Source organism: Serratia sp. Z4, assembly GCF_009900725.1.
GTDB lineage: Bacteria > Pseudomonadota > Gammaproteobacteria > Enterobacterales > Enterobacteriaceae > Serratia > Serratia nematodiphila.
This window is the reverse complement of record NZ_JAAABD010000006.1, coordinates 170,895-225,542: the sequence shown is the minus strand read 5'-3', so window position 1 is coordinate 225,542 and position 54,648 is coordinate 170,895. Positions and strand designations below refer to the sequence as shown.

Here is a 54,648-nt window from a genome sequence, read left to right as displayed (position 1 = left end):
CGGTGTCGATGTAACGCTGCAAGCGGCTCAGGAAGCGGCGCAGGTTGATCTCATACAGGTAGGGCAGCGCGCCGATGATTTTGAACGGCTGGTCTTCAGGAATATAGAAGTCGTTGGCGGTTTTATCGCCGACGATGATTTCCACCTGCTTACCCTGTCGCAGCAGATAAATGATGTTGCGCACCAGCAGCGCCGGCAGGTTGAAGTAGGGGGTACAGAGCGTCAGTTTCTGGTCGGCGCACGACATCAAGTGATGAATGGTTTTATTCAGCACGCTTTGTTTGCCTAGCCCAACCATCGGCGTCACCGCCAGCTCATCGTTGCCGGCTTTGCCGCGGAAGTGATAACCGGCGCGGCGCAGGGCGAAACGGAACAGACGGGTCTCGTTTTTGATCTCCGGGCTTTTCGGCCGATCGCTGCGATCCAGGCGTTGTACTGCGCCGGCAGTGAGCAGATGCTGCTTGATGTAATCGATCAGGGTATCGGCCAGCACGCCGTTGGTGATCAGCTGGTAGCGATCGTAACGGTATTTCTCATGCTGATGCAGATAAACGTCGTTAATGCTGGCGCCGCTGTAGATCACGGTATCGTCGACCACAAAGCCCTTCAGATGCAATACGCCCAGCGCTTCGCGGGTATTGACCGGCACGCCGTAGATCGGTACCGACTGTTCCGGATGTTGGCTGGCCATGGCGCAGTACCAGTCGGCGTTGGTATTGGCGGCGGCGGCGCCGATGCGCCCACGCTGTGCGCGGTGCCAGTCGACCAGTACGCAGATTTCCAGCTCGGGCCGCCGCTGTTTGGCTTGATACAACGCATTGAGGATCTCGCGCCCGGCGTCGTCATGCTCCAGATACAGGGCCACCAGATAGATGCGTTGGGTGGCGTTGGCGATGGCGTCCAGCAGCGTGGTGCGAAAATCGGACGGCGCGTACAACGTACGAACATCAGCAACCGTCTGGGGGAGTTTGGGCAGTTGTGCAAGGTGTTGTTGATGTTTGCTACGTTTAAATTTTGACAACATCACAGTGCGTTTCTTCTCTCATGATTGATGGCCAGAACGCCACAGGCATAAAAACAATAAACCGAATAATCGGGCGATAATACCATTAGTTGCCCCGATTGTGCGTATGTTTTGGCGTTAAGTGGTGGATTCGTAGCGCATTGCGACGCAGGTCACTGCGCGCCGTCGGCCCGCAGCGGCAGCGTCAGATTGACGATGCCGTCCTCAAGCTGCACCTCGATGCCAAAGCCCAGCCGCTGAGCCAGTGCGATCATGCCGCGGTTATTCGGCATGGTGATGCCGCTCAGACGGGTCAGGCCATGAGCGCGCGCATAGGCGATCATTTTCTCCAGCAATTGACGCCCCAGGCCCAGGCCTTTCAGGTCGGAACGCACCAGCACGGCGAATTCGGCGTCGGTGTTGTCCGGATCGGACAGCGCGCGGGTCACGCCGATGATCTCTTCTGCGCGCACCGCCACAAAGGCCATTTCTCGATCGTAGTCGATCTGCGTCATGTTGGCCAAATCGTCATGGGTAAACTCATTGATCTCGCTGAAGTAGCGATAATAGAGATCTTCCTTGGTCACCCGGTCGATGAAATGCTTCAGCGCCGGTTCGTCTTCCGGCAGGATCGGGCGGAACAGGCACTGGCTGCCGTCTTTCAACGCGATGGTCTCTTCCAGCTCATGCGGATAAGGGCGGATCGCCAGCCGCGCCTGCGGATCGCCGCTGAACGGCGCGAGCTGCATCGAAACGTCCAGCAGGGTGAATTCGCTGCCGGAAGCCAGCACCGGGTGAATATCCAGCCGGGCGATCTCCGGGCAGTCAAGGATCAGGTTGGAAACCTGCACCAGCAAGCGGCTCAGCCCGGGGATATCTAAAGGCCGCAGTGCGCTGCGCCCGCGGATCTTGCCGCCTTTCACCGCCTGCAGCACCAGATAACGCGCCAGCGCCATATTCAACGGCGGCAGCGCGACCGCCACCTGATTTTCCTGGCGCCACTCTACGCCGCCTTCGCCCAGCATGATCAGCGGGCCGAAAATGGCATCCTGCTCCACGGCGATGCGCAGCTCCTGGGCGCCGGCGCGGTTGGCCATGCTCTGCACCAACAGGCCGTGGATGCGCGCCTGAGGATAGGTACGCTTCACGCGGTCGAGGATCGCCTCCGCCGCGCGCTGCACTTCGGTCGCGGTGCGCAGGTAAAGCATCACGCCCTGAACTTCCGACTTGTGCGGGATATCCGGCGAGCGCAGCTTCAGCGCCACCGGGTAGCCGATCTGCTCGGCAATGTGCACCGCTTCGGCGCTGTCTTCGGCGATCCAGGTCGGCAGGGTGCTCAGGTCATAAGCCTGCAGAATGGATTGCACCTCGTGGGTATCCAACTGGGTGGCACCTTCGGCCAGCGCCTGATGGATCAGGCGGTGGGCGTCGGCGGTATTGGCGGTCAGGCCGACCGGCAGCGCCGGCGTCTCCTTCAGCTGCTTCTGGTTGCGGCGGTATTCCACCATATGCATAAAAGCGGTCACAGCGCCTTCCGGCGTGCGATAGGTGGGAATGGCGGCCTCGGTAAACAGCCGGCGCGCCTCTTGAGAAGAGTATTCGCCGCACCAGTTGGTCAGCAAGGTGATGCGTTTGCCGCGCGCATGGCGGTGCAGCGCGTCGATCAGCCGCTGCGCCGTGGCGGTGCCCGGCGCCGCCGCGCTCGGCGCATGGATCAGCAGCAGCGCGTCATAGTCGTGGCTGTCGAGCAGCGCTTCAAGAGCCGCCAGGTAGCGCTGCGGCGTGGCGTCGTCGCGCAGATCGAGCGGGTTGCCGGCGCGAATGAAATCCGGCAGCGCGTCGCTCAGCGTTGCCAGGCTCTCCTCGCTCAGCGTCGCCAGCTTGCCGTTGCGCCCGAGCAGCTCGTCCAGCGCCATCGCCGCCGGCGCCGCTCCGTTGCTGACGATCATCAGCCGTTCGCCGCGCAGCGGATGCATATGGCTGAGGGTTTCCACCGCCGAGAACAGCTCATGGGTATCCTGCACGCGCAGCAGACCGGCGCGCTGGATGGCGGCGTCGTAAGCGGCGTCCAGCCCTTGCTGGCTGTTGAGCAGTAATTGCGCCTGTTGGCTGCGGCCGCTTTTGATCACCAGAATGGGCTTATTGCGTGAGGCGCTGCGCGAGGCAGAGAGAAAGCGCCGTGCGTCGCTGATGTTTTCCAGATACAGCAGGATGGCGCTGGTCTTGCCGTCGCGCGCCAAAAAGTCGAGTAGATCGTCGACGTCGATATCCAGGCTGTCGCCCAGCGCAATGAAATAGGAGAAGCCGACTTCGCGCTGCTGCGCCCAGTCGAGAATGGTGTTGGCGACGGCGGCGGACTGCGAGATAAACGCCAGCTTGCCTTTTTGGATCGGCACCGGCGAGAAGCTGGCGTTAATGCCCTGCCACGGCGCCAGCAGTCCCAGACTGTTGGGGCCCAGCAGCCGCATGGCGTAGCGCTGCGCGCAGGCTTTCAGCTCGGCGAACTGTTCTGGCGGTGAAGAGAGCACGATGGCGGTTTTACAGCCGCGCTGCCCCAGCGCGTCGAGCAGCGCCAGATTACGCTTGGCGTGGGTGCAGATGATCGCCAGATCCGGCGTCAGCGGCAGGCTGGCGACGTCGGGATAGGCCATGACGCCGCATACCGCCTTGTAGCGCGGCGTCACCGGCAGGATGGGGCCGCCGAAACCGCCGGCCAGCAGGTTGCTCATCATCAGGTTGCCGGCGCGGCCCGGCTGCTGCGAAGCGCCCAGCACGGCGATCGATTTGGGACGTAGTAGCGCTTCTAACCCTCGCTGGCTCATGCACGGCTCCTTTTGGCAACGTTACGCCTGATTTTAGGCGCTTTATGGCTGCATTGCTGTGACCGGTGCCTCCGGCCGGGTCGGTTTTCCCGCCAGATACTGTTGACGGAAATAGCGAAAATGCTGATTCAACCCTTCGGCGGCCGGCAGATCGCCCGCCTGTTGCAGCAGGGCGGCGGCCACTTCCGCCGTGCAGTGTTGCTCGGCGCGGCTGGCTTCGCGCAGCTGGTAGTCCGATGCGGCGTCGACGTTGAGGGAAAACACCGGGAATTGATTGAGATACGGGCTTTTACGGAACATTTTGCGCGCCTCCGCCCAGGTACCGTCCAGCATGATGAACAGCGGCGGTTTGCCGCCGACGGGCAGCGCGCTGAACACCGGCCGTTCGGCGTCGGCGTAGGACGCGGGGAACACCACATAAGGCTGCCGTGTCGGATCGTTGATGGCCGCCAGCAGGGCGGGATCGACCTCGGTGCGCGACCAGAGGAACGCCTGGGTGTCCGGCAGGATATCGGCGATCAGGCGGCCGGTGTTGCTGGGCTTGAGCGGCTCGGCGCCGAACATGATCAGGCAGAAACGGCTGCCGGCCTGCTGTGGGCGAATGGTGTCGCACAGGCAGTTTTTATGCGGCAGCAGGCAACCCTGACAACGCGCCACCCGGCAACCGCGCGCCAAAAAAGGGCGGGTGGCGCGGTCTAAACGGAATTGGCGCAGGCGAAGTACGGCGTTGTCGGTCATAACGATCCTGGGGAAAAACCGCTATTGTAACGCAGAAAAAAGCCCGCCGGGAGGGGCGGGCTAGATCGGGGGCGTTCGCGCGCAATGGCGGGATACGGCCTATACTTGCCGAATCACACTAACTCGTTGAGCCAGTTGTCAAACGGCGCTTTCGGCATCGCGCCGTTGAGCATGTCGACCATCTTGCCCTGACGGAACACCATGATGGTCGGGATGCTGCGGATGCGGAAACGGGCGCTCAGCTCCGGCTCGGCTTCGGTGTTCACTTTCACGAAGCGCACTTTGCCGGCGCGCTCTTCGGCCACGTCTTCAAAGATCGGCGCAAAGCTGCGGCACGGGCCGCACCACGGCGCCCAGAAATCGACCACGACCGGCAGATCGTCCTGCAGCAACTGGTCCAGCGTGGCGGCGGTGGCGTTGATCACTTCACCGTCGAAGAGCTCATGGCCGCAGCGGCCGCATTTCGCATTGTCCGCCAGACGTTCTTCCGGCACGCGGTTGGTGGCATTGCAAGCTGCACAAACTGTATTCATGTTGACCTCGGGTACAGAGAAAGCATGGTCCCCGCAACGCGGTTGCGGAGATGTTTCTTTAATGCTGACAATTATCGGCAAAACCCGGCGCGTGAACAATGAGGTTTGTTCAATGGATGTGATAGTTGGGAGCTTTTAGCGCAAGTTGGTGGCTTCGTGCACCAACATCAGGTAATCTTCGCGCCCTGCGCGTTGGTGGAGAAGACAATGAACGATTCATTTAGTGGCAAGAACGGTAAAGTCAAAGTGATGTACGTCCGCAGTGACGACGACAACGGCGACGACCGTAACAAGAATAAACGTCCGGCCGGCAAAGGCCGTCCGGCTGACGGTGCGCGATCGGGCCGCACCGGTCAAGACAAGGCGCGCGGCGGCAACGATCGCCGCGGCGCCGACTCCCGCCGCAGTGAAAGCGATCGTCCTCGCCGTCCGGCGCGCTCTGAAGATCGCGGTGGCAATGAGTCGCCGTGGAGAACCGTCTCGCGCGCGCCGAATGAAGAGCCGGCGTTCGATCATGGCGGCATCAGCGGCAAAAGCTTTATCGATCCTGAGCAGCTGCGCCGCCAGCGCGCGGAAGAAACCCGCGTTTACGGTGAAAACGCCTGTCAGGCGCTGTTCGCCAGCCGTCCGGAAGCGATCGTGCGCGCCTGGTTCGTGCAGTCGGTCACCCCGCGCTTCCGCGAAGCGCTGCGCTGGATGGCGGCTAACCGCAAAGCTTACCACGTGGTGGATGAAGAAGAACTGGCCAAGGCTTCCGGCACCGAGCACCACGGCGGCGTCTGCTTCCTGATCAAAAAGCGTCAGGGCCTGGATGCGCAGACCTACCTGAAAAGCGCGCCGGCGACCGACTGCGTATTGGCGCTGGAAGAAGTGGGCAACCCGCATAACCTGGGCGCCATCGTTCGTTCTTGCGCCCACTTCGGCGTCAACGGCGTGCTGCTGCAGGATCCGGCGCTGCTGGAATCCGGCGCGGCGGTGCGCACCGCAGAAGGCGGCGCGGAGCACATCAAGGCGATCAACGCCGATGATTTCCTGTCGGTGCTGGATACCTTCCGCAAGGCGGGTTACACCATCGTCACCACCTCCAGCCACAAAGGCACCGCGCTGGCGCAGGCCAAGCTGCCGGCCAAGATGGTGCTGGTGCTGGGCCAGGAACGCGACGGTCTGAGCGACAGCGCCTGGCAGCAGGGCGATATGAACGTGTCCATCGGCGGCACCGGCAAGGTGGAAAGCCTGAACGTTTCCGTGGCGACCGGCATTCTGCTGGCGGACTGGTGGCGTCAGAATCAGGCGTAATTTTCTACGTCGGATAAAAAAACGGGCGCCCCAGGGCGCCCGTTTCGTTTATTGAAGCTTAGTGAGCGCCGCCGCCCCCGCCGCCGCCGGAGCTGAATGGCGGTTTCGCCACCCACACCAGCACCAGCAACACCAGGAACACCCCGGCCGACAGCCAGAATATCTCGTTGGCGGAGATGATCAGGCCCTGCGCGGTGATCTCGTTGGCGATATACGCCGACGCCTGCTGCTTGCTCATGCCGAGCTGCTCCAGTTGCCGGTACATCTCCTGCGACTGCGGGTTGTACGGGTTGACGAACTCCGTCAGTTGCGAATGGTGCTGCGATTCGCGCTGCGTCCACAGGGTGGTGGTGATCGAGGTACCGATCGAGCCCGCCAGCGTTCGCGTGAAGTTCGACAGGCTCGATGCCGCCGCCATGCGTTCCGGCGGTAGGCCGGACAGCGTGATGGTGGTCAACGGCATGAAGAAGCAGGCGATGGCGAAGCCCTGAACGAACTGTGGCCAGGCGGATGCGCCGAAGTCCATGCCCGGTTCAAACGTATAGGCGCGCCAGTAGAAGCACACGGCATACATGATGAAGCTGAAGGTCACCAGCCGGCGCATGTCGAGCCGGTTGCCGAACTTGCCGATGATCGGCGACAGCAACACTGGGATCAGCCCGACCGGCGCCGACGCCAGCCCCGCCCAGGTGGCGGTATAGCCGTACACCTCTTGCAACAGCTGCGGCAGCAGCACGATGGCGCCGAAGTACAGCATGTACGCCAGACTGATGCACAGGCAGCCGATGGTGAAGTTGCGCGACTTGAACAGCGACAGATCCACCACCGGATGGTCGTCCGTCAGCTCCCACACCACCAGGAACAGCAGCGCCACCACCGCCACGACGGTGAGCGTGATGATCTCGGTCGAGTTGAACCAGTCCAGCTCCTTGCCCTGATCGAGCATGATCTGCAGAGAACCGATGCCGACGATCAGCAATACCAGGCCGACGGTGTCGATCGGTTTGATCTCGGTTTTGGTTTCCCGCCCCTTCAACGTCGCCATCGCCGCCACGATCACGAAGACGCCGATCGGGATGTTGATGAAGAAGATCCAGCCCCAATGGTAGTTGTCGCTGATGTAGCCGCCGAGGATCGGCCCGAAGATTGGCGCGACGATAACGGTCATCGACCACAGCGCCAGGGCCATCGCTCGCTTGGCGGGCGGGTAGTTGTTCAACAACAAACTCTGCGACAGCGGGATCAGTGGCCCGGCCACCACGCCCTGGATCACGCGGAAGAAGATCAGCATGCCAAGGCTGTTGGAGATGCCGCACAGCCAGGAGGCGATGGCGAACAGCGCGGTGGACCAAAGGAACAGCCGCACTTCGCCGAAACGCTTCGCCAGCCAGCCGGTGATCGGAATCGAGATGGCGTTCGCCACGCCGAACGAGGTGATCACCCAGGTGCCCTGCGAGTTGGAAGACCCGAGGTTACCGGAAATGGTGGGGATCGCCACGTTGGCGATGGTGGAGTCCAGCACCTGCATGAAGGTCGCCATGGCGAGCGCGACCGTCATCCAGGCAAGCTGGGCACCTTCAAGCGGTTTCTGTGGCAAGATGGCCTCCCGCGCGCTTAGCCGGCGTTCGCATGGATCACGTCGGCGATCAGCTGGTTAACCGGCGCCAGATTCAACGCCAGCGCGTCGCTCTGATACAGCGGTTTGTCGCGCACCACGTCGGCCAGCACGCGGCCGTCCAAATTGGCGGTGTCGACGGTCACCAGCGTCGAAAGACCGATGCGCAGCGGATGATCGGCCACCTGCTTGGCGTCGAGCTCAATACGCACCGGCAGGCGTTGCACCACCTTGATCCAGTTGCCGGTGGCGTTTTGCGCCGGCAGCAGCGAGAAGGCGCTGCCGGTGCCCATGTCGATACCGGCCACTTTGCCCTGATACACCACGTCGTCGCCGTAGACGTCGCTGACCACCGTCGCCGGCTGGCCGATGCGCATATTGGCGATCTGCGTTTCCTTGAAGTTGGCGTCAACCCAGATGTGATCGGCCGGCACTACCGCCATCAGCGGCGAACCGGCGGCGATCTGCGCGCCGACCTGCACGCTGCGGCGCGAGACATAGCCGGTAATCGGGCTGATCACTTTGGTACGCTGCAGCGCCAGCCAGGCGTCGCGCATCTGCGCGGCGGCTTGCTGGATCGCCGGCTGCTGTTCCAGCGGGGTGTTCAGCACCATCGCCTGGTTGGCATTGTATTGCTGCACCGCCACTTCCAGCGCGGCTTTGGCGCTGTCGACCGCATCGCGAGCGTGTTGCAGCTCTTCGCGGCCGATGGCGTCAACGCTGCCCAGCACCACGCGGCGTTTCAGATCGTTCTCGGCCTTGCTCAGATCGGTCTTGCGCAGGGCGATGTTGGCCTGATACTGCTTGCTGTTGATGATCAGCTGGTGGGTCTGACGCACGCTGTTGGCCAGGCCGGTTTTGGCGCGTTCAAACGCCTGCTCGGCATCGGTCGGATCGAGCGTCAGCAGCACGTCGCCCTGCTTGACGTAGTCGGTGTTGTCGAAGTTGACGCTGTTCACGCTGCCGGACACCTGGGCCATGATCTGCACCTGGTTGCCGGAGACGTAGGCGTCGTCGGTTTCCTGGTGATGACGCAGCACCAGGAACCAATACACTAAATAAGCCACCCCTATAACAATGAAAATAACCGTCAGCAACAGCAGCCAAAATTTGCGCTGCTTCTTTTTGCCGCTCGGCTGCTGCGGGTTTTGGGTTTCCGCGCTTGCGCTCATGGTGTTCTCCAAGCCTTATATTATTATGCTTTCGAATCCGCTGCGGCCGGGGCCTGATAGCCACCGCCCAACGCGCGGATCAGTCCTATCTTCGCCTGCAGTAAATTGCTGCTGGCATTCAACTCCGCCTGTTGCTGCTGCAATAGCTGCGTCTGGCTGGTCAACAGATCGTCGCGCCCGATAATCCCTGCCTGGTAACGGGCGTTGGCGACCTGATACACCTGTTGCATCGACTGGGCCGCGGACGCCGCCTGCAGTTGCTGCTGCGCAGAACTCTGCTGGATGGTGATGGCGTCGGCGGTTTCCTGTACCGCATTCAGGATGGTTTGGTTGTAGGATTCCACCGCTTCGTCATACAGCGCGGATTCCTCGCCCAGCTTGCTGCGCAGGGCCCCGGCGTGGAAGATCGGCAGCGAGATCGCCGGCATCACGTTCCAGGCCTGGCTGGCCGCTTCAAACAGATTCGGGCTGGTGCCACTGGTATTGGTGGTCATCAGGCCGGCGAAGGCTGAAATGGTCAGGCTGGGGTAAAACTCTTTACGCGCGGCGCTGACGCGCTGGTTGTAAGACTCCACCAGCTGGCGTTGCGCGGCGATGTCCGGGCGTTTGCCCAGCAGATCCGCCGTCAGCTCGCCCTGCGGCGCCATCAGGTTGTCTGCGGGCAAAGGCACCTGACGCAGGTGCTGCATGGCGTTCGGGCCCTGGCCCGCCAGCGCGGCGAGCTGGTGTCTGAGCTGTTCGATTTGCGACTGCAGCTGCAGAATTTGCTGTTTGGCGACGTCGGACTGCGCCTGGGTTTGTTGCGGCACGTCGACGCCGGTCAGGCCGGCCTGATAGCGCTGTTGGCGCAGCGCGGTCAGGCGCTCGTTGTTGTTCACTTCCTGCTGCAGCAGCTTCTCCAGCGCGAGATTGCTCTGCAGCTGGTAGTAGGCGGACGCCACCGAACTGGTCAGCGTCAGCGCCGCCTGTTCCTGCTCGGCGCGCGCTGCGTTCACTTGCGCCTTGGCGGCGTTCACCTGGTTGCGGTATTTACCCCACCAGTCGAACTCGTACGCCAGGTTCAACCCCAGCGAGTTGGAGCTTGAATAGATCGGCTTATGCGGATACCCCAGCCCCATATTGACGTTCTGCGGCACACGCTGGCGCTGGGTGCTGGCGTTCAGATCCAGGTTCGGCCCGTTGGCGGCGCTGGCTTCGCCCACCACGCTCTGCGCTTCGCGCACGCGGGCGGCGGCCTGACGCAGGGTCGGCGAACTTTGCAGCGTCTGCGTCATCAGGGCGTCCAGCTGCGGATCCTTGAGGGCGCGCCACCACTGCGGGCTGACGGCCAGCGAACTGACTTTCGGCTGAGCCAACTGCAGGCTCTGCGGATCCATCAGCGTGGATTGCGGGGCAATATTATCGGTCGAAGCACACCCGGCCAGCAGCAACACGGCGAACAGCGGGGTGAATCTCCAGTGAAATGGGGATCGCATAAGTAGGTACCTGAACAGAAATTGTGAATTAGGGTAACTGTTCTGTGATTTCCATTTGATCCAGACGTGCCAGCAATTTGCGCGTCAGCTGTTCCAGCTGTTTTTGCTCATCGTCGGTCAGCGTGGACCACAGGAAATGCAGACATTGGTGCTGCGGCGGCAGCAGTTGACTGAGAAATTCTTCCCCCTGCGGCGTCAGATGCAGATGCAGGCAGCGGCGATCGTTGTCGCTTTCCCGGCGTTCGATCCAGCCGCGCTTCTCCAGCTCGTCGGCGATGCGGGTTGCATTGGTGCGCGAGGAGCCCAGGGCAGAGCTTAGCTCAGAAGGTTGGATGCTGTGGCTTTCCTGCGCATCCAGGGTAATCAGCGCCATAAACAGTGTTTCGTTAATCCCCTGCGCTTTCAGCATCTTATTGCGGTTTTCCAGCAGCTTGCCTTGCATGTGCATGCACAGGCGGGTCAGCAGGATTTCCTGATAAGGGAAATCTTTCTGCCGCGTGGCGCGGAAATTCAGCATTTGTTCTATGGGGGCAAACGAGCTTTCCATAATTTAGGGCCTCATTAATTTCGTTCGAGATAGTAACGACGGTGACAAATAATGTAAATGTTCAGCCGTGCGGATAATTTAGCAATTCGTGTCATTTGTCAGTGTTTGTAAAGATGTGGCGCCTGAAAACGCCAATGTGAAGCCAAACGATCGGGAGCGGCGTCAGCCTGCACCGAAAAGCATTAACAGTTTTAATGTGACGCCGAAGGCCGTTGCGCCGAGCAGCGTCGACAGAATGATGCTTTTGCTGCGGTAGAAGCACAGTGCCAGCGCGGCGAACCCCACCAACGTCGGCAGCAGCTTGTCCGGCTCGCGCATCACCACCGGCGTGCTGGAGACCACCAGCAGGGCGCAGATCGAGGCGATGCCAATGCTGTCGAGCAACAGGGCGGCTTTACCGCGTTTGAGGCCGGGCTGGGCGCGCGCCGGCGCCAGCCGCAGCGGCAGATAACGGAACAGGTAATTGGCGCAGCCCACCACCAGGCCGATCACCAGCACATCAATGTTCATGGCTGGCCTCCGCCGGGGCTGGCTGGAACAGGGCGGCAATGCAGCCGGCGCCGATGCCGGCCAAAATGGCGACCGGAATGGAGAACAGCACCACGCCGAGCAGCGCGCCGGCCAGCGCGGCGGCGATAGTCAGGCTCTGCGGGCGGCGGAAGGCGGCCAGCAGGAAACTGAGAAACAGCGCCGGCAGCATGAAGGCCAGCGAGGCCTCGATCACCGGGAACTGCTCCAGCGGGCCGTTGCCGAACAGCGCGCCGAGCGCGGTGCCGGCCACCCAGGAGAGCCAGGAACAGAGCGCGATGCCCAGCATCCAGTTTTCGCTCCAGCTGCGGTTATTGCGCATCAGCCTGGCGGTGGCCGCGGCGAAGACCTCATCGGTCAGGCCAAAGGCCCATATCGCCGTTTTGCCGGGCGACATGCGCGAGACGATGCGGTGACGCAGCGCCGGGCCGTACAGCAGGTGGCGCACGTCCATCGCCATCACCGTCAATGCGGAGACCCACAGCGACATCCCGGCGCTCAGCAGGGCGGTGATCACGAACTGGCTGGCGCCGGCGTAGATGATACAGGAGAAGAAAATGCTTTCCAGCGGGGAAAAACCCAGTTTGACGGCGCTGAGGCCGAAGGCGAACGCCACCGGGACATACCCGATGACGATCGGCAAACTGTCGACGACGCCGTTGGCGAAGGTGGCGCTGACGGCGGGCGAATTGAGGCTGTCTGCAGCTTGGCTTTGCATGGTTGTGGATCGCAGGGTAGATAGGACTTCAATAGTTTATGCCCAGAACATTACCAGAGAGTAAGTAATGTTTATACCCTGCACCGCTAATAAATTTCTTTAGTGACTATTTGCACGATAATCAGATTGTCGCCGGCCCCTGCGGATCGTGATGCTTGCCGAGCCACCAGGTCAGCAGGTTGAGCAGGCATAACACCCCGCCGGCGGCGGCCACGCCGTACCAACCGGCATGTTGATAGGCCGAGGCGGAGAGCAGCGAACCGAGCGCGCCGCCGATAAAGTAGCTGGTCATGTAGCCGGCGGTCAGGCGGTTGCGCGCGTCCGGCATGATGCGATACATCACGCTCTGGTTGGTGACGTGCACCGCCTGCACCGCCAGATCGAGGATCAGGATGCCGGCGATCAGCGCCCACAGCGATTGTTTGGCGAACGCGATAGGGATCCAGGACAGCAGCAGCAACGCCAGGCCGACGGTGGTGGTCAGCCCGGCCTTGCCTTTGTCCGCCAGATGCCCGGCGCGCGAAGCGGCCAGCGCCCCGGCGGCGCCCACCAGGCCGAACAGCCCAATCACCCCCTCGGAATAGTTGAACGGCGGCGCGGCGAGCAGAAAGGCCATTGAGGTCCAGAGCACGCTGAAGTTGGCGAACGACAGGGCGCCGAGGATGGCGCGGGTGCGCAGCAGCGGCGTGCGGCAGAACAGGCTGAAGATCGAGGCCAGCAACTGCGGGTAGTTCAGCCCGGAGTGTTGCTTATAGCGCGGCAGCGCGCGCCACAGGATCAGCGCCATCAGGATCATCAGCACGCTGGCGACCCAGTAGATGGTGCGCCAGCCACCGAACGACGCCAGTGCGCCCGCGACGGTGCGCGCCAGCAGGATGCCGAGCAGCAGGCCACTCATGATGATGCCGACGGTCTTGCCGCGCTTTTCCGGGTGGGCCAGCGTGGCGGCCAGCGGCACCAGGATCTGCGCCACTACCGAGAACAGCCCGGTGAGCGCGGTGCCGAGGATCATCATCGGCAGCGTGGCGGAGGTGGCGGTGATCAGCATGCCCCCGGCGGCCAGCAGCGTCATGAAAACGATCAGCCCGCGGCGTTCGAACATATCGCCGAGCGGCACCAGCAGCAGCAGGCCGGTGGCGTAACCGAGCTGCGCGGCGGTGACGATAAAGCCGGCCTGGTTGACCGACAGGTTGAAACTGGTGGCGATGGTTTCCAGCAGCGGTTGCGCGTAATAGTTGCTGGCGACCGCCAGGCCGGTGGCGATGGCGATCAGCACGGTCAGCGCCGGGCTGAGGCCCGGATGGGCGTTTTTTGGGGTCATGATTTTTTCATCACGGGAAGAAGATAGCGCGCAGTATCCGGCAACGCGTCTGCGGAAACCAATGTATAATTTTCATTTGATTTATCTCATTTCAAGATAGATGCCATGAACCTGAAACAGATCCGCTATGCGCTGGCGGTGGCGGAAGAACAGAGTTTCACCCGGGCGGCGCAGCGCTGCCATACGGTGCAGTCGGCGCTCAGCCACCAGATCGCCAAACTGGAAGAAGAGCTGGGCTGTACGCTGTTTGAACGCACCTCGCGCCGGGTGCGCTTGACCCCCGCCGGCCAGGCTTTCATTCCGTCGGCGCAGCGGCTGTTGGCGGCGCAGCAGGCGCTGGTGGAAGAGGTGACCGCCGCCGGCGATGCGGTGTCCGGCACCCTGACCATCGGCACGATTTCAACCATAAACGCGATTGATCTGACCGAAAAGCTCGACAAGTTTCATCGCCACTATCCGGCGGTGAACATCCGCCTTTACGTTGGCATGAGCGAAGCCCTGTTGGAGGACGTGCGTCAGCAGAAGTGTGATATGGCGTTTGTCGGCATCTGGCCCGGCGATGTCGATTTACTGCCGATGTCGCACCGGCAGTTGACCGATGAGCCGCTGGTGGCGTTGGTGGCGCCGCAGCACCCGCTGGCCAACCGCGAGCGGGTCAACCTGCAAGCGCTGGCGGAAGTGCCGCTGGTAGATTTCTACAGCGGCACCGGCGCGCGGCGCCAAACCGATCGCGCTTTCCTGGCGGCGGGCATCCGCCGGCACGTCAGTTTTGAGATCGATCATATCGAATGGCTGGAGAATCTGGTGCGGCGCGGGTTGGCGGCGGGTATCGTACCTGTCTCGACCGCGCAACGCTTAAGCGCGTTGGTGTCGATTCCGATTGAAGACGGGCCGCGGCGCCAGGTGTATTGCATTTGGCCGCAGCCCTTGTCGAACGCCGCCGCACGTTTTTTACAGTTCAGCGGCATCGATATGGCGGGGTAGGGGCGCGGCAAAGGCGGCGCCCCTGAACGGTTACGGCTTCGCCGCTGCGGCGGCGGTTTTCACCCAGCCGTCGAAGGTGGCCTGATGCGCCTTGATCCAGCCGTTAACGTGGTTCTGGATATCGGCTTCCGAAGCCTGGCCTTCATGCATGCGCAGGTTTTGCGCGTTGATGTCGGCGATCGGCAGCTTCATGATGGCGAACAGCTTGGCGGCCGCCGGATTGGCTGCGGCCCACTGCTTGTTGGCGGCGATGCGCATGGTGTTGACCGGGAAGCCGTAGTTGGCGCCGTTAGGCAGTTTGGTGTCAACGTTTTTCTGCTCGCCCGGCAGGGAGGAAAACGGCACCTGCAGCCAGACCACGTCGCGGCCCGGCACCATCACATCGCTGACCCAGTACGGCGTCCAGGTGTAATACAGCACCGGTTTACCCTCTTTGTAGCGGGTAATGGTGTCGGCGATCATCGCCGCGTAGTTGCCCTGATTGTGCTCGACGGTGTTGCTCAGGCCATAGGCCTTGATGTGGTGGTTGATCACCGCTTCGCAGCCCCAGCCCGGGGTGCAGCCGGTCAGATCGGCCTTGCCGTCGCCGTTGGTGTCGAACAGCTTGGCGATCTTGGGATCCTTGAGCTGCTCGACGTTGGTGATGTGGTATTGCTCGGCGGTTTTCTTGTCGATCAGGTAGCCCTGCGCGGCGCCGTTGACGTAGACGCCTTCGCGGTAGAACTTGGCGTCGCCGCCGGCGGCCTTGTACTGATCGGCGTGCAGCGGATCCCAGTTGACCGCGATAAAGGTCGCGTCACCGGAGGCGATCGAAGTGTAGGCGACGTTGTAATCCACTTCACGCGGTTCTTTCACGTCGTAACCCAATTTTTCCAGCGCCTTGCTGACCAGCAGCGTCTGGAAAGTCTCTTCGGAAATGGTGCTTTGCACCGGCTGTACCGCGATCCCCTTGCCGGGTAAATCTGCCGCGCTCACGCTCTGTGAGCCAATCAGCGTCGTCAGGGCGAGAGCCCAGATGCCCGTGGTGCGCATAGTGTTTCCCCTCTTTCGATGTGGTGGTGTCATAGCCCGCCGGGGCCGCAGCCGCCGGCGGGAAAAGCGTCAGGCTTGCTTGATGAACGGGCGAGTCAGTAACCCGATGGGGCCGCGGCGATACCAGCGGCCGATGCCTTTACTGCGGCGATCGCGCCCCAGCGATTGGGTGAGGCGATCGAGAATGATCGCCAGGATCACGATGCCGACCCCGCCGACGGCGGCCAAGCCCATGTCCAGCCGACCGATGCCGCGCAGCACCATCTGTCCCAGGCCGCCGACGGCGATCATCGAGGCGATGACCACCATCGACAGCGCCAACATCAGCGTCTGGTTAACGCCGGCCATGATGGTCGGCATCGCCAGCGGCAGCTGCACTTTGAACAGCAGCTGGCGCGGGCTGGCGCCAAAGGATTCGGCGGCCTCGATCAGATCCTCCGGCACCTGCTTGATGCCGAGAATGGTCAGACGCACGATCGGCGGCAGTGCGAAGATGATGGTCACTACCACGCCCGGCACGTTGCCGATGCCGAACAGCATGACGATCGGCACCAGATAGACGAAGGCCGGAGTGGTTTGCATGGCGTCGAGCAGCGGCCTAATCACCTTGGCGGCATGCTTGCTGCGCGCCAGCCAGATGCCGAGTGGCAGGCCGATAAGGATGCAGAAGAACAGCGCGGTCAGCACCAGCGCCAGCGTGACCATCGCCTGCGACCAGGCGCCGATGGCGCCGATGGCGATCAGGGAGAGCAGCGTCGCGGCGCCCATGCCGAGGCCCGAGACCTGCCAGGCGAGCAGCGAGAACACCAGAATGGCGATCGGCGCCGGCATGCCCAGCAGCAGTTGTTGGAAGCCGCTCAGGATCATGTCCACCGGCACGCGGATGCCCTGGAACAGCGGGCGGAAGTGCAGCACCAGCCAGTCGATGCCTTGCGTGACCCAGGTGTCGAACGGCACCCAGGCTTTGTGGAACGGATCGAGCAGGCTGAAGTGCTCCGGCTGCGCCGGGGCGCCGCTGAGCCAATCGGCGCTTTGCCCGGCGGCGTCATGTGCGGCCGGCGGCGGCGCGCTGGACCAGGCGTCACCGGCGTTGGCGGCGGCATCGCTGGCAGGTGCGGCGCCGGTATCGGCCGGTGCGGTAGCCCAGGGATCTTGGGTTTGCGTGGTATCACTCATTGGTTGAGCCCTCCTTGTCCAACGCCTGCAGCAGCATGGCCTTGGAGATGATGCCGAGATAGTTATGTTCTTCGCCCACCACCGGCACCGCGCACGGCGCCTGGGCGACCAGGGAAATCAGATCGCTGAGCGGCGTGTCGGCCGGCACGGCGGCGGGGGCCTCGAGCAGGGCATCGTCCAGCGTTTGATTGGCGGACAGCGCCTTTTTCAACGACTCTATCGACACCACGCCGATAAATTTCTTCCCGCGTTCAACAACATAACCATAATCACGGTCCTCATCGCGCAGCAGCTGCAGCGCCGAGCGGGGGCCAAAACCGGGGGTTTTGCGGATCAGCGTCACCGGGCGCCGTTGGGTGATATCCTTGGCGCTGAATACATGACTGATGTCCACGCCGCGGAAGAAGGTGCGCACATAGTCGTTGGCCGGGTTGTTCAGGATCTCGTCCGGCGTGCCGACCTGGATCACCTCACCGCCCTGCATGATGGCGATGCGATCGCCAATGCGCATCGCTTCGTCCAGATCGTGGGAAATAAACACGATGGTGCGCTGATGCTGAGCCTGTAATTTCACCAGCTCATCCTGCATTTCGGTACGAATTAACGGATCGAGCGCCGAGAAGGCTTCGTCCATCAATAATATATCCGGGTTATTGGCCAGGGCGCGGGCTAATCCCACGCGCTGGCGCATACCGCCGGATAATTCATCCGGATAAGACAGCGCATAATTCTCCAGCCCGACCTGACGCAGGGCATCCAGCGCTTTTTCCTGGCGCTCCTGCAGCGGTATGCCGGCTAATTCCATACCGAAAGCGGTGTTATTCAGGACATTCATGTGCGGCATTAGCGCGAATGACTGAAATACCATGCTGATCTTATTTCGCCGCACGGTGCGCAGCGCGGTGTCAGATATTTTGGCGATGTCCTCACCGTCGATCAGCACCTGACCGCGGGTGGGTTCTATCAGACGATTGAGAAGGCGTACCAGGGTGGACTTGCCGGAACCGGAGAGCCCCATGATGACAAATATCTCGCCTTCTTCAATGGCCAGAGTGGCGTCTTTTACGCCGAGCGATAAGCCGGTTTTTTCAAACAGCCGATCTTTTGTCAGACCTTTATCCAGCAGTTTGAATGCGCGTTCCGGGTGTTCGCCAAATATCTTATACAGGTTTTTTACTTCGAGTTTAATTGCCATGCAATTTGCTGTTTCCTCTGGTTTAATTAACGCGTTATGGGCTGTCCTTAGCAAAATAAAAGAGCTTTTTACCCTAACACAGTGAATATCTGAGACAACCCTCAATGTCATTTAAATGGGATATTAGTGGTTTACATCAAGGTTTTAATTAGTTATGGTAATTTGGCCCGTGACTCAAAATTGACGGTCATTATTCGGCATAATGGTTTGGTTTTTGGGAAAATAATACGGTGTGGTGCAGAGAGATATTTTGGCGCCGCGCCTGCCGTTCGGATAATAAAAAACCCGACCAGAGGCCGGGCAAAAGTCATCAGTATTTCATCAGTTTTAACGACAGGTGCCGATATCGAGGGGGATATCGTCGAGCGTCATGTTATCGCCTGAGTATGACAGCCAGATGGCAGCCTCAGGCCTTGCGATACAGCCGCCGCGGATGGCCGATATTGCCGTACAGCATCTCCACCCGCACGAACTGGGTGGCGACGCAATATTCCAGATACCGGCGAGCGGTGGTCTTGCTGATGCCGACTTGCTCAACCACGTCTTCCACCGCATGCGCCACCGCCGGCTGGGCGATAAACAGCGCCTGCACCAGCTCCAGCGTGTTGGTTTCGATGCCTTTGGCGCTCGGCTCGCTGGAGAACTGTTTCGACTGCAGGTTATACAGCGCATCGACGTTGTCCTGATCGATGATCTTGAAGGTGCGCTGGGTTTGCACGAACTGCATGAAGCGTTCGAGCGAATTGCGCAGCCGCTTGTAGGACACCGGTTTGATGATGTAATCGAAGGCGCCGTTGCGGATCGCCTGGCTGCAGGTATGCATGTCGCTGGCGGCGGTGATGAAGATCACCGAACAGGCGGGATTCTTCACCGCCGGTTCTTCCATCAGCTCGATGCCCTGGCCGTCCGGCAGGAAGTTATCCAGCAGGATTAGCCGAGGCTGATGCTCGTTGGCTTTGGCCCGCGCTTCGGCCAGCGTGGCGGCGTAAGCCACCACCCGCAGGTTGAAATTTTTCTCGATGAACTCCGCGTGCAGCGTCGCCAGTTGCGGCTCGTCTTCCACGATCAGAACGTCCAGTGCTAGGTGTGACATAATCGGGTGCTCAAAAAATCGGGTTATGGGTTTTATTTAGGGATAAATATAGAGAATATCGCGCCGTGCGGCTCGTTGTCCGACACTTCTATGCTGCCGTGCGCCTGCGCCACATGGCTGGCGACCAGATGCAGGCCAATGCCGTGGTCGCTTTTATCCGCTTTGGTGGTGACGCCCTGTTCAAACAGCGTATCACGAATCTCCTCGGCGATGCCGGTGCCGCGATCCGCCACCTCGATCACCAGCTCGTCGCTGCCATCGCTGATATAGAGTTCGATCGCGTCGTGCGGAGTCGGGCAGTGCAGCGTCGCTTCCACCGCATTATCCAGCAGGTTGCCGACGATCGACATCAGTTCGGTCTCATTCAGCGCCGCCGGGATCTGCCGCAGCTGGCAGGCCGGATCGAAGCGCAGCTCGATGCCTTTTTCTCTGGCGCTGGAATATTTGCCCAGCAGCAGGCCGCACAGCGCCGCCGAACTGAAGCGCTGCGAGATGAAATCGAGGATCTCCTGCGCGCCCTCGGATTGGGCTTCCACATAGCGGATGGCCTCGTCGTAGCGCTGCATATGCAACAGCCCGGCCAACGTGGCGGTCCAGTTCAGCTGCTCGTGGCGCATGATGCGCAGGTTGTCGGCATAGCGTTTCACCTGGCTGAGCTGGCTGCTCAGGGTATTGATGTCGTTTTTGTCGCGGAAGCTGATCACCCAGCCTTGCAGCTCCTGCTCTTGCATGATGCGCACCCGGCTGGCGATCACCCGCACGTGGTTGAAGCGGCACACCTCGTCGTGCGTATCCTGGCCCAGTTGCGCGGCGGCGAAGAAGTCAGGCTGCGCCTGGATCACCTCGCCGATCGGCCGGCCCAGCAAACTGGCGGCGGGCTGGTGCAGATCCAATAGCTCGCGCGCCGCATGGTTGATGGTGATGATCCGCAGCTGTGGATCGACGGCGATCACCCCTTCATAGATGGCTTCCAGCAGCGCTTTTTGCTGGCGCACCAGCAGCGCGATCTCTTTCGGTTCCAGCCAGAACATCTGGCGCTTGAGGTTTTTCGACAGCAGCCAGGAAAAGACGAACAGGGCGATCAGCAGCAGAACGATGGAGCCGATAATTTGCGTCAACGTCCTGGCATTTAAATTATCGATATGCGATTTCAAATAGCCGACGGAAACGATGCCGATCACGTGATTATTTTCATCCAGGATCGGCGCCTTGCTGCGCAATGAAACGCCAATGCCGCCCTTGCGAATGGAAATAATGCTTTTCCCTTCCAACACCTCTTTATTATCGCCGCCGATCATCGGCGTACCCAGGCGGCCTTCGTATTCGGAATGATAAAGGTGGCGGGCATGACTATCGCCGATGACGATATAACTGGCGTCGCTGCTGGCGCGGATTTTTTTCATCAGCGCGGCAATTCTGGCGGCGTCGTGTTTTTCCACTGCGTCCACCAGAGAAGGAATGAGGGCGATTTCCCGCGCCTGCACCTGGGCGCGGGCGCCGAGATCGCGGTGCAGCTGCGCATCCAACTGGTAATAGGTGTAGGCGCCGATACAGGTCAGCAGCAGGCAGGAGAAGGCCACCAGGCACAGAAACAGCTTGATTTGAAATGAGAGTTTGAGGCGCATGGCGGAGCTTCACCGTAAAGAGATCCTGAAGCCTTACCCTATCACGAGAAGCGGGGTCTGTAATATTGCGCCCGATCAACTTGTGATCCCTCACACGGGATTAGAGTGAACCGGACGAGAATTGTTCGCCTGCGATAAAATTGATAAGCTTTAAAATAAAAACGGTATTAACACCATTAAAACCACGTCGGTTTTTACATAATCTTAATTAACCCCATAGAAACCATAACCACCATTAAAAACCCTTTTTAACTTTGAACATAATCACAGCAGATAATCTGTGCGCTTCTCTATGATGGCTGAACAAACTAATAAGAGGCCAGATTATGAGCACAACAGATGATTCTTACCTCGTAGCCAAAGACAAGACCGCCGATATTCCTCTGCGTGAGAAATGGTGGCGGATACTGGACAATTATAAAGTAGGGATTATTCCGTTACCGTTCTTTATTCTGGCCGGCGTATTGATTCTGCTCGATTGCCTGGAAGGCAAATTGCCGAGCGATATCGTGGTGATGGTGGCCACGCTGGCGTTCTTCGGTTTCGCCTGCGGCGAATTCGGCAAACGCCTGCCGTTGATCGGCAAAATGGGTGCGGCGGCGATCTGCGCCACCTTTATTCCTTCCGCGCTGGTGCACTATGGCCTGTTGCCGGACGTGGTGGTGGAATCGACCACCAAGTTCTACAAATCGACCAACATTCTTTATCTCTACATCTGCTGCATCATCGTCGGCAGCATCATGAGCATGAACCGCCAGGTGCTGATCCAGGGTTTCCTGCGCATCTTCATTCCGATGCTGTGCGGCGAGATCGTCGGCATGCTGGTGGGGATGGGCGTCGGCATGGCGCTGGGCCTGGAGCCGTTCCAGATCTTCTTCTTCCTGATCTTGCCGATCATGGCCGGCGGCGTAGGTGAAGGGGCGATCCCGCTGTCGATGGGCTACGCGGCGATCCTGCACATGGAGCAGGGCGTGGCGCTGGGGCGCATTCTGCCGATCGTGATGCTCGGCAGCCTGACCGCCATCGTCATCGCCGGCCTGCTCAACCAACTGGGCAAGCGTTATCCGCACCTGACCGGCGAAGGCAGCCTGATGCCGAGTAAGCAGGGCGACAGCAACATGAACGCGGTGGAAAAAATCAGTGGCAAGGTGGACGTCAGCACCATCGCCTGCGGTGCGCTGTTGGCCATTCTGCTGTATATGGTGGGCATGCTGTTGCACCGCCTAATTGGCCTGCCGGCGCCGGTGGGCATGCTGTTCGCCGCCGTAGCGGTGAAGCTGGCGCACGGGGTGTCGCCGCGCATTCAGGAAGGTTCGCAGGTGGTGTACAAATTCTTCCGCACCGCCGTGACTTATCCGATCCTGTTCGCGGTCGGGGTGGCCATCACGCCGTGGCAGGAGCTGGTGGACGCGTTTACCGTCCAGAATCTGATCGTGATCGTCACGACCGTCAGCGCGCTGGTGGCGACCGGTTTCTTCGTTGGCAAGAAAATCGGCATGCACCCTATCGACGTGGCGATCGTCTCCTGTTGCCAGAGCGGGCAGGGCGGCACCGGCGACGTCGCGATCCTCACCGCCGGCAACCGCATGTCGCTGATGCCGTTCGCCCAGATCGCAACCCGTATCGGCGGCGCTATCAACGTCTCGCTGTCGCTGCTGGTGTTGGCCAAGTTCTTCGTATAACTCCTATAAATCCTTAGCGTTACTTTGCCTTTCCCCGCCCCCGCGGGGATTTTTTTTGCCCGCGCGCCGGCCTGACGCGCAGGCGGGAAAACACCGGTTACGCCGCCTGTTTCATGGCGGCGTCATACCAGGCGAAGTAGCGCTCTACGCCGCGACGGCCGGATTCGATCAGCGCGCGTTTCTTCTCCTCGCTGATGCCGAACTCCAGCGTGCCGACGTCGAGCGTGTCGACATACACGGTGCGTTTCCAGTCATCGCTGTCCAGATGCACCTTGGTTTGGATGTCCAGCATCACGTTGGCCACCGCCAGGGTGAAATCAAACAGGTTGTTGACCGGCGTGCGCGGGCCGGCCTGGCCGGCGGCCTGGGCGATTTCGCTGGCGGAATCCAGGCGAATGCCCAGCGTGCGGGTGTTGATGCGCTGGCTGGCGCTGTCGATGTAAGGCGGCGTGGCGGAGAAGTCATAATCGAATAGCCGCACCGGATAGTTGTCGATCATGCCACCGTCGATGCACAGGTCGCCCAGGGTATTGTTCTTCGCTACGAAGGCGAACGGGAACGACATCGAAATGCGCAGGCCGTCCGCCACTTTCATGCGCGGCGTGGTGCGGTGAGAATAGACCTCGCGTTGGCCGCTGTTGAGGTTGGCGCCGATAAAGTAAATCGACTTGAACCCTTTCGCCGTTTTCATCGCTTCGAACTGCTCGAAGGTAATATCCGGGTTGCCGGTATATTGTTTGATAATATCGCGCGACCATTGATAGAAATAATCGCCGGGCGCGATGCCGTATTGATTGAACAGGCGATAGGCGTCCTGGATCGTGCCGAAAAAGCCGCCGTTATAATCGAGGAATTTTTTAAAATCCATCGCCGACAGAATTTTGGTTACGTCTGCCGAGCTGCAGCCCAGGCCGACCAGCAGTGCGGCGATGGCGCCCGCCGAGGCACCGGAGGTTTGCTTGATCTGCGGCATGATGCCTTTGGCCTCCAGCAATTCCAGCGCGCCGCCATAGGCGATGCCTTTTACGCCGCCGCCTTCAAAGACCAGGTTTTCGAATTGATAGTTCATGATATTTCCTCACTCTTGGTTTAGGGAGTAAGGAAAATAACCAAGTGGCGAACGAGAAAATATGGATTGGGGTTGTGTGGGGCGGCAAACAAAATTATTAATAATAAATATATTGTTTATATATTTATCAAAGGCATTTATTAAACAGGCGCATCGGGCTTTTTGCGTCAATACTTAGCGCTGTTCAATTCTCGCAAGGAGTCATCATGTTCTGGAAACGTTGTCTGTTGGGCGCGGCGCTGGCCGTTATGTCGTTACAGGCCGGCGCCGCCGCGCCGCAGGCCAAAACCCCGACGCCGGGATTTTACCGCATCATGCTGGGCAGCTTTGAAGTGACCGCGTTGTCCGACGGCATTATTCGCCTGCCGGCGGACAAGCTGTTGCTGAACAGTACGCCGCAGCAGATCGCCGCCGGGTTGGCCGAGCGGCATCAAAGCCTGCCGGTGGTCACCTCGGTCAATGCTTATCTGATCAATACCGGCGACAAGCTGGTGATGATCGACAGCGGCGCTGGCCAGCTGCTGGGCGACGGCCTGGGCAAGCTGGTGGATAACCTGCGTGCGGCGGGCTACCAGCCGGAGCAGGTGGATGAGATCTACCTGACCCACATGCACCCGGACCACCTCGGCGGCCTGACGCACGACGGCAAGGCGGTATTCCCCAATGCGGTGGTGCGCGCCGCCAGCCAGGACGCGGACTTCTGGCTAAGCGCGGACAAACTGAAACAGGCTAGCGCGGGCAATAAGAGCAACTTCGAAAGGGCTCAGGCAGTGATCAAGCCGTATCAGGCGGCCGGCCACTTTAAGCCGTTCAGCGGCGACGGTGAGCTTTCCCCGGGCATTGCCGCCTTTGCCGCCCACGGCCATACGCCGGGGCATAGCGTGTATCAGGTGACCAGCCAGGGCCAGAAGCTGTTGCTGCTGGGGGATCTGATCCACGTGGCGGCGGTGCAGATGCCGCATCCGAAGGTGGCTATCAGCTTTGATAACGATGCCAAGGCGGCGGTCGCTCAGCGGCTGCGGATATTTGGCGATAGCGCGCGGCAGAGCGAGCTGGTGGGGGGCGCACACCTGTCGTTCCCGGGGTTGGGGTATTTGAACCGCCAGGGCGACGGTTACACCTGGGTGCCGCTGAATTACGGCGCGCTGTAACGGAGATGGCCGCCCGTTGGGCGGCCATCGAACAGAGCCCAGCGGCATTGTTCGATAATTTGGGATTATGATGCCAGAGAATCGGGGCTGATTCGCCGTGATAAACCGTGCATGATTAACGTCATGCCTGTCGTTTTCTTTAAGGAGCTCCCGATGAACCAGAAAACTCACTCCGTCGCCATCGTCACCGGCGCATCCCGCGGCATCGGCGCGGCCATCGCCGAGCGTCTGGCCGCCGATGGCTTTACCGTCATCATCAACTATTCAGGCAATCCGGCACCGGCCGATGAGCTGGTGCGCAAGATAGAACAGCGCGGCGGCCGCGCCTTGAGCGTCAAGGCCGACGTCAGCGATGCGGCTGCGGTCACCCGGCTGTTCGACAGCGCCGAACAGGCGTTTGGCGGTGTCGACGTGCTGGTCAATAACGCCGGGGTGATCGCGCTGGCGCCGATAGCGGACATGAGGGATGAAGACGCGGATCGCCTGCTCGACATCAACCTGAAAGGCAGCTTCAATGCGATGCGCGAGGCGGCGAAGCGCCTGCGCGACAATGGCCGCATCATCAACTTCTCCTCCAGCGTGGTGGGGTTGCTGCAGCCGGGTTACGGCATGTATGCCGCCAGTAAGGCGGCGATCGAAGCGCTGACCAGCGTGCTGGCGAAAGAGCTGCGCGGCCGCAATATCACGGTGAACGCCGTCGCGCCGGGGCCGACTGCCACCGGCTTGTTCCTCGACGGCAAAACCCCGGAGCTTATCGAGCGGCTGGCGAAGATGGCGCCGTTGGAACGCCTGGGTACGCCGGACGATATCGCCGCGGCGGTGGCTTTTCTCGCCGGGGCCGACGGCGGCTGGATCAATGGCCAAACCCTGCGCGCCAACGGCGGCATCATCTGATTGGCGACGCGCCGCCGCCGGATCGGGTATCCTGTGGCGGAACATATCACATCAAGGGCAACGTATGGCGGGCCACACTCAGCAATCCCATCCTGGCGTCAGATCGCCCTGTGTCAGCCTGTGCCGGATCGACGACGAAACCCAGCAGTGCCGCGGATGCCGGCGCACGCGGGCGGAGATCGCCGCCTGGCCGACCGCCAGCGACGCGGAGAAACGCGCCATCTGGCGGCGGCTTGAGCTGCGTGCGGAATTCAAGCAAAACACATAGTCGCGAGAGCACGACACGCCGCACTCCCGTGAAGGTTTATTCCTGATACGGCTAGCCAGCCTCAGAAATCCCAGTCCTCATCCTCGGTGTTGACCGCCTTGCCGATGACGTAGGACGACCCTGAGCCGGAGAAGAAGTCGTGGTTTTCGTCGGCGTTCGGCGACAGCGCCGACAGGATCGCCGGGTTGACCTCCGCCATCGCCGGTGGGAACAGCGCTTCATACCCGAGGTTCATCAGCGCCTTGTTGGCGTTGTAGTGCAGGAAGGTCTTCACGTCTTCCGTCCAGCCGACGCCGTCGTACAGCTCCTCGGTGTAACGCACCTCGTTGTCGTACAGATCCTGCAGCAGATCGAAGGCGAAGTTTTTCACCTGCTGGCGCCGCGCGGCGTCCACCTTCTCCAGCCCTTTCTGGAACTTATAGCCGATATAGTAGCCGTGCACCGCTTCGTCGCGAATGATCAGGCGGATCAGATCGGCGGTGTTGGTCAGCTTGGCGCGGCTGGACCAGTACATCGGCAGGTAAAAGCCCGAATAGAACAGGAACGACTCGAGGAAGACGCTGGCGACTTTTTTCAGCAGCGGATCGTCGCTGCGGTAGTGAGCCAGAATGATGCCGGCTTTCTTCTGCAGCGCGCGGTTTTCCTCGCTCCAGCGATAGGCGTCATCCACGTCCGGCGTTTGGCACAGGGTGGAGAAGATTGAGCTGTAAGAGCGGGCGTGCACCGCCTCCATAAAACTGATGTTGGAGTACACCGCCTCTTCGTGCGGCGTCAGCGCATCGGCGATCAGGGCCGGCGCGCCGACGGTGTTCTGGATGGTGTCCAGCAGCGTCAGCCCGGTGAACACCCGAATGGTCAGCTGCTGCTCCTTCGGCGTCAGCGTGGCCCAGGAGGGGATATCGTTGGACAGCGGCACCTTCTCCGGCAGCCAGAAGTTGGAGGTCAGGCGGTTCCACACCTCCAGATCCTTGTCGTCTTCGATGATGTTCCAGTTGATGGCGCGCACCAGCGGCGCCGATGTTACGGTCGTCATAAGTTGCCTCACAGCGAGCAGGACACGCAGCCCTGCACCTCGGTGCCTTCCAGCGCCATCTGGCGCAGGCGGATGTAGTAAATGGTCTTGATGCCTTTGCGCCAGGCGTAGATCTGCGCGCGGTTGATGTCGCGGGTGGTGGCGGTATCGCGGAAGAACAACGTCAGCGACAGCCCCTGATCGACGTGTTGCGTGGCGGCGGCATAGGTATCGATGATTTTCTCCGGGCCAATCTCGTAGGCATCCTGGTAATACGCCAGGTTGTCGTTGGTCATGTAAGGCGCCGGGTAGTAAACGCGGCCGATCTTGCCTTCCTTGCGGATCTCGATGCGCGAAACGATCGGATGAATGCTGGAGGTGGCGTTGTTGATGTACGAGATGGAGCCGGTCGGCGGCACCGCCTGCAGGTTCTGGTTGTACAGCCCGTGCATCATCACCGACTGGCGCAGCGCGCGCCACTCGTCGCGCCCCGGAATGGCGATGCCGGCGGCGGCGAACAGCTCGCGCACCCGCTCGGTCTGCGGCAGCCAGTCGCGTTCGGTGTATTTGTCGAAGTACTCGCCGCTGGCATAGCGCGAGTGCTCAAAGCCGTCAAAGGCGCCGCCGCGCTCGATCGCCAGCCGGTTAGAGGCGCGGATGGCGTGATAGGCCACGGTATAGAAATAGAGATTGGTGAAGTCGATGCCTTCTTCCGAGCCGTAGAAGATACGCTCGCGCGCCAGGTAACCGTGCAGGTTCATCTGACCGAGACCGATGGCGCGGGCGCTGCGGTTGCCTTCGGCGATCGACGGCACCGAGCGGATGTCGCTCATGTCGGCCACCGCGGTCAGCGCACGGATCGCGGTCTCGATCGCTTTGCCGAAGTCCGGTGCGTCCATGGTTTTGGCGATGTTCAGCGAGCCGAGGTTGCAGGAGATGTCCTTGCCGATGCGATCGTAGCTCAGATCTTCATGATACGTACTGGCGCGGTTGACCTGCAGGATCTCCGAACACAGGTTGCTCATGTTGATGCGACCGGCGATCGGGTTCTCCCGGTTGACCGTGTCCTCGAACATGACATACGGGTAGCCGGATTCGAACTGGATCTCCGCCAGCACCTGGAAGAATTCGCGCGCATTGATGCGCGACTTGCGGATGCGCTTGTCGTCCACCATCTCGCGGTACTTCTCGCTGACGGCAATCTCCGAAAACGGCACGCCATACACCCGCTCGACGTCGTAGGGCGAGAACAGGTACATCTCCTCGTTGTTCTTCGCCAGCTCAAAGGTGATATCCGGGATCACCACCCCCAGCGACAGCGTTTTGATGCGGATCTTCTCGTCGGCGTTTTCCCGCTTGGTGTCGAGAAAACGCAGAATGTCCGGGTGGTGGGCGTTGAGATATACCGCGCCGGCTCCCTGGCGTGCGCCGAGCTGGTTGGCGTAGGAGAAGGCATCTTCGAGCATTTTCATGATCGGAATGACGCCGGAAGACTGGTTCTCGATGCGCTTGATCGGCGCGCCCACTTCGCGAATATTGCTCAGCAGGAAGGCCACGCCGCCGCCGCGTTTCGACAGCTGCAGCGCGGAGTTCACCGCCCGGCCGATCGATTCCATATTGTCTTCGATGCGTAGCAGGAAGCAGGAGACCAGTTCGCCGCGCTGGCGTTTGCCGCAGTTGAGGAAGGTCGGCGTGGCCGGCTGGAAGCGGCCCGAAATCATCTCCTCCACCAGATCCTGCGCCAGGGCGGTATCGCCCGCCGCCAGCGTCATCGCCACCATGCACACCCGATCTTCGTAGCGTTCCAGATAGCGCTTGCCGTCGAAGGTTTTGAGCGTATAGCTGGTGTAGTACTTGAAGGCGCCGAGGAAGGTCTCGAAGCGGAATTTTTTGGCGTAGGCCTGCTGGAACAGCTGCTTGATAAACGGGAACTCGTACTGCGCCAGCACCTGCGGCTCGTAGTAGCCTTCTTCCACCAGATAGCGCAGCTTTTCCTCCAGGTTATGGAAGAACACGGTGTTTTGGTTGACGTGCTGCAGGAAGTAGTGCCGCGCCGCCAGCCGATCCTTGTCGAACTGGATCCGGCCTTCCGCATCGTAAAGATTGAGCATCGCGTTGAGCGAATGGTAATCCAGCGCGCCCGTCTCGGGCCTGGTCAGTTCTGTCGTTGCCAAAATGCGGTTACTCCCTGTCGAACGTTTTCAACGTCTTGCGCGGTGCCGAGCAGCTCGAAGCGGTACAAAAAAGGCACCTGGCATTTTTTGGCGATGATGTCGCCGGCGATGCCGTACGCTGCGCCGAAGTTGGTGTTCCCGGCGGCGATGACGCCGCGCAGGTATGAACGGTTTTGCGGAACGTTGAGAAAGCGGATCACCTGGATCGGCACCGCGCCGACGGCGCTGCCGCCGCCATAGCTGGGCACGATCAAGATATAGGGTTGTTCCATCAGCAATTTGCTGCGGGCGCCGGCGATCGGAATGCGGATCGCCGGCAGGCCCAGTTTCTCAACGAATCGGTGGGTGTTCTCCGAACTGCTGGAGAAATAGACCAGCGGATTCATCGTCGAGCCTCAGCAGGTGAGCGCCAGCGCGCCGATTTTGTCCGGCCGGAAACCGGACCAGTGATCGTCACCGGCGATAATCACCGGAACCTGCTGATAACCCAATGATTTAACGTGGTTCAGCGCCTGCTGATCCTGGGTGAGATCGATCACCTGATAATCAATCCCCTGCTTATCAAATGCGCGATAGGTGGCGTTGCACTGGACACAGTCCGGCTTACTGTAAATAATAATGCTCATGATTCGCATTTACCTTTAGACTGAAGGAAAGGCGGACAAGTCAGATAACGGAGCATCGTTCCTGGCGTTTCTGACGGCGTTATCAACCGAACGACATTCCCTGCGGCTGACCTATAAAATACTATATGTTGATATTTGTTTTATCAACCACGCTATATATGGTGTTTTGTGGGGTTAAGTGCGCAGACCGCGTCGGAGCTGGGAAGGCGAGGGGAAAATTTTTTTTCGGGTGGGAAATTCCCCCCTCTCAGAGAAGAGGGGGAGGCGAACGCATTATTGGCGCATGCTGACGGCCAGCCGGTTGAAGGCGTTCATGATGCTGATGGCGAAGGTCAGATCGGCGATCTCGGTATCGCTGAAGTGCGCTTTCAGCGCCTCAAAAGCGCTGTCCGGCGCGCCGGTGGCGGCGATCAGCGTCACCGACTCGGCCCATTCCAGCGCGGCGCGTTCGCGCTCGCTGAACTCATGGCTGACGCGCCAGCCCGCCAGCGTATCGAGTTTGGCGTGGCTGAAGCCGCTTTCGCGCAGCGCTTTACCGTGCATGTCCAGGCAGTAGGCGCAGCCGTTGATCTGAGAAACGCGCATAAACATCAACTCGATGGTCGCTTTGTCCAGAGCGCCTTTCTCCAGCGCCATCAGCGCGCTCACCATATTTTTGTACGGGGCGGGCGCCAGCTCGGCGTAATTCAAACGTTGCTTAATCATGGTCAACCTCAATCGATAGTAACGAAATCATGGCGCTACTTTAGCGGCCTTATGGTCTATGCTATAGGGCCATAAAATGATTATTTAACCGGGCCATGATGCCAACTTTCCTGACCTCGCTGCGTTTGGACAGCCGTCTCGCCGAACCGCTGTACCGGCAGATTTATCTGCGAATCAAAGACGCCATCGCCCAGGGCAACCTGGCGGCGGGCAGCCGGCTGCCTTCGGTACGCGGGTTGGCGAGCGATCTTGGCGTGGCGCGCGCCACGGTGGAAAGCGCCTATGCTCAACTGATCGCCGAAGGTTTTTTGCAGAGCCGGGGGCAGGCAGGCACCTATGTCTCGCCGCAGTTGCCGCCCATGCAGGGGGCGGCGTCCGCTGCACCGCCGTTGCCGGCGGTGGCGCCCGATCCGCTGCAGCCGCAGGGCATGCTGCAGCCTTTCCAACTGGGCGTGCCGGCGCTGGATGCGTTTCCACGTGCGCTGTGGCAGCGCATTGTCGCCCGCCAGCTGCGCGGTTCTACGGTGGCTTCCCTGGCGCTGCCGCCGGCCGGCGGCCTGCCTGAACTGCGTGAGGCGATCGCCCATTATCTGCATTTGTCGCGCGGCATCAGCTGCCAGCCGGAGCAGATTTTCCTCTGCGCCGGCTACCCGGCGCTGTTGGACTGGGTGGTGGAGACGCTGTTGCACGCCGGTGACGCGGTATGGATCGAAGATCCCGGTTATCCGGTTACGCGCCCGCTGCTGCGGGCCGCCGGCGTGAGGCCGGTCGCCGTGCCGGTGGATGAACAGGGAATGGACGTGGCCGCCGGTATCCTGACGGAGCCCGAGGCGCGGCTGGCGGTGGTCACGCCGACTCATCAGAGCCCGCTCGGCGTCTCGCTCAGCCTGGCGCGGCGGATGGCGCTGCTCGACTGGGCGCAGCAGCGCGGGGCCTGGATCCTCGAGGATGACTACGACAGCGAGTTTCGCTATCACGGGCGACCATTGCCGCCGCTGAAAAGCCTCGATGTTCAGGGGCGGGTGCTGTACGCCGGCACTTTCAGCAAAACGCTGTTCCCGGCGCTGCGCATGGCTTATCTGGTGGTGCCCGCCGGTCTGACGGCGGCATTCGCGCGCAGCAGCCGGCTGCGCGGCTGCGGCTGCCCGCCGCTGCTGCAGGCAAGCGTGGCGGATTTCATCCGCCAAGGGCATTTCTACCGCCACCTGAAACGCATGCGGCCGCTGTACCGCCAGCGTCGCGAGTGGTTGACGCAGGCGCTGGAACGGCAGCTGGGGGCCTGGCTGACGGTGGTGCCGCAGCAGGGCGGCATTCAGCTGTTGGCTCGGCTGCATCACGGGCTGGCGGATGCGCCGTTGGCGGCGAAAGCGTGGCGGCAGGGGCTGGCGGCGCAGGCGTTGTCGGATTGGCAAATCGATCGTCCGGCGGGGCAGGGGTTACTGTTGGGGTTCGCCAATTTCAGCCGGCGAGAGGAGGCGGAGCGGGCGGTGCAGGGGCTAGCGCAGCTGTTTAAACACGCAAATTAAACGGCCCGCGATTTCCGCGGGCCAGACGCACATCTGTTTTATCTTTATGACTGCAGGGGTGTTAACGCCGGGCCAGCAGCACGCCGAGCACGATGCCGACGGCGGCACCGATCCCTACGCCCTGCCAAGGTTTGTCACGCACATAGCTGTCGGCTTGATCGACCGCGTCGCGCGCATGCTGTGTCAGACTGGTGGAGCCATTGAACCGCGCCCGGGCGTCGCGCAACACGCCTTTCGCCTTGCTGTGCAGCTCTTTCAGTTCCTCTTTGGTCTTGTCACCGGACTCGCGCAACACTTCATCCAGCGTATCGGCCAACAGAGTGACGTCCTGATCGATGTCGCGTTCTGTTCTTTCCGCTTTCTTAAACATTCAGCTCTCCATTTCGACACATGTCTTTTAAGTGTAGACCATGTCGAGATTTGCGTGGCCGATCACGGAAAAAAACCGCCGTCACGCAGGTGTTTGCCGGCACCTGGGCTTTGTACATTTGGTTACTCGGCGAAACCAATCACTCACGGAAGCGGCGGTTTGATTCCACTAGTATCTGTTTCAACGGCTCCACCGGAGCTTACCGAAACAACACTCTGAGGATTTAAAGATGAAAAAAGTATTAGCGCTGATCGTTGCTGCCACTATGGGTCTGTCTTCTGTTGCTTTCGCTGCTGATACTGCAGCTACTGCTCCGGCTACCACCACCGCGCCAGCTGCGACCACCACTACCGCTGCGCCAGCGGCGGCTGCTGAAAAAGCGCCAGCTAAAGCGACGCACCACAAGAAAGCCAAGCACCACAAAAAAGCGCCAGCCCAGAAAGCTCAGGCCGCTAAAAAGCACCACAAAAAAGCGCCGGCTCAGAAAGCCCAGGCAGCTAAAAAGCACCACAAAAAAGCGCCAGTGCAGAAAGCTCAGGCCGCTAAAAAACACCACAAAAAAGCCGGTAAAAAAGCGTAATTAAGTGATGTTTGCGGAACCGAAAGGTTCCGCACGCTCCAGTCCGTACTCCAGACACCCGGTTCTTCCGGGTGTCTTCTTTTGAGGCGACGCACGATGATCAATCGCTATCTGTTTGAAGTCATTTTCAGCGCGGTAACCCTGTGCGGGGTGATCGTCGGCTGGGAACTGTTTTTGGCCGGCAGCTTTTTGTGATCATTGCGCCGCGGCGGTTTCATGCAAATGCCGCCAGCCGAGCGCGTTGCGCTGGCGTTCAAACACCACCGTGGAGTAGCGCAGCGTGGCGCTTTGTCCCGGCAGACTCTGTTTTTCCCGGTAGCTGACTACCGCACCCGTCGGCCATTCGGCCACCAGCTTCATCTCTTCTATCTCGATTTCCAGACCCGGTTTGGCGGCGCGATGCGCGCGGAAAAAAGCGCACAGCGCGGTGAAATCCAGCGTGGCGCCGTTCAGCGCGATCATGCTGAAATCCGGCGTAAAGCGCGCCAGCAGCGCCTGCTCCTCTCCGGCGCCTTTGCCCAGCCAGCGTTCAATGGCGATGTGGGCGTCGATCACTTCGGTAAAATACGGGTTCATAAAGCATCCTGTTGAGCGTTGAGTTGGCGCACGATGGCGCGGTTGGCGAGGCGCAGACACAGCAACAGCGGGATAAGTGTGCTGGCGCCCGCCAGAATGAAGCAGGTTCGGTAAGCCGCCGCGGGCGGCAACACGGCCAGCAGCAGATTCAGCAGCAGACTGAGCAGCGCCACGCCGAGGCAAAAACTGAGCTGGCGGTTGATATTCCACAGTGCGCTGGCGTCCGCCAATTGGCCGTCGGGGATCTGCAGAAACGCGCTGCTCTGCGCGGTGCTGCTGCACAGGCTGCCGCCGAACCCCATCAGGGCGAAGGCGGCGATCTGCCACGCGTGCTGCCCGGCCTGATCGATCTGCGCCAGCGTCAGCATGCCGGCACCTTGCAACAGACAGCCGGCGATCAGCAGCGGCCGCGGGCCGAGGCGATTAAAGCTTTTGCCGGTCAGCGTGATGGCCAGGAACGACGCCAGCGCCCAGGGCAGCATCAGGCCGCCGACCTGCGCGGCGGGCATCCCCAGCTGGTTTTGCAAATACAGCATCGCCACCAGGCTGACGCCGATGAACAGGCCGGGAATGCACAAATAAACCGCCATGGCGTTGCGCAGCAGCGGATCGCCGACCAGCCGCAGGTTCAGCAGCGGCTGCGGGGTGCGCAGGCTATGGCGCAGATAATAGGCCAGCACCAGCAGGCCGGCGGCCAGCAGCGCCGCGCCGGAAACCTGATGACCGGCTTCGCTCAGCCGGGTCAGGCCGAGCAGCAGCAGCGTCAGCGCCGCGCAGGCGCTCAGTAATCCAGTCGCGTCGAGCGGTTTGCGCGCCGCCGTCGGCGTTTCCGCACGTAGCCACAACGCCGCCAGTGCCAGGGCCAGGGCCGCCAGCGGCAGGTTGGCGAAAAACACCCAGCGCCAGTCCAACCGATCGACGAGCCAGCCGCCCAGCGCCGGTGACAGCGCCGGCGCCAGCAGCCCGACCAACATGATGGCGGCCGACAGCCCGGCGCGTTCATGGCTGCGGTACAGCTGATAGGTCAGCGTCTGGCCGATGGGGATCAGCAAGCCGCCGCCCATGCCCTGCAGGGTGCGCCAGCCGATCAGCGCGCCGATGCTGTCGGCGTTGCCCGCGCCGAGGGTGGCCAGCATGAACAGCGCCAGGGAGAGCAGAAACACCCGCCGCCCGCCGATGCGCTGCGCCAGCCAGGCGCTGAGCGGGATCACCAGCGTCAGGCCGAGAATATAGCCGTTGCTGACCCACGCCAGCTGGCTGACCGATGCTCGCATCGCCTGGCCGATGGCGGGGTAGGCGACGTTGGCGATAAACATATTGATCAAATCGACGAAAAAGCCGAGCAGATAGACGATTGCCACTTTGCTGCGATAAGACATGGTGCCTCCGGTTGAAGGCGGGCAGTGTAGCGGGGGGAAAAGTGCGGATAAATCGGCGGCGGGCGATTACACTGTCAAAATCATTTTGACAATAAGGGCGGCGAAATGCTGAATTTGCAGCGCCTGGCGATCTTCGCGGCGGTGGTGGAGGCGGGCAGCTTTACCGCAGCAGCGGTGGCGCTGGGGCAAACCAAGGCGGTGGTGAGCTTTAACGTCAAGCAGCTGGAGAATGAGCTGGGGGTGTCACTGCTGGTGCGCAGCACCCGCCGATTATCGCTGACCGATGCCGGCGAACGCTTCTACCAGCGCAGCCTGCAGTTGTTGCAGGAGGCGGAGAACGTGCTCGACGACGTGCGCCGCGATCATCACGGGCTGAGCGGCGTGCTGCGCATCACCAGCACGCCGGAGTACGGCGCGCAGGTGGTGGCGCCGGCGCTGGCGGCGTTTTCGCGCCAGCATCCGCGCCTGCGCATCCAGCATGTGTCTTCTTCTTATCATGCCGATCTGATCTCGGAGCGCTTCGACGTGGCGATCCGTCTGGGCCAGCTGGCGGATTCCAGCCACCGCGCGGCCTTGATCGACAGCTTCGCCATTTTTCCGGTGGCGGCGCCGGATTATCTGGCCGACCGGCCGATGCATTCGCTGACGGATCTGGCGCAGGCGCAGTGGATCGCCCACAGCCGGCTCAGTTCGCCCCTCAGCTGGCAGGTGGTCACGCCGCAGCGCGAAGCGGTGCTGTTCAAGGTGGCGGACGCCGCCACGCTTACCGGCGACAGCGCCGCGGCATTGCTGGCGTTCGCCCTGCATGGCGCCGGGGTGGCGTTGCTGCCGGCGTGGCTGGCGCAGCCCGAGATCGACGCCGGCAGGCTGCAGCGGTTGCTGCCGGATCACCGTTTCCCCGAGCAGAGCATCTATGCGCTCTACCCGAATACCCGCCATGTGCCGGAGAAGGTGCGGGCGTTTATCGATTTTCTGCGCGCGCGGGTGGCGGCAAAATCGTTAGCGAAATAATAATTCGTTATCACTCTCTCATTTATCATCAAATCTCATCGGGGTATGCTGGAGGGCTTCGTCTACCCCGTCCGATGCGAGCCACCTTCGATGACCGCAGAAAATAACTTCCAGCTGAACCGACGCATTCTGTCCGTGGTGATGTTCACCTTCGTCTGCTACCTGACCATCGGCCTGCCGCTGGCGGTGCTGCCGGGATTTGTGCATGACCACCTGGGCTACAACTCGGTGTTGGCGGGCCTTATCATCAGTGCGCAATACTTCGCCACGCTGTTCAGCCGTCCGCATGCCGGGCGCTACGCCGATCAGCTGGGGCCGAAGAAGGTGGTGCTGTTCGGCCTGACGTGCTGCGGCGCCAGCGGGCTGTTTTACGCGCTGGCGTTTGGCGTTGACGGTTATCCGTGGCTCAGCCTGCTGCTGCTGTGCGTGGGGCGGGTGTTTCTCGGCGTCGGCGAAAGCTTCGCCAGCACCGGTTCCACGCTGTGGGGCATCGGCCGGGTCGGGGCGATGCACACCGCACGGGTGATTTCCTGGAACGGCGTCGCCACCTACGGGGCGATGGCGGCTGGCGCGCCGCTCGGCGTGTACCTGAATCAGCAGTGGGGCTTGGCCGGGGTGGCGGCGCTGATCGTGCTGGCGGTCGCGGTGGCGCTGCTGTTGGCGAGCGGCAAGCCGGACGTCTCGATCGCCGCCGGGCAGCGCATCGCCTTCAGCGCGGTGTTCGGCCGCATCTGGGCCTATGGTCTCGGGCTGGCGATGGGCACCGTCGGCTTCGGCGTCATCGCCACGTTCATCACCCTTTACTACGCCGACAAGGGCTGGAGCGGCGCGGCGTTTTCGCTGACGCTGTTCAGCTGCGCCTTCGTCGGCATCCGCCTGATCTTCAGCAACGTCATCAACCGCCACGGCGGGTTGAAGGTGACGCTGGCGTCGTTTCTGGTCGAGATCGTCGGGCTGCTGTTGATCTGGCAGGCCGGCGAACCCTGGATAGTGCAAACAGGCGCGTTGCTGGCCGGCGCCGGTTTTTCGCTGGTGTTCCCGGCGCTGGGCGTTGAGGCGGTGAAACAGGTGCCGCCGCAGAACCAGGGCACGGCGCTCGGCACTTATTCGGCGTTCCTCGACCTGGCGTTGGGCATCACCGGCCCGCTGGCCGGGCTGCTGATTGGGCAAGCGGGCGTGCCGTCGATCTATCTGGCGGCGGCGCTGCTGGTGGCGATCGGGGTGCTGCTCACCCTGCGCCTGCTGCAGCGCAGCCGGCGCTGATTCAGGAATAGTCCGAAACCCGGATTCCTCCCCAGAAAATCGTTGTTTCGGTGAATGATTACGGTAAGGTCGCTCAGCGGTCCAGAATGAGAGGAGGAATCGATGTATTTACGGCCGGATGAAGTGGCTAAAGTGTTGGAGAATACCGGCTTTGAGCGTGATTATGTCACCGATCAGGCCTATGGCTACCGCAAGGGTACGCATTATGTGTATGTGAATCGCGAAGCGCGGATGGGCAGAACCGCATTGGTGATCCACCCGGCGTTGAAAGAGAGAAGCGTGCATTTCGCCACGCCGACCTCGCCGGTGCGCACCAGCGAGCAGTATCTGGAGTTTCCCCTGGATTTAAGCAGCGACGCCCCGAACCTGCGTTACGGCATCGCACACGGCTTCAGCTCGCGCGAAGCGCTGTCGCGCTACCTCTACAGCATGTTCCTGTAATCGGTCCCCCGCCCGGGGGACGCGATCAGCCGTGGGCCAACGCTTCGCGGTTGAAACGCTCATTGTAGGCGCGGCGGAACTGCGCCAGTTCAAATGCATCGATATCCAGCTCGGCGAAGTAAAACAGCGCCGCTTCGGTGTGCTCGGCGTGCAGCTCCGGCGACAGCCCGGCGCGCAGCAGCACGTCGCGCCACAGGGCAATCTGTTCGTCGTCCGCCTGTTTGATGAACGTCAGATAGATGAACAGCAGGTAAGCGGCCTGGTGCATCTCTTCGGTGTAGCCGTTGTTCAGCATGCGGATAAAGGTCTGGCTTTGGCGGCCGCCCATTTCCTGGATCATCGATTCGATCAGCATCGGTTTGACCCTCAGCAGATGGGCCAGCGAATCGATGGCTTTGCGGGTGTCGGACGTCAGAATGCGGTAACCGATAATAAATACGACGATCAGGACGGCGAGGATGATCCAGGTCATTTAGGCTTTATTACACTCTCAATACGCCAGAAGAGGGAGAGGCGCTGTGCGACAGCGCCCGCTATCAATGCTGTTCGCCGCTGAAATTACCGACCGCGCTCTGCTGGCGCAGATGGTGGTTAAAGGTGGCCGCGTCTTTGGCCAACGCGTCGAGATGGGCGCCAAGCATTTTGATCTGCTTGACCAGCGCATGTTGTTCCGGCACCGAACTGGCGGTGCTCAGTTTGCGCGCCAGTTGTTCATTCTGCGCCCGCAGCGCGGCTTCGCGCTGTTTGGCTTCTTCCAGCAGTTGCTGCAGCGCCTGGTAGCTCTGCTGCCATTCGCGGTGTTGCCGTTCGAAGCTGCTCTGCAACTCATTCATCGCATTTTGAAACTGGATTTCCAGCTCGCGCATTGTCATGGGCTCGATCCTTTGCGGCACTCAATGATGGCTTAGCAGTATAGCGAAAACTGCTCGCAAGCTCACCCGTTGACGACAAATGAGACACATGCCGCTGACAATTCCCGGCTTGCAACCGTGGCAAGGCGTCTTACAATCGACCCCATTCCCGGCCGTAAAGGCTGCCGTTCAAGAGAGGTGGAACATGAGCGAGCAGGAAAAAGACTTTTTTGAACAGGCGATGGCGGACGTGGTGCCGCTGGCGAACGGGCGGCAGACCTTGCACCTCCGGCCGCAGGAGACGGTGGACAAAAGCGCGCGGCGCGAAGCACAGCGGCTGCGGCAGGAAAACTTCCTCAGCACCGATTTTCTCGAGGTGATCCCCTGCGAACAGCCGCTGGAGTTCAAAGGGGAAGGCATTCAGCAGGGCGTGCTGGACAAGCTGCGCAACGGGCGTTACCCGCCGCAGGCGTCGCTGAACCTGCTGCGTCAGCCGGTCGAAGCCAGCCGGCAGGCGCTGTTTCGCTTCATCGTGCAGGCGGAGGCGCAAAACCTGCGTTCGCTGCTGATCGTGCATGGCCGCGGGCGGCAGAACGACAGCCATCCGAATATCGTGCGCAGTTACGTCGCCAAATGGCTGGCGCAGTTTGAACAGGTGCAGGCGTTTTGCCGCGCCTTACCGCGCGACGGCGGCGAGGGCGCCTGCTACGTCACGCTGCGTAAATCGGCGCAGGCCAGGGCGGAAAACTTTGAGCGCCACGCCAAGCGCAGCCGTTGAAAGGATTGCCGAAATAAAATGGCCGGCGAATATCGCCGGCCATCGATGAATTATTTATTAAATATTTTATAGTCCAGCGAATAACGGCCGGCGCCGGTCACCGCCAGCAACAGCAAACCACCAATGATGCTGATGTTTTTAAAGAAGTTGATTTCGTTGCCCATCATTTCCATACCGGTCATTTTCCAGAATGGATGGCCGATAAACGCGGTGCCCAAAACATAGAGGGCGAAAATGACCGCGATAGGGCGAGTAAACAGGCCGAGAATAAGCGCGATGCCGAAAATAAACTCCACCACCACGGCAACGATCGCCGCCAAATAAGGCATCGGCGTGCCGTAACCTTCCATCGCCGTGACGGTCGCACCGAAGTTGACCAGTTTCATCCAACCGAAAATGATAAACAGAATCATCAGCAATATGCGGGACAGCAGAATTACGCCGTCTTTTGAGCTATCACCCATTTCGAACTCCTTAGCCACTGTCGGAATTATGTTGTCTTACTGTATAAAGATTAGAACAATTTACGTTTTTTTCTAGCGGCGACGGGCGGTTGCGCCACTTTTTTCGATGGGCGAGACGCGTGGTGAAGCCGGCGGTATTGCCTATACTTGACTCTGGAGCAAAAACAATAAAACAGGCAATGTGAGGCCATGATGGATGAGGAATTGACCGCCGCCGGTTACCGCCGTTATTCCGGTGATAAGATTGACGTTTATTTTAACAGTGCAGTTTGCCGCCATTCCGCCAACTGCGTGCATGGCAACGCGGCTATTTTTACCCTGAATCGCCGCCCGTGGATTATGCCGGACAATGCCGAGCCGGCCGAGGTGAAACGCGTTATCGACAGCTGCCCCAGCGGCGCACTTAAATATAGGGAGAAATCATATGGATCATAAAATCTTGGCAGACGACAAGCGTTTTTATATCAATGATGAGCAAGGCAAGCTGATCGCCGAGATCTCTTTCGTGCCGAGCGGCGACAAGCTGACCATTATCGATCACACCTGGGTGGATGAGTCATTGAAGGGGCAGGGCGTCGGCAAAAAGCTGGTGGCGCTGGTGGTGGAGAAAATGCGCGCTGAGCAGCGTAAAGTCATTCCGCTGTGCCCGTTCGCCAAGCATGAGTTTGATACCACGCCAGCCTATCAGGACATTCGCGCCTGAGGCGATAACGGGGCGCGGCGCGCGCCCCGAGCGTTCAGCAGACGCCGAAATCGCCGTCTTCATGGTACAGCGCCACCTCGCTGGCCTGCACCTCCGTGCGCTGCTCTTTACCCAGTTCATTCCAGCTGCAAACCAGGGTTTCGCCGTCGATCGCCACCACGGTCATCTTTGGGCCGCCGGTGGTGCGTTGTACAAAATCACCGATATTGAATGCCATGCGTTCCTCCACAACAGATTAAACCTCACCTATTGATAACACAGAATGGCGCTACCGTTGGCAGATGTTTCGTTATGCATTAAATTATACAGCGATTATCACCAGGGAGAGCAGACTAACATGCCGGGATTATTGATGTTTTATGTGGGGGGTACGGCACCGGGCGCCAATATTGAGTTGCACGACGTGCAGTTCGCGGCGGCGGATCGGCCGGATGAGGCGTATCCGCTGCTGCGCGAAAAGTGGTTCGGCGATAAGCGCAAGGTGCATGTCGACGGTTATGCGCGCATCGACTGGGCGGACGGTTACGACGTGAGCCTGGAGCCTGCGCCGTTCGCCGGTGAAGAGAAGCTGTTTTTCGTTAACGTGGGCGGTTACCGCAGCGATGAGCTGGCGGAACTGCACCAGTTCGGCCTGTTTGTGGCGCGCTCTGCCGGCGAGGCGAAAGACAAAGCCAAACGAGTGCTGCTGACCGATAGCGCGCAGCAGCACAAGGATGACCTGGCCGAGGTGGACGACTGCCTGCTGCTGCAGGCGCTGCAGGGTTATCACGTTCATCTGCGGGCCAACCCGCACGGCAAACCGGCCCGGCCGCTGTGGCAGGGGTATCTGCCGATTGGTGAGTAACGTTGGGGGGAGGCGACCTCCCCAAATTTGGCGGTGTTAATGGTGTACTGCAGGTGAATCAGGCAAGCATCAGGCGGGTTTGCGGGCGGCGAGAATGAAGATCATCGGGCGTTCCTGCTCTTCGTCCAGCGCCGGGGTAGCGGCGATTTGCTGCGCGCTGGGGCCCCATTCGTTCAAATGCTGGATGATAAATCCTTGCTGCGCCAGCGGGTTGATATAGCTGCCGAGCGTGCGGTGCTGCTTGATGACGCCTTCCGCCAGCCAGTTGGAGACGCGCTGGCCTTCCCGCTGGTAGCCGTTGACCGGCCAGGATTTCTGCCCGTTGCCGTCGGTCAGCCAGCCCTGCTGCGCCGGGGCGGTGTAGATCGGGTGCTCGGCGGTGAAGATGAACTGCCCGCCGGGTTTCAGCGCGGCGTAAACCGTGGCGAACAGCGCGGCCAGATCCTCGAGGTAGTGCAGCGTCAGCGAGCTGTAGACCAGATCGTAACTTTCCGGCGGCAGCTGCAGCTGCGCCAAATCTTGCCGGCGGTACTCGATGCCCGCGTCGGCGGTCATCTCCCGCGCCTTGGCCAGCATCTTTTCCGAGACGTCCAGCCCCAGCACGCTGGCTGCGCCCTGTTCGCGCGCGCTGCGGCAAAACCAGCCGTAGCCGCAGCCGAGATCGACCACGCTTTTTCCCTGCAAGCCCGGCAGGATGCGGCGGATGGCGGGCCATTCCGGCGCGCCGTCCAGACCGTGCTGCGAGCGGCTGAGCTGCGCGTAGCCGTCGAAGAAGGCCTGATTGTCATAGATGTTTTGCGTCATGATGACTCCTTGGGATGAATGACGGCGGCGGAATGCCGCTGCCATACTCTGCATATTGCTGCATAATTCTACGCTGACAACATGAATAACGGGAATGACGATGGACATGATTTCGGTGCGGCAAGCGCCCGAGCTGGCGCCGCGCGCCATTGCATATTTTCAGCGGCACTGGGCCACGGCAGAGACGCTGATGATGTATGAAGACGCTATCAACCGCAGCCTCGGCGCCGCCAACCCGCTGCCGCAGTGGTACCTGCTGATGGAAAATGACCAGATCCTCGGCTGTGCGGGGCTGATTACCAACGACTTTATCAGCCGCGGCGAGCTGTATCCCTGGTTGTGTGCGCTCTACGTAGAGGAAACGCAGCGCGGCCGGGGCTGCGGCGCCAAGCTGATTGAGCATGTGGCGGCGGAAACTCGCCGGTTGGGCTTCCCGCAGCTGCACCTGTGCACCGATCTGAAAGGGTACTACGAGCGCAGCGGTTTCGTTTATAACGGGCTTGGGTATCACCCCTGGGGCGAGGCCTCGCGGGTCTATTCGCGGGTGCTGTGATTGCCGCCGCCGTGTAAGACAAACCTGACTTTTCATTCACCTCATCGCGCATCGCGGGTTACACTGGCCGCTTGTTCGCAACCGACCGGGTTAATTCACCGCTGCGATGAGAGTGCCACGCCAGCTACAGCAACGCTTTGCCGCCTGCATCGCCATTATGGCGGTGCTGTTGCTGTTTGTTGCGCCGGTGGTGTCGAAATCGCTGATGCACCATCAGATGATGAGCGGCATGGCGCAGCCGGCAGCTACCATGCAGCATGAGATGCACGGAATGGTGATGCCCGCCGCCGAACATGCCGGCCACCATGGCATGGATCCGGCAGAGATGATCTTCTGCGGCTATTGCGAGCTGCTGATCCACGTGCCGCTGCTGCTGTGGGCATTCGTCCCGCTGCTGTGGCTGATGACGCGCATCGCGCGCCTGCCTTGCGCGCCGCGCATCGTCCCCCCGCCCCTTCGGCGCCTTACTCTGCGGCCGAGCCCGCGCGGGCCGCCCGGCCAGCCGTTTTTCCCTAATGCTTGATCATGGGTAACGCCGTTCGTATCGCTGCGGACGGTTTGCCTGCGCGCACAGTTTGAAAAACGAGAAAGGCCATGTCTTCAATAACCAAAACTCCACCTGCCGCATCGCCGCGTGGCGCGATGCTGAACCTGATCAGACGGCTGCATTTCTATATCGGCCTGCTGGTTGCCCCTTTTATTTTTGTCGCCGCACTGACCGGCACGCTGTATGTGCTGACCCCGCAGCTTGAAGAGGCGCAGTATCGCGATGCGCTTTTCACCGAACCGCACGGGCAGGCGAGATCGCTGGCTGATCAGATCGCGGCTGCCCGCCGTGAGGCGGGTGCCGAGGCGCGCATTTACGCCGTGCGCCCGGCGCCCAGCGCAACGGACACCACTCGCGTGCAGTTCGTGAGTGCCGATCTGGGCGCTTCCGAGTCGCGCGCGCTGTTTGTCGATCCTTACACGTTGGCGATCAAGGGCGACATGACGGTGTACGGCACCTCCGGCGTACTGCCGCTGCGCACCTGGCTGGACAAGCTGCACAGCAGCCTGCTGCTTGGCGATCTGGGCCGCAACTACAGCGAGCTGGCGGCTTCCTGGCTGTGGGTGGCCGCGCTGGGCGGCGTGGCGCTGTGGCTGGCGACGCGGCCGAAGCGCAAGCTGAAAAGGGTGAAAGGGGGCTTCGCCGCTAACCGCCAGTGGCATATCACGCTGGGCGTAGCGCTGCTGGCCGGGCTGCTGTTCTTCTCGGCTACCGGGCTGACCTGGTCGCAGTGGGCCGGCGGCAACATCGACGCGCTGCGGGCCAACCTGGGCTGGCTGACGCCGCAGGTCAACGCCAGCCTGCAGGCCGATGCGCCGCAGATGCCGGCCGATCCGCACGCCGAGCACCGCGGGATGATGCCTGGCATGAAGATGGGCCCTGCCGCGCAAAGCAATGCGCTGAACGGCGATTGGGATCGGGCGCTGCACGCCGCGCGCGCCGCCGGAATAGACGCCGCTAAGGTCGAGCTTCGCCAGCCGAAAGGCGAGGGCAAAGCCTGGACGGTGACCGAAGTGGATCGCAGCTGGCCGACGCAGGTGGACTCGGTCGCCATCGCGCCGCAAAGCTTCGCCGTCGTCGACCAGGTACGGTTCGACACCTTCCCGCTCATCGCCAAGCTGACCCGCTGGGGTATCGACGCCCACATGGGTATTCTGTTCGGCTTGCCGAATCAGCTGCTGCTGGCGGCGTTTGGCCTTGGGCTGTGCCTGACGATCGTGTTGGGTTACCGCATGTGGTGGCTGCGTCGCCCGGCGGCGGGTGCGCAGCATCCGGTGCATACGCTGGTCGCCGCCTGGCTGGCGCTTTCCCTGCCGTCGCGCGCCGTTACGCTGCTGGTCGCAGCGGCGCTGGGTTATTGTCTGCCGGTGATGGGCGTGAGCTTCGCGGCGTTGCTGCTGGTGGACGTATGGCGCTGGCGCGCCCAGCGGCAAGGCTTGCGGGGCGAAACGCCGGAAGCGGCCGCCCGCCGCGCCGAGGTGCGCAAGTTCCGCGCGGCGGTGGCGACGGTGGCGGTGGTGGTTGGCTGCGTGATGGGCCGGGCGATCCTCGGCGGCACCGTCGAGCAGTTTCAGCTGCCGATCGGCGCCTGGAGCGCCCAGATGGTGATTATGCAGAGCCTGATGGTGCTGCTGTATACGCTGGTATTCACCCTGCTGCTTTCCATTCCGCTGTGGTATTTCTTCCTGGGGGAAAAAGAGGGGCGGTGAGGTATTTTGCGCTGATGTGATGCGTTAAACCCCGCTGTGGCGGGGTTTTTTTTGGCTATATCAGCCGGTGTGCGTGCAGTTTGACGCTTTCCATGATGCTGTCCATCGTCACCTGCACGCGGTGCGGCAACACGCCGCGCCGGCGGTAGATCAGGTAGGCCTGCATATCGATGCCGCGCTCGCGCGCCAGGCAGGGCAGAAGAGTGCCTGCATCGAGCTCGGCGGCGACGGAATAATATGGGGCGTAGACGATGCCCAGGCCCTGTTTGGCCAGCTCGATCGCCGGCAGAATGTTATCACAGACGCTGGCGCCGTTGATCTCGACCTGCACCAACTCCCCCTGCGCACTGTAGCCGCTCCAGGTATTGCGAATGCCGCCCAGCATGCGCAAGGTAATGCAGCGATGCTGCGACAGTTCATCCAGCTCATTCAGCGGCGAGCGGGCGATGTAATCCGGCGCGGCGAACAGCCCGACGCGAAAACGGGTAAAGGGCCTGGCGATCAGGCTTTCGTTTTGCGGCTGGAAGAAGCTGATCAGCAAATCGCAGTCGCTGTCGAACACCGCACCATACTTTTTTTCGCGTTCATCGGGATTGCGGGTCACCAGATCGACCGTCAGTTCCGGTGCGGCATGCAGCAGCGGCGGCAGCAAATAGCTGGCCAGGAACGCGTGGATACCGATCGGCGCGCCGAGCGTGACCATGCCGCTCAGGCTGCGTTTATAGGTGCCGGACATATCGAGCAGATCGCTATGCTCGTCCAGCAGCAGTACGGCGCGGCGCAAGAATTGTTCGCCGAACTCGGTCAGCGCCAGCGCACGCGGGCTGCGCAGGAACAGTTCCAGCCCGAGCCGTCGCTCCAGCGCGGTGAGGGCGCGCGACACGTTAGACTGCGGCATATCCAACAGCTGTGCCGCTTTGCTGACGCTCGCCGTTTCGGCAATGACGCGGACAATCCTGAGTTCTTCAATGCGGAAGTCTTTCTCTTTCACTGGCCGGCTCGCATGAGTTTGTATATCAAAAATGATATACACCTTTGGCGGCATTGTCATATGACTTATCACGGGTGGGTGGGTATCATTCGATTTGATTATTTGCTATCCACAAAAATAAAGAGAAATCCGTCAATGAAAGTGACAAGAGCGGTTATTTTACCTGCGCTGTTATTACTGGCCGCGTGCTCGTCCGCCGTGACCGAAAAAGAAAAATACTCGACCTTTCTGACCAATTATGACGATATCAATAAAGGTCAATCCGCGTCCGGCAAAGACGTTTTATATTGGAAAGATCAGAGCGTCGATTTTTCCCGTTATCAATATTTGGTTTATCAACCGATGATCTATTTCCCGCGGCCGAAACCGAGCGAAATGGTGAGTCAACGCGCGCTCGACAATATCCTGAATTACACCAACCAGCAGTTTAAGCAGGCGATGGGCACCCACTTTACGCTGGTGGACATGCCGCGCGAGCATACCCTGATTTTCCGCGGCGCCATCACAGCGATCGACACGCAGAAGAAAGGGCTGCAGGTCTATGAAGTCTTGCCAATCACGCTGCTGATCGCCGCGACGCAAAGCGTAACCGGGCACCGTACTATGGAGAGCGCGGTCTATATGGAAGGCGAGTTTATCGATGCCGCGACCAATCAGCCAGTGATTAAAGTGGTACGTAAGGCTTCGGGAGAAAATCTTAATAATGAGAAAGCACAGCTGAAAGTCACCGACGTGAAGAACGCCATCGATACCATCGCCAACGACATCAGACAATATAACACGCTATAGAGATTATTTATTTCCATTATTCTCAACCAGGACTTTACATGTTTCTTAACTATTTTGCTTTAGGCGTACTGATTGCGGTATTCCTGATATTATTCTACGGCGTCATTATTATTCATGACATTCCTTATTTGCTGGCGAAAAAGCGCCGGCACCCGCATCAGGATGCGATTCACGTTGCCGGTTGGGTCAGCCTGTTTACGCTACACGCCATTTGGCCACTGCTGTGGATCTGGGCGACGCTCTATCGGCCGGAACGCGGCTGGGGCATGAGTGAAAGGCCGGAACCCTCAACGGATCTGCAGGTGCGCATCGCACTGCTCGAAGCGGAATTACAACGCCTGCAGGAAAAGCCGACGGCGGTTCCCGGCCCCACGGTAAGTTGAGCGTAGCCTATGGATTTGCTCATTATTCTCAGCTACGTGGCGCTGAGCTACGGTGTATTTAAACTGTTCCGCATTCCGGTCAACAAATGGACCGTGCCGACCGCCGTACTCGGCGGGATCGTTATCGTCGGCGCGTTGATTCTGACGATGAACTACAATCATCCGTACAGCGATCGGGCGCAGAAAATTGCCGTGTCGGTGCCGATGGTGCCGCAGGTCTCGGGCATGATCGTTGAGGTGACGGAGAAAACCAACGTGCTGCTGCGCAAAGGCGAGGTGCTGTTCCGGCTCGACGACAGCCGCTACCGCGCGCGGCTCACCAGGCTGGAGGCGGATCTGGCCGGGGCGGAGGCGGAGATCAGAACGCGCCGGGCGGCGCTCAGCGAGTCCGCTGCCAACGTGCAGCGGGCGAACGCGGAATACGAGCGTGCCCGTAAGGATTACCAGCGCTACGCGAAAGGGGCGGCCATGCCAGTCAATCCGTTTTCGGAGCAGGACGTCAGCCATGCGCAGCAACAGTACCAGGCGCAATCCGCCGCACTGCAGGCGGCGAAAGCCCAGTTCCAACAGGAACAGGCTCGGTTGTCCGGGCGCTATGACGGCGAAGACGCCACGATAGCCAGCCTGAAATCGCAAATAGCCGAAGCGCGTTACAACCTGGAACAAACGGTGCTGCGTGCGCCGAGCGATGGCTATGTCACGCAGGTGCTGGCGCGGCCGGGCACGGCGGCGGTTCGCTTGCCGTTCAAACCGGTGATGATCTTTATCCCGCAGCAAAAGCGCCAGGTGGTGGCGGTATTCCGCCAGAACGCCATCCTGCGCTTGGCGCAGGGGGATCAGGCTGAAGTGGTGTTTAACGGTTTGCCGGGACAGGTTTATGGCGGCACCGTGAGCCGGGTGTTGCCGGCGATACCGGACGGCAGCTACCAGGCCAGCGGCGCACTGCAGGGCCTGAGCGCCACGCCGGGCCGGGAAGGGGTGTACGTAATGATCGATCTGGCAGCCAACCCGGATCTGGATCATCTGCCCGACGGCGTGAGCGCCCAGGCGGCGGTCTATACCGGGCACTTCGAGCACGTCTCCGTGATGCGCAAAGTGCTGCTGCGCATGACCAGCTGGCTGTATTACCTCTATCTGGACCACTAGCCTGCATCGGCCCGGAACAGCCCGGGTCGTGGGGCGAGCCTTCGGGATACGACAAAAACAAAAAAGCCCGCAACCGAAGTTGTGGGCTTTTTCGCTATTATCGCCGGGTCTATCTGGTTCACTGGCGACGTATTTGGTGGAGCTGGCTGAAAGCGACACCAAATACTAACTGTCTGATTCTTTGAGCAATGTAGCGGGAATCAATGTCACAGGAGTATGTCACAAAAGTTAGCGCTGCTTCAAGTCTCAAAGTGCTGTTTATAAGAACAGTGCTTTCTATGATCTGCATCACGAATAGTTCTTGCAATGATGTTGTTAATGAAATTTTTCTGCAATACTATATGTAGTTGTGGTTGTTTCTAAGTTGTCAATATATTGTATTTCTATTGGAGATATTCTATGGCTATTAACAAAAAACAATCCTCACCTAAGCTTGCTTCTCAAGCCGCGAAGGCCCTACAAAATGACAGTTCCTCTGAAATTAAGAAGAAGCTTGCTGCTTCTGTAGTTGCTCAAGCCCGTACAGGTAAGCAAACTGGTGCAGAAATGGAGACGATAGCTTCCGATGTTATGAAGAGTTCGAAGTACAGCGAGGAAACCAAAAGTTTTGCAGCCTCACTGTTGTCGCAATCGAATAAACCTCGTTAAGCACCACTAAGGAATCGATAAGTGGCAAGGACTGAAGAGCAGCGAGCTCAGGCAACATCAATTTTCGCAACTTACAAAGCAGAAGTTGATAAGCGTGAGCTCTCTAATACTGACAACTATGATAAGAACATTCTTACATTGTCATCTGCTGGCCTTGCCATCTCATTAACTGTCTTTAAAGATATAGCACCTCATGACCAAACTGCATATATGTGGCTGCTTTACTCTGCATGGATATTCTTTGGTTGTGCAATATTAGCAACAATATTTAGTTTCTCGATTAGTAACGCAGCATTGAGGGCTGAGTTAGAAATTGCTCATAAATACTACATCGAAGAAGATGAAAGTGTCTTTGGGAAGGTAAGCCTAGAATCAAAGATATTGAACTGGGTGAACAGATTTTCAGGTGGTTTTTTTGTTTTAGCTATAATCTCGGTCATAACATTTGGAGTGATCACCTTTGATAGAAAAATAGAGGTTAGCAAAAGCGATATGGTTAAAAAAACGCAGCAAATTAACAACGATGGGTTGCCGCCACCAATGATGCAAAGAGTGCCTATTGATAAAGGTGCTACGGTCCCATTAATGCAACCGGTAACGCAAACAAATCAGACGGTTCCACCAGCTACTGATGGCACATCTTCGCCTGCAACACCAGCTGATCCTGCTAAAAACTAAGGTAACGTTAGGAGCTAATTTGAACGATAAATCTAAGGTAATACATACAGGCATGGGAATGGATGGAGCAATGATGCCTTCTATGCAGCGTGTATTTGTAGGAAATGGTGCAAATGTTCCTCAGATGCAGGCAATTCCTACCACTCCAGCTACGCAACAATCATCTGAAGGGGCTGCACAACAACCTTCCGCAACTTCATCTAGCAACCAAAATAACAAATAAGGAGTTTGATGATGAGTTCCAATAATTACAAAACAGTTCGTATTGGCGATGGTGCCATATCACCTAAGATGATTAAAGTATCTAACTCTAATATTGAGAAACATGGTGCAACGATGCCGAAAATGCAGCCAGTCCCCAGTCAATCATCAGGTTCAGTTCCTTCACCGACTAAAACAACGAACAATAAGCAGTAGCCAATTTATCTAAACGAGCCTTTGCAATGAAGTAAAGGCTTGCTTCAGCATGTGCTAATGATTCCGCATTCGTTTTCATTATGATACAAGAAGGAAGACTGGACGCGAATTCAACTCCCCTCACCAAGCTGAATTCTTATATGAGACTGGGGATTGATTCGTAGAGATTGCCCATTGGGATAGAAGCGAACCAAGGTATCCATTGATACGACAATGAAATCAAAGAATAACAGTAAGTTACTTTTACTCTTCGATTCCGGTTGTCTCACTCTTTTGTACTACTAATCAAGCAGGTGTCAGTAGTATGAATCTTCGATTTTGTTCAATAGCTGAGTGAATCTGAGATGCTCATAGAATTGATTACGGTACTCGTTAAACTTGGCCCCTGTATCTGACCTGCTCCCCGTTGATTAATACACACCGATGTTAGTAATGTCTTCATAAGCCACATGAGGACATCCCCATGAAGAAGCGTTTTTCCGACGAACAGATCATCAGTATCCTCCGCGAGGCTGAAGCCGGGGTTTCTGCCCGTGAGCTCTGCCGTAAGCACGCCATTTCCGACGCCACCTTTTACACCTGGCGTAAGAAGTATGGCGGTATGGAGGTATGGAGGTGCCCGAGGTTAAGCGCCTGAAGTCGCTTGAGGAAGAGAACGCCTGGCTCAAGAAGCTGCTTGCCGAAGCCATGCTGGATAAGGAGGCGCTTCAGGTGGCTCTGGGGCGAAAGTACTGACGACAGGCTAGAAGCGGGAAGCCGTGGTGTTGATGTGTGATGTGACCGGTCTGTCGCAACGTCGTGCCTGCCGACTTACAGGTTTGTCCCTGTCGACCTGCCGTTATGATGCTCAGCGTCCGGCTGCTGATGCACATTTATCAGGGCGTATTACTGAGCTGGCGCTTGAACGCAGACGTTTTGGTTATCGGCGCATCTGGCAGTTGCTGCGTAGGGAGGGCCTTCACGTCAATCACAAGCGGGTATACCGTATTTACCACCTTAATGGACTGAGCGTAAAACGCAGACGACGCCGTAAAGGGCTGACGACCGAACGGTTTCCGCTTCTACGCCCGGATGCACCGAACCTTACATGGTCGATGGATTTCGTTATGGACGCACTGGCCAACGGTCGCAGGATCAAGTGCCTGACCTGTGTGGATGATTTCACGAAGGAGTGTCTGACGATCACCGCTGCTTTCGGTATTTCAGGCGTTCAGGTCACGCGTATTCTGGACAGCATCGCGTTGTTTCGGGGGTATCCGACGACAATAAGAACCGATCAGGGCCCGGAATTTACCTGCCGCACGCTCGATCAATGGGCCTTTGAGCATAGTGTGGAACTACGGCTTATCCAGCCAGGTAAGCCAACGCAGAACGGATTTATTGAGAGTTTTAACGGACGCTTTCGCGATGAGTGTCTGAATGAACACTGGTTCAGCGATATTCTTCATGCCCGGAAAACGATTAATGACTGGCGGCAGGATTATAACGAGTGCCGTCCCCATTCATCGCTGGATTACCAGACACCAGCTGAATTCGCAACGGACTGGCGAAACAGGAAATATGAAGAAAAACCAACCGACATTACTAACTGAAGGTTGTATCTAATCCTAGGGGCAGGTCAGATCGCACTGCGTTAAAGGGTTTGTGCTTAACTTGTTGAAATTTATGGTTTAAATGTCAATTTCGTGGATCGTGGGATGCCTTGAGCGGATCGCGTGGAGACACCGCTAGAACGCGGCAGACCAGACTCCGCAGGGGGGTGGGGGCCGTTTAGCTATTTTGGTAAAACTGAAATCTATATCATTAGGCCAAGGCCCCAAATGAAGATATAGGCAAAAGCGATCCAGGCGAATATGTGGGGAAAGTAGTGAAAACCTATGATAGAGGTATCAAAAATTCTTGGTACTAATACCTTGATTTCAAACCAAATACATTTCCAATAACCACGGCTTAGCGGTGTTACAACTCCATTATTAATATTGACGGCAACAGGGCCAAAGTGAACGTATAGCCCATTGTCGTTTACGTCATTTCCAAAATATTGAAACATGAATAAACGCTTATAAAACATTCTCTTATAAAGAATATGATTGTGTGGAGCTTCCCGTGGGATTTCTGCATGAGGCCACCCCCATTTTACTATCCCATTTGCACCAGGTAAGCCGAACAAATTAGGAGGGAATACAGATCGGGCAAGTTCGGAAGCATTGACGCCTTTGAGCAATAAAGCGTCAATTGTTGGCTTGTTAGCGTCCCGAGATAACACAAAAAAACGCTGCCAGCTATAGAGCCAAAAAGCAATCAATATGATAGGAGCAACATGTAGAGAGGTTAATTTTAGCCCCAGATTGCCGATCGGGATGGAGTCGGCGAAAGATGCCCAACCTCCTAAAAAGAGAATGAGGCCAGCTGAGGATAAGATTAATCGTGTGCTGGCTGTTTTAATATCTTCCATGTTGTTTCCCCTTTGCTTTCTCAAAGTCATCATAGCATCGCGCTCTTGTTTTAACTGCCATGTCCAGTGCATTAGTGATTTTTACGGAAAGAGTATTACTATGAGGAAAACCATCATCACTCTTATTTATTCGAAACTCTGCTAAACACTCTAGAGATAATAAAAGGCTTTTTTCTGATAGATGGCTTATTTCATTGAAAATGTTAGATGGTAGTTGACCCGGTCTACGCCACCAGTCTTTTACGAATGACTCTAATTTATATAGTGAATCATAATAATTTATTAACTTAATGGCCTTTTCTCCATCCAAATATTTGGCTTGTGGTGCGTTGGGATATAGGAGAGGAAGGTAGGGGATAAAATCTTCTTTTTGATCGCCTAAGTTTACCAAGTCGTGAATTTCGTGGTTAAGCGGCTGCCCTAAATCAGCATTCTTATTATTTTCAGTCTCATTCATACTATAGTTGATTATTGCTCGTTCTTGAATGTAGAGGACTCTTGATATTGTTCTTAACAGTTCGGGAGTTAAGAACTTTATAGCATCTCTTTCTTTCTGTATCTTTGATTCAATCTCTCTTTTACGGGAGTTAAAATCCGAAATCCAAGCACCCAGTAATGAAGCGCTGGCACCGAATAAGGCACCAGATACAGCAGCAAAGTTCATTGTTAAAAGGAAGATTATGCCTAACAGGAATAAAATTAATGATGGTCCTAAATGTGGGTTGGCTATGAAAAAATTGAGAACACAATTCTTTGTGGCTTTTAAGTTCATATTAATCATCCATGTCATATTTTGAGGATAAATAGTTGTGGTAACTACATAACCCTTCATTATCTTGTTCATCTTGTGTAAGCATTTCACCGCAAATCGAACATGATTTACGTTCTAAAACACATTCGCACCATCTACAACTTTGTTCAGCTATTAAAAAAGTTTCATGTCCACATTGATAGCACATTTCATATGTAGGCTCATCTCCATCTGGAGGCCAATAAAAGAACTCACGTTGCAAAGCCTCTATTAATAAAGGCGCTATCAACTCGGTTTCCCCACAGGAAGTACAAATGAAATTAAATAAATTCTCATCCTCAGAAACAGTTTCGCCAGCAGCTAAATTCATATGTGAAGCATTCAAAAGCTTGGAGCCGCACTCTGGGCAGCTACAATGTTCAAGATACTCTTCCATACCAGCTGGGACTCCAGCCTTTTCCCAAGAAGATAGGCTGTTAATGAGTTGCTGAGAGAAAAACTGTTTGTGTTTGAGCATTGTGTCCCATGCAGAACCTAGTACGTTCTGTGGAAAATCATGAAGCTCACTTGTAATGAAATCTCGTACAACAGGGAATAAATCAGCAACAAATTCTGCTACTTCACCAAGTGAATTGTTAGGGTGCAAATGCTCTAAATGGTTTCGGCATTCCTGAAGTTTTTCGACAACAGTCCAATCAACGGTAACCCCAAAATTTTTAAAGCGTTCTTTAATTTCGGAAACATCGATAGTGCTTTTCTTAAATCTGCCTTCAGGTTGCCAAGTCACTCCACCGCTACCATCTGGATGAGGCAATATTTTGTTAGGAGGACTATGGATTAATTCATAAGCCAGCTCATCAGTGTTCACTGATATGGCTATTTTGTATTTGAAAAGCAATAACAATCCAGCATGAAGATTGCGAACGGATGAAAGTGCTCTAAAAGGGTTGCCGCCATCGCTTTCGGGGAGTTGGGATAGTTTGAAGTCTTCAATGCCGAGTTGTATCGATACAATCGCATTCTCATAAAGCTTTTTTGCATCTAACTTTTTTGCTGCACTTTTCATATGAGGTCAATCCTTTTGATAGGACTAAACGCTAGAATCTCTGCCGCCATTTTGTCGCCACTTGCAAGAAAAAGGGGCTACGTTTTCACGTAACCCCTTGTTTTATTTGGTGGAGCTGGCGGGAGTTGAACCCGCGTCCGAAATTACTACACCGTCGGCACTACATGCTTAGTCCAATCTTTACATTCGCCGGCCAGCTGCGGATGGACACGCTACTGACAGACTAGCCTGATTGAGTTTAACGCTTCGGCCCCAGGCAGGACGTCCACGCGATCTCTTTTGGGTTTGACCTCTCTTGATCCCCGTCCTAAGAGCGGAGGCTAGGGAGAGAGGGCTCTAAGCAGGGTATTAAGCTGCTAAAGCGTAGTTTTCGTCGTTTGCGACTATTTTTTTGCGGCTTTTTACGAGGCCAACCGCCCCTCGGCATGCTCCTAGGGCTTCGCAAATCCCGTCGAATCCAGAATCAGCCCC

Annotated in this window: 60 protein-coding genes, 1 other RNA gene and 1 pseudogene (1 of these 62 cut by a window edge); 27 read left to right on the top strand and 35 right to left on the bottom strand. The window is 58.8% G+C overall.

The annotated features are described in order from the left end of the window. The 4 genes from pssA to trxC form a co-directional block, all read right to left on the bottom strand. On the bottom strand, window positions 1-1,024 hold the 5' portion of the coding sequence (gene pssA / locus GT753_RS20240; protein ID WP_076741035.1) for a CDP-diacylglycerol--serine O-phosphatidyltransferase. The gene continues 332 nt to the left of window position 1, outside the view; 1,024 of the gene's 1,356 nt are visible here — the first part of the coding sequence; its start codon is at window positions 1,022-1,024; the stop codon falls past the left edge of the window. Between the two features lie 152 nt (window positions 1,025-1,176). Then, window positions 1,177-3,825 carry a bifunctional acetate--CoA ligase family protein/GNAT family N-acetyltransferase gene (locus GT753_RS20235; RefSeq protein WP_160125891.1) on the bottom strand — a complete coding sequence of 883 codons (2,649 nt, stop codon included), beginning with the start codon at window positions 3,823-3,825 and terminating at the stop codon, window positions 1,177-1,179. 42 nt (window positions 3,826-3,867) lie between these two features. Beyond that, on the bottom strand, window positions 3,868-4,563 hold the full coding sequence (locus GT753_RS20230; RefSeq protein ID WP_049187045.1) for a tRNA-uridine aminocarboxypropyltransferase: 696 nt from the start codon (window positions 4,561-4,563) through the stop codon (window positions 3,868-3,870). A gap of 113 nt (window positions 4,564-4,676) precedes the next feature. Continuing rightward, the gene (gene trxC, locus GT753_RS20225) at window positions 4,677-5,096 is read right to left on the bottom strand and encodes a thioredoxin TrxC (RefSeq protein WP_004928868.1); all 420 of its coding nucleotides are present in this window, start codon (window positions 5,094-5,096) and stop codon (window positions 4,677-4,679) included. Window positions 5,097-5,303: 207 nt separating this feature from the next. Here trxC and GT753_RS20220 point away from each other — a divergent pair, with 207 nt between their 5' ends. Next, window positions 5,304-6,392, top strand: coding sequence for a tRNA/rRNA methyltransferase (locus tag GT753_RS20220; protein WP_015378876.1), 1,089 nt, complete (start codon window positions 5,304-5,306; stop codon window positions 6,390-6,392). A 58-nt stretch (window positions 6,393-6,450) separates the two neighbouring features. On the opposite strand, the gene emrB is transcribed toward GT753_RS20220, so the two are convergent. The 7 genes from emrB to GT753_RS20185 form a co-directional block, all read right to left on the bottom strand. Then, window positions 6,451-7,992 (bottom strand): multidrug efflux MFS transporter permease subunit EmrB, encoded by a 1,542-nt coding sequence (gene emrB / locus GT753_RS20215; protein WP_161800767.1) that lies wholly within the window; start codon window positions 7,990-7,992, stop codon window positions 6,451-6,453. A gap of 14 nt (window positions 7,993-8,006) precedes the next feature. Continuing rightward, window positions 8,007-9,179: a multidrug efflux MFS transporter periplasmic adaptor subunit EmrA gene (gene emrA / locus GT753_RS20210; protein WP_015378875.1), complete on the bottom strand. Its 1,173-nt coding sequence runs from the start codon at window positions 9,177-9,179 to the stop codon at window positions 8,007-8,009. A 23-nt stretch (window positions 9,180-9,202) separates the two neighbouring features. Further along, window positions 9,203-10,654: an efflux transporter outer membrane subunit gene (locus GT753_RS20205; protein WP_044030614.1), complete on the bottom strand. Its 1,452-nt coding sequence runs from the start codon at window positions 10,652-10,654 to the stop codon at window positions 9,203-9,205. Window positions 10,655-10,682: 28 nt separating this feature from the next. Beyond that, window positions 10,683-11,201: a transcriptional repressor MprA gene (mprA, locus tag GT753_RS20200; RefSeq protein ID WP_004928879.1), complete on the bottom strand. Its 519-nt coding sequence runs from the start codon at window positions 11,199-11,201 to the stop codon at window positions 10,683-10,685. 162 nt (window positions 11,202-11,363) lie between these two features. Further along, window positions 11,364-11,711 carry an L-valine transporter subunit YgaH gene (gene ygaH / locus GT753_RS20195; RefSeq protein WP_004928882.1) on the bottom strand — a complete coding sequence of 116 codons (348 nt, stop codon included), beginning with the start codon at window positions 11,709-11,711 and terminating at the stop codon, window positions 11,364-11,366. Then, complete coding sequence (locus GT753_RS20190) at window positions 11,701-12,447, bottom strand: AzlC family ABC transporter permease (RefSeq protein WP_160125890.1); 747 nt, start codon at window positions 12,445-12,447, stop codon at window positions 11,701-11,703. Before GT753_RS20190 ends, ygaH begins: the two co-directional genes overlap by 11 nt. A 121-nt stretch (window positions 12,448-12,568) precedes the next feature. Then, on the bottom strand, window positions 12,569-13,768 hold the full coding sequence (locus GT753_RS20185; protein ID WP_160125889.1) for an MFS transporter: 1,200 nt from the start codon (window positions 13,766-13,768) through the stop codon (window positions 12,569-12,571). 105 nt (window positions 13,769-13,873) lie between these two features. Between GT753_RS20185 and GT753_RS20180 the strand changes: the two genes are divergently transcribed. Then, complete coding sequence (locus GT753_RS20180; RefSeq protein WP_004928891.1) at window positions 13,874-14,752, top strand: LysR family transcriptional regulator; 879 nt, start codon at window positions 13,874-13,876, stop codon at window positions 14,750-14,752. A 30-nt stretch (window positions 14,753-14,782) separates the two neighbouring features. On the opposite strand, the gene proX is transcribed toward GT753_RS20180, so the two are convergent. From proX to proV, 3 genes are all read right to left on the bottom strand, one after another. Continuing rightward, window positions 14,783-15,784 carry a glycine betaine/L-proline ABC transporter substrate-binding protein ProX gene (proX, locus tag GT753_RS20175; RefSeq protein WP_004928894.1) on the bottom strand — a complete coding sequence of 334 codons (1,002 nt, stop codon included), beginning with the start codon at window positions 15,782-15,784 and terminating at the stop codon, window positions 14,783-14,785. 69 nt (window positions 15,785-15,853) lie between these two features. Then, a complete protein-coding gene (proW, locus tag GT753_RS20170; RefSeq protein WP_004928897.1) occupies window positions 15,854-16,960 on the bottom strand; it encodes a glycine betaine/L-proline ABC transporter permease ProW in 1,107 nt (368 codons plus the stop codon). Continuing rightward, the gene (proV, locus tag GT753_RS20165) at window positions 16,953-18,155 is read right to left on the bottom strand and encodes a glycine betaine/L-proline ABC transporter ATP-binding protein ProV (protein WP_160125888.1); all 1,203 of its coding nucleotides are present in this window, start codon (window positions 18,153-18,155) and stop codon (window positions 16,953-16,955) included. Before proV ends, proW begins: the two co-directional genes overlap by 8 nt. 126 nt (window positions 18,156-18,281) lie before the next feature. Here proV and GT753_RS20160 point away from each other — a divergent pair, with 126 nt between their 5' ends. Further along, window positions 18,282-18,539 carry a hypothetical protein gene (locus GT753_RS20160; RefSeq protein WP_130054917.1) on the top strand — a complete coding sequence of 86 codons (258 nt, stop codon included), beginning with the start codon at window positions 18,282-18,284 and terminating at the stop codon, window positions 18,537-18,539. A gap of 22 nt (window positions 18,540-18,561) precedes the next feature. On the opposite strand, the gene GT753_RS20155 is transcribed toward GT753_RS20160, so the two are convergent. Together GT753_RS20155 and GT753_RS20150 are read right to left on the bottom strand one after the other, a co-directional pair. Further along, window positions 18,562-19,248, bottom strand: coding sequence for a response regulator (locus tag GT753_RS20155; RefSeq protein WP_004928904.1), 687 nt, complete (start codon window positions 19,246-19,248; stop codon window positions 18,562-18,564). Window positions 19,249-19,280: 32 nt separating this feature from the next. Continuing rightward, window positions 19,281-20,873 carry a sensor histidine kinase gene (locus tag GT753_RS20150; protein WP_160125887.1) on the bottom strand — a complete coding sequence of 531 codons (1,593 nt, stop codon included), beginning with the start codon at window positions 20,871-20,873 and terminating at the stop codon, window positions 19,281-19,283. 326 nt (window positions 20,874-21,199) lie between these two features. Here GT753_RS20150 and GT753_RS20145 point away from each other — a divergent pair, with 326 nt between their 5' ends. Next, on the top strand, window positions 21,200-22,555 hold the full coding sequence (locus tag GT753_RS20145) for a 2-hydroxycarboxylate transporter family protein (protein WP_004928909.1): 1,356 nt from the start codon (window positions 21,200-21,202) through the stop codon (window positions 22,553-22,555). A gap of 97 nt (window positions 22,556-22,652) precedes the next feature. Here the strand turns inward: GT753_RS20145 and GT753_RS20140 are convergent, their stop codons facing one another. Further along, on the bottom strand, window positions 22,653-23,624 hold the full coding sequence (locus GT753_RS20140) for a patatin-like phospholipase family protein (RefSeq protein ID WP_021504982.1): 972 nt from the start codon (window positions 23,622-23,624) through the stop codon (window positions 22,653-22,655). Window positions 23,625-23,830: 206 nt separating this feature from the next. Here GT753_RS20140 and GT753_RS20135 point away from each other — a divergent pair, with 206 nt between their 5' ends. The 3 genes from GT753_RS20135 (at window position 23,831) to GT753_RS20125 (ending at window position 25,937) form a co-directional block, all read left to right on the top strand. Continuing rightward, window positions 23,831-24,775: an MBL fold metallo-hydrolase gene (locus GT753_RS20135; protein WP_044030623.1), complete on the top strand. Its 945-nt coding sequence runs from the start codon at window positions 23,831-23,833 to the stop codon at window positions 24,773-24,775. Between the two features lie 153 nt (window positions 24,776-24,928). After that, complete coding sequence (locus GT753_RS20130; RefSeq protein ID WP_076741038.1) at window positions 24,929-25,669, top strand: SDR family oxidoreductase; 741 nt, start codon at window positions 24,929-24,931, stop codon at window positions 25,667-25,669. A 64-nt stretch (window positions 25,670-25,733) separates the two neighbouring features. Next, complete coding sequence (locus tag GT753_RS20125) at window positions 25,734-25,937, top strand: DUF1289 domain-containing protein (RefSeq protein WP_015378867.1); 204 nt, start codon at window positions 25,734-25,736, stop codon at window positions 25,935-25,937. A gap of 61 nt (window positions 25,938-25,998) precedes the next feature. Here the strand turns inward: GT753_RS20125 and nrdF are convergent, their stop codons facing one another. The 5 genes from nrdF to GT753_RS20100 all read right to left on the bottom strand — a co-directional run bounded on the left by nrdF (window position 25,999) and on the right by GT753_RS20100 (window position 30,454). Further along, window positions 25,999-26,970: a class 1b ribonucleoside-diphosphate reductase subunit beta gene (nrdF, locus tag GT753_RS20120; protein ID WP_004928917.1), complete on the bottom strand. Its 972-nt coding sequence runs from the start codon at window positions 26,968-26,970 to the stop codon at window positions 25,999-26,001. Window positions 26,971-26,978: 8 nt separating this feature from the next. Further along, entirely contained in the window at window positions 26,979-29,123 is a 2,145-nt protein-coding gene (nrdE, locus tag GT753_RS20115; protein WP_015378866.1) for a class 1b ribonucleoside-diphosphate reductase subunit alpha, read from the bottom strand. Continuing rightward, the gene (gene nrdI, locus GT753_RS20110; protein ID WP_015378865.1) at window positions 29,105-29,509 is read right to left on the bottom strand and encodes a class Ib ribonucleoside-diphosphate reductase assembly flavoprotein NrdI; all 405 of its coding nucleotides are present in this window, start codon (window positions 29,507-29,509) and stop codon (window positions 29,105-29,107) included. Before nrdI ends, nrdE begins: the two co-directional genes overlap by 19 nt. A gap of 9 nt (window positions 29,510-29,518) precedes the next feature. After that, complete coding sequence (gene nrdH, locus GT753_RS20105; protein WP_004928934.1) at window positions 29,519-29,749, bottom strand: glutaredoxin-like protein NrdH; 231 nt, start codon at window positions 29,747-29,749, stop codon at window positions 29,519-29,521. Between the two features lie 273 nt (window positions 29,750-30,022). Next, window positions 30,023-30,454, bottom strand: a complete 432-nt coding sequence (locus GT753_RS20100; protein WP_015378864.1) for a carboxymuconolactone decarboxylase family protein — start codon at window positions 30,452-30,454, stop codon at window positions 30,023-30,025. A 95-nt stretch (window positions 30,455-30,549) separates the two neighbouring features. Here GT753_RS20100 and GT753_RS20095 point away from each other — a divergent pair, with 95 nt between their 5' ends. After that, window positions 30,550-31,980, top strand: a complete 1,431-nt coding sequence (locus GT753_RS20095) for a PLP-dependent aminotransferase family protein (protein WP_015378863.1) — start codon at window positions 30,550-30,552, stop codon at window positions 31,978-31,980. Between the two features lie 61 nt (window positions 31,981-32,041). Here GT753_RS20095 and GT753_RS20090 read toward each other — a convergent pair whose 3' ends face one another. Then, window positions 32,042-32,350, bottom strand: a complete 309-nt coding sequence (locus GT753_RS20090) for a YqjD family protein (RefSeq protein WP_004928950.1) — start codon at window positions 32,348-32,350, stop codon at window positions 32,042-32,044. Between the two features lie 229 nt (window positions 32,351-32,579). Here GT753_RS20090 and asr point away from each other — a divergent pair, with 229 nt between their 5' ends. Then, on the top strand, window positions 32,580-32,930 hold the full coding sequence (asr, locus tag GT753_RS20085; RefSeq protein ID WP_004928953.1) for an acid resistance repetitive basic protein Asr: 351 nt from the start codon (window positions 32,580-32,582) through the stop codon (window positions 32,928-32,930). 195 nt (window positions 32,931-33,125) lie between these two features. Here the strand turns inward: asr and GT753_RS20080 are convergent, their stop codons facing one another. Both GT753_RS20080 and GT753_RS20075 read right to left on the bottom strand, forming a co-directional pair. After that, entirely contained in the window at window positions 33,126-33,506 is a 381-nt protein-coding gene (locus GT753_RS20080; protein ID WP_015378861.1) for a DUF4440 domain-containing protein, read from the bottom strand. Next, window positions 33,503-34,885, bottom strand: coding sequence for an MFS transporter (locus GT753_RS20075; RefSeq protein WP_015378860.1), 1,383 nt, complete (start codon window positions 34,883-34,885; stop codon window positions 33,503-33,505). The genes GT753_RS20080 and GT753_RS20075 overlap by 4 nt, the downstream gene beginning before the upstream one ends. 105 nt (window positions 34,886-34,990) lie before the next feature. On the opposite strand from GT753_RS20075, the gene GT753_RS20070 reads away from it, so the two are divergent. From GT753_RS20070 to GT753_RS20060, 3 genes are all read left to right on the top strand, one after another. After that, window positions 34,991-35,896: a LysR family transcriptional regulator gene (locus GT753_RS20070; RefSeq protein ID WP_015378859.1), complete on the top strand. Its 906-nt coding sequence runs from the start codon at window positions 34,991-34,993 to the stop codon at window positions 35,894-35,896. 90 nt (window positions 35,897-35,986) lie between these two features. Continuing rightward, entirely contained in the window at window positions 35,987-37,159 is a 1,173-nt protein-coding gene (locus GT753_RS20065; RefSeq protein WP_015378858.1) for an MFS transporter, read from the top strand. A gap of 102 nt (window positions 37,160-37,261) precedes the next feature. Beyond that, window positions 37,262-37,600 carry a DUF2002 family protein gene (locus GT753_RS20060; RefSeq protein WP_004928971.1) on the top strand — a complete coding sequence of 113 codons (339 nt, stop codon included), beginning with the start codon at window positions 37,262-37,264 and terminating at the stop codon, window positions 37,598-37,600. A 25-nt stretch (window positions 37,601-37,625) separates the two neighbouring features. Here the strand turns inward: GT753_RS20060 and GT753_RS20055 are convergent, their stop codons facing one another. Both GT753_RS20055 and GT753_RS20050 read right to left on the bottom strand, forming a co-directional pair. Continuing rightward, window positions 37,626-38,072, bottom strand: coding sequence for a DUF1198 family protein (locus GT753_RS20055; protein ID WP_004928974.1), 447 nt, complete (start codon window positions 38,070-38,072; stop codon window positions 37,626-37,628). Window positions 38,073-38,136: 64 nt separating this feature from the next. After that, window positions 38,137-38,472, bottom strand: coding sequence for an MbeD/MobD family mobilization/exclusion protein (locus tag GT753_RS20050; RefSeq protein ID WP_004928976.1), 336 nt, complete (start codon window positions 38,470-38,472; stop codon window positions 38,137-38,139). Between the two features lie 184 nt (window positions 38,473-38,656). Between GT753_RS20050 and smrA the strand changes: the two genes are divergently transcribed. Beyond that, on the top strand, window positions 38,657-39,229 hold the full coding sequence (gene smrA / locus GT753_RS20045) for a DNA endonuclease SmrA (RefSeq protein WP_015378857.1): 573 nt from the start codon (window positions 38,657-38,659) through the stop codon (window positions 39,227-39,229). A 50-nt stretch (window positions 39,230-39,279) separates the two neighbouring features. Here the strand turns inward: smrA and GT753_RS20040 are convergent, their stop codons facing one another. Then, the gene (locus GT753_RS20040) at window positions 39,280-39,693 is read right to left on the bottom strand and encodes a DoxX family protein (protein ID WP_004928980.1); all 414 of its coding nucleotides are present in this window, start codon (window positions 39,691-39,693) and stop codon (window positions 39,280-39,282) included. A 192-nt stretch (window positions 39,694-39,885) separates the two neighbouring features. Here GT753_RS20040 and GT753_RS20035 point away from each other — a divergent pair, with 192 nt between their 5' ends. Together GT753_RS20035 and GT753_RS20030 are read left to right on the top strand one after the other, a co-directional pair. Beyond that, entirely contained in the window at window positions 39,886-40,128 is a 243-nt protein-coding gene (locus tag GT753_RS20035) for a (4Fe-4S)-binding protein (RefSeq protein ID WP_004928981.1), read from the top strand. Further along, window positions 40,118-40,396, top strand: coding sequence for a GNAT family N-acetyltransferase (locus GT753_RS20030; protein WP_160125886.1), 279 nt, complete (start codon window positions 40,118-40,120; stop codon window positions 40,394-40,396). The genes GT753_RS20035 and GT753_RS20030 overlap by 11 nt, the downstream gene beginning before the upstream one ends. Window positions 40,397-40,430: 34 nt before the next feature. Here GT753_RS20030 and GT753_RS20025 read toward each other — a convergent pair whose 3' ends face one another. Then, complete coding sequence (locus tag GT753_RS20025) at window positions 40,431-40,613, bottom strand: YodC family protein (RefSeq protein ID WP_015378856.1); 183 nt, start codon at window positions 40,611-40,613, stop codon at window positions 40,431-40,433. A gap of 120 nt (window positions 40,614-40,733) precedes the next feature. Between GT753_RS20025 and GT753_RS20020 the strand changes: the two genes are divergently transcribed. Beyond that, window positions 40,734-41,240 (top strand): DUF1543 domain-containing protein, encoded by a 507-nt coding sequence (locus tag GT753_RS20020; protein WP_118891764.1) that lies wholly within the window; start codon window positions 40,734-40,736, stop codon window positions 41,238-41,240. 69 nt (window positions 41,241-41,309) lie between these two features. On the opposite strand, the gene GT753_RS20015 is transcribed toward GT753_RS20020, so the two are convergent. Continuing rightward, a complete protein-coding gene (locus GT753_RS20015) occupies window positions 41,310-42,044 on the bottom strand; it encodes a bifunctional 2-polyprenyl-6-hydroxyphenol methylase/3-demethylubiquinol 3-O-methyltransferase UbiG (RefSeq protein ID WP_160125885.1) in 735 nt (244 codons plus the stop codon). 100 nt (window positions 42,045-42,144) lie between these two features. Here GT753_RS20015 and GT753_RS20010 point away from each other — a divergent pair, with 100 nt between their 5' ends. From GT753_RS20010 to GT753_RS20000, 3 genes are all read left to right on the top strand, one after another. Then, window positions 42,145-42,597, top strand: a complete 453-nt coding sequence (locus GT753_RS20010) for a GNAT family N-acetyltransferase (protein WP_160125884.1) — start codon at window positions 42,145-42,147, stop codon at window positions 42,595-42,597. Between the two features lie 106 nt (window positions 42,598-42,703). Further along, window positions 42,704-43,120, top strand: coding sequence for a DUF2946 domain-containing protein (locus tag GT753_RS20005; protein ID WP_230858004.1), 417 nt, complete (start codon window positions 42,704-42,706; stop codon window positions 43,118-43,120). 71 nt (window positions 43,121-43,191) lie between these two features. Continuing rightward, entirely contained in the window at window positions 43,192-44,853 is a 1,662-nt protein-coding gene (locus GT753_RS20000; protein WP_174242161.1) for a DUF2534 family protein, read from the top strand. A gap of 55 nt (window positions 44,854-44,908) precedes the next feature. Here the strand turns inward: GT753_RS20000 and GT753_RS19995 are convergent, their stop codons facing one another. Next, entirely contained in the window at window positions 44,909-45,844 is a 936-nt protein-coding gene (locus tag GT753_RS19995) for a LysR family transcriptional regulator (RefSeq protein ID WP_160125883.1), read from the bottom strand. A gap of 135 nt (window positions 45,845-45,979) precedes the next feature. On the opposite strand from GT753_RS19995, the gene GT753_RS19990 reads away from it, so the two are divergent. The 8 genes and pseudogenes from GT753_RS19990 to GT753_RS19955 all read left to right on the top strand — a co-directional run bounded on the left by GT753_RS19990 (window position 45,980) and on the right by GT753_RS19955 (window position 51,497). Beyond that, a complete protein-coding gene (locus tag GT753_RS19990; protein ID WP_015378822.1) occupies window positions 45,980-46,633 on the top strand; it encodes a DUF3313 domain-containing protein in 654 nt (217 codons plus the stop codon). Between the two features lie 38 nt (window positions 46,634-46,671). After that, window positions 46,672-47,016 carry a DUF3302 domain-containing protein gene (locus tag GT753_RS19985; RefSeq protein ID WP_076741045.1) on the top strand — a complete coding sequence of 115 codons (345 nt, stop codon included), beginning with the start codon at window positions 46,672-46,674 and terminating at the stop codon, window positions 47,014-47,016. A gap of 9 nt (window positions 47,017-47,025) precedes the next feature. Continuing rightward, window positions 47,026-48,162: an HlyD family secretion protein gene (locus tag GT753_RS19980; protein ID WP_160125882.1), complete on the top strand. Its 1,137-nt coding sequence runs from the start codon at window positions 47,026-47,028 to the stop codon at window positions 48,160-48,162. 399 nt (window positions 48,163-48,561) lie between these two features. Continuing rightward, complete coding sequence (locus GT753_RS19975; protein ID WP_021241986.1) at window positions 48,562-48,810, top strand: hypothetical protein; 249 nt, start codon at window positions 48,562-48,564, stop codon at window positions 48,808-48,810. A 21-nt stretch (window positions 48,811-48,831) separates the two neighbouring features. Continuing rightward, a complete protein-coding gene (locus tag GT753_RS19970; protein ID WP_160125881.1) occupies window positions 48,832-49,488 on the top strand; it encodes a hypothetical protein in 657 nt (218 codons plus the stop codon). 19 nt (window positions 49,489-49,507) lie between these two features. After that, entirely contained in the window at window positions 49,508-49,711 is a 204-nt protein-coding gene (locus GT753_RS19965; RefSeq protein ID WP_160125880.1) for a hypothetical protein, read from the top strand. 8 nt (window positions 49,712-49,719) lie between these two features. Then, window positions 49,720-49,905, top strand: coding sequence for a hypothetical protein (locus GT753_RS19960; protein ID WP_160125879.1), 186 nt, complete (start codon window positions 49,720-49,722; stop codon window positions 49,903-49,905). 463 nt (window positions 49,906-50,368) lie between these two features. Next, window positions 50,369-51,497, top strand: a pseudogene (locus GT753_RS19955) (IS3 family transposase). A gap of 203 nt (window positions 51,498-51,700) precedes the next feature. Here the strand turns inward: GT753_RS19955 and GT753_RS19950 are convergent. The 4 genes from GT753_RS19950 to ssrA form a co-directional block, all read right to left on the bottom strand. After that, window positions 51,701-52,360, bottom strand: a complete 660-nt coding sequence (locus GT753_RS19950) for a hypothetical protein (protein WP_160125878.1) — start codon at window positions 52,358-52,360, stop codon at window positions 51,701-51,703. Further along, window positions 52,347-53,132 (bottom strand): hypothetical protein, encoded by a 786-nt coding sequence (locus tag GT753_RS19945; protein WP_160125877.1) that lies wholly within the window; start codon window positions 53,130-53,132, stop codon window positions 52,347-52,349. The genes GT753_RS19950 and GT753_RS19945 overlap by 14 nt, the downstream gene beginning before the upstream one ends. Before the next feature lies 1 nt (window position 53,133). Beyond that, complete coding sequence (locus tag GT753_RS19940) at window positions 53,134-54,177, bottom strand: hypothetical protein (protein ID WP_071845369.1); 1,044 nt, start codon at window positions 54,175-54,177, stop codon at window positions 53,134-53,136. Window positions 54,178-54,284: 107 nt separating this feature from the next. Next, window positions 54,285-54,648: a transfer-messenger RNA gene (gene ssrA, locus GT753_RS19935) on the bottom strand.

Coding starts and splice junctions, on each gene's coding strand:
- GT753_RS20235 (WP_160125891.1), bottom strand. CDS start 3,825: ATGAGCCAGCGAGGGTTAGAAGCGCTACTACGTCCCAAATCGATCGCC.
- GT753_RS20230 (WP_049187045.1), bottom strand. CDS start 4,563: ATGACCGACAACGCCGTACTTCGCCTGCGCCAATTCCGTTTAGACCGC.
- trxC (WP_004928868.1), bottom strand. CDS start 5,096: ATGAATACAGTTTGTGCAGCTTGCAATGCCACCAACCGCGTGCCGGAA.
- GT753_RS20220 (WP_015378876.1), top strand. CDS start 5,304: ATGAACGATTCATTTAGTGGCAAGAACGGTAAAGTCAAAGTGATGTAC.
- emrA (WP_015378875.1), bottom strand. CDS start 9,179: ATGAGCGCAAGCGCGGAAACCCAAAACCCGCAGCAGCCGAGCGGCAAA.
- GT753_RS20205 (WP_044030614.1), bottom strand. CDS start 10,654: ATGCGATCCCCATTTCACTGGAGATTCACCCCGCTGTTCGCCGTGTTG.
- mprA (WP_004928879.1), bottom strand. CDS start 11,201: ATGGAAAGCTCGTTTGCCCCCATAGAACAAATGCTGAATTTCCGCGCC.
- ygaH (WP_004928882.1), bottom strand. CDS start 11,711: ATGAACATTGATGTGCTGGTGATCGGCCTGGTGGTGGGCTGCGCCAAT.
- GT753_RS20190 (WP_160125890.1), bottom strand. CDS start 12,447: ATGCAAAGCCAAGCTGCAGACAGCCTCAATTCGCCCGCCGTCAGCGCC.
- GT753_RS20185 (WP_160125889.1), bottom strand. CDS start 13,768: ATGACCCCAAAAAACGCCCATCCGGGCCTCAGCCCGGCGCTGACCGTG.
- GT753_RS20180 (WP_004928891.1), top strand. CDS start 13,874: ATGAACCTGAAACAGATCCGCTATGCGCTGGCGGTGGCGGAAGAACAG.
- proX (WP_004928894.1), bottom strand. CDS start 15,784: ATGCGCACCACGGGCATCTGGGCTCTCGCCCTGACGACGCTGATTGGC.
- proW (WP_004928897.1), bottom strand. CDS start 16,960: ATGAGTGATACCACGCAAACCCAAGATCCCTGGGCTACCGCACCGGCC.
- proV (WP_160125888.1), bottom strand. CDS start 18,155: ATGGCAATTAAACTCGAAGTAAAAAACCTGTATAAGATATTTGGCGAA.
- GT753_RS20155 (WP_004928904.1), bottom strand. CDS start 19,248: ATGTCACACCTAGCACTGGACGTTCTGATCGTGGAAGACGAGCCGCAA.
- GT753_RS20150 (WP_160125887.1), bottom strand. CDS start 20,873: ATGCGCCTCAAACTCTCATTTCAAATCAAGCTGTTTCTGTGCCTGGTG.
- GT753_RS20145 (WP_004928909.1), top strand. CDS start 21,200: ATGAGCACAACAGATGATTCTTACCTCGTAGCCAAAGACAAGACCGCC.
- GT753_RS20140 (WP_021504982.1), bottom strand. CDS start 23,624: ATGAACTATCAATTCGAAAACCTGGTCTTTGAAGGCGGCGGCGTAAAA.
- GT753_RS20135 (WP_044030623.1), top strand. CDS start 23,831: ATGTTCTGGAAACGTTGTCTGTTGGGCGCGGCGCTGGCCGTTATGTCG.
- GT753_RS20130 (WP_076741038.1), top strand. CDS start 24,929: ATGAACCAGAAAACTCACTCCGTCGCCATCGTCACCGGCGCATCCCGC.
- GT753_RS20125 (WP_015378867.1), top strand. CDS start 25,734: ATGGCGGGCCACACTCAGCAATCCCATCCTGGCGTCAGATCGCCCTGT.
- nrdF (WP_004928917.1), bottom strand. CDS start 26,970: ATGACGACCGTAACATCGGCGCCGCTGGTGCGCGCCATCAACTGGAAC.
- nrdI (WP_015378865.1), bottom strand. CDS start 29,509: ATGAATCCGCTGGTCTATTTCTCCAGCAGTTCGGAGAACACCCACCGA.
- nrdH (WP_004928934.1), bottom strand. CDS start 29,749: ATGAGCATTATTATTTACAGTAAGCCGGACTGTGTCCAGTGCAACGCC.
- GT753_RS20100 (WP_015378864.1), bottom strand. CDS start 30,454: ATGATTAAGCAACGTTTGAATTACGCCGAGCTGGCGCCCGCCCCGTAC.
- GT753_RS20095 (WP_015378863.1), top strand. CDS start 30,550: ATGATGCCAACTTTCCTGACCTCGCTGCGTTTGGACAGCCGTCTCGCC.
- GT753_RS20090 (WP_004928950.1), bottom strand. CDS start 32,350: ATGTTTAAGAAAGCGGAAAGAACAGAACGCGACATCGATCAGGACGTC.
- asr (WP_004928953.1), top strand. CDS start 32,580: ATGAAAAAAGTATTAGCGCTGATCGTTGCTGCCACTATGGGTCTGTCT.
- GT753_RS20080 (WP_015378861.1), bottom strand. CDS start 33,506: ATGAACCCGTATTTTACCGAAGTGATCGACGCCCACATCGCCATTGAA.
- GT753_RS20075 (WP_015378860.1), bottom strand. CDS start 34,885: ATGTCTTATCGCAGCAAAGTGGCAATCGTCTATCTGCTCGGCTTTTTC.
- GT753_RS20070 (WP_015378859.1), top strand. CDS start 34,991: ATGCTGAATTTGCAGCGCCTGGCGATCTTCGCGGCGGTGGTGGAGGCG.
- GT753_RS20065 (WP_015378858.1), top strand. CDS start 35,987: ATGACCGCAGAAAATAACTTCCAGCTGAACCGACGCATTCTGTCCGTG.
- GT753_RS20060 (WP_004928971.1), top strand. CDS start 37,262: ATGTATTTACGGCCGGATGAAGTGGCTAAAGTGTTGGAGAATACCGGC.
- GT753_RS20055 (WP_004928974.1), bottom strand. CDS start 38,072: ATGACCTGGATCATCCTCGCCGTCCTGATCGTCGTATTTATTATCGGT.
- GT753_RS20050 (WP_004928976.1), bottom strand. CDS start 38,472: ATGACAATGCGCGAGCTGGAAATCCAGTTTCAAAATGCGATGAATGAG.
- smrA (WP_015378857.1), top strand. CDS start 38,657: ATGAGCGAGCAGGAAAAAGACTTTTTTGAACAGGCGATGGCGGACGTG.
- GT753_RS20040 (WP_004928980.1), bottom strand. CDS start 39,693: ATGGGTGATAGCTCAAAAGACGGCGTAATTCTGCTGTCCCGCATATTG.
- GT753_RS20035 (WP_004928981.1), top strand. CDS start 39,886: ATGGATGAGGAATTGACCGCCGCCGGTTACCGCCGTTATTCCGGTGAT.
- GT753_RS20030 (WP_160125886.1), top strand. CDS start 40,118: ATGGATCATAAAATCTTGGCAGACGACAAGCGTTTTTATATCAATGAT.
- GT753_RS20025 (WP_015378856.1), bottom strand. CDS start 40,613: ATGGCATTCAATATCGGTGATTTTGTACAACGCACCACCGGCGGCCCA.
- GT753_RS20020 (WP_118891764.1), top strand. CDS start 40,734: ATGCCGGGATTATTGATGTTTTATGTGGGGGGTACGGCACCGGGCGCC.
- GT753_RS20015 (WP_160125885.1), bottom strand. CDS start 42,044: ATGACGCAAAACATCTATGACAATCAGGCCTTCTTCGACGGCTACGCG.
- GT753_RS20010 (WP_160125884.1), top strand. CDS start 42,145: ATGGACATGATTTCGGTGCGGCAAGCGCCCGAGCTGGCGCCGCGCGCC.
- GT753_RS20005 (WP_230858004.1), top strand. CDS start 42,704: ATGAGAGTGCCACGCCAGCTACAGCAACGCTTTGCCGCCTGCATCGCC.
- GT753_RS20000 (WP_174242161.1), top strand. CDS start 43,192: ATGTCTTCAATAACCAAAACTCCACCTGCCGCATCGCCGCGTGGCGCG.
- GT753_RS19990 (WP_015378822.1), top strand. CDS start 45,980: ATGAAAGTGACAAGAGCGGTTATTTTACCTGCGCTGTTATTACTGGCC.
- GT753_RS19985 (WP_076741045.1), top strand. CDS start 46,672: ATGTTTCTTAACTATTTTGCTTTAGGCGTACTGATTGCGGTATTCCTG.
- GT753_RS19980 (WP_160125882.1), top strand. CDS start 47,026: ATGGATTTGCTCATTATTCTCAGCTACGTGGCGCTGAGCTACGGTGTA.
- GT753_RS19975 (WP_021241986.1), top strand. CDS start 48,562: ATGGCTATTAACAAAAAACAATCCTCACCTAAGCTTGCTTCTCAAGCC.
- GT753_RS19960 (WP_160125879.1), top strand. CDS start 49,720: ATGATGAGTTCCAATAATTACAAAACAGTTCGTATTGGCGATGGTGCC.
- GT753_RS19950 (WP_160125878.1), bottom strand. CDS start 52,360: ATGGAAGATATTAAAACAGCCAGCACACGATTAATCTTATCCTCAGCT.
- GT753_RS19945 (WP_160125877.1), bottom strand. CDS start 53,132: ATGAACTTAAAAGCCACAAAGAATTGTGTTCTCAATTTTTTCATAGCC.
- GT753_RS19940 (WP_071845369.1), bottom strand. CDS start 54,177: ATGAAAAGTGCAGCAAAAAAGTTAGATGCAAAAAAGCTTTATGAGAAT.